45 protein-coding genes (2 of these 45 running past the window's edge) are annotated in these 57,671 nt (G+C 68.2%); 21 read left to right on the top strand and 24 right to left on the bottom strand.

The window, feature by feature from the left end; all coding sequences use genetic code 11:
• The 6 genes from AC5P5X_RS12945 to AC5P5X_RS12920 form a co-directional block, all read right to left on the bottom strand.
• The coding region annotated (locus AC5P5X_RS12945) for a hemagglutinin repeat-containing protein (RefSeq protein WP_495215994.1) crosses the window boundary (this coding region is incomplete at its 3' end): on the bottom strand, positions 1-8,144 show 8,144 of its 8,331 nt. Its footprint begins 187 nt before the window's first position.
• A gap of 86 nt (positions 8,145-8,230) precedes the next feature.
• The gene (locus AC5P5X_RS12940; protein WP_227415620.1) at positions 8,231-9,913 is read right to left on the bottom strand and encodes a ShlB/FhaC/HecB family hemolysin secretion/activation protein; all 1,683 of its coding nucleotides are present in this window, start codon (positions 9,911-9,913) and stop codon (positions 8,231-8,233) included.
• 256 nt (positions 9,914-10,169) lie between these two features.
• A complete protein-coding gene (locus tag AC5P5X_RS12935) occupies positions 10,170-10,859 on the bottom strand; it encodes a ComF family protein (protein WP_111151548.1) in 690 nt (229 codons plus the stop codon).
• Between the two features lie 88 nt (positions 10,860-10,947).
• Positions 10,948-12,117 (bottom strand): L-dopachrome tautomerase-related protein, encoded by a 1,170-nt coding sequence (locus tag AC5P5X_RS12930; RefSeq protein ID WP_111189703.1) that lies wholly within the window; start codon positions 12,115-12,117, stop codon positions 10,948-10,950.
• Positions 12,118-12,311: 194 nt separating this feature from the next.
• A complete protein-coding gene (locus AC5P5X_RS12925; RefSeq protein WP_032964538.1) occupies positions 12,312-12,767 on the bottom strand; it encodes a hypothetical protein in 456 nt (151 codons plus the stop codon).
• 68 nt (positions 12,768-12,835) lie between these two features.
• Positions 12,836-14,206 carry a chloride channel protein gene (locus AC5P5X_RS12920; protein ID WP_005411514.1) on the bottom strand — a complete coding sequence of 457 codons (1,371 nt, stop codon included), beginning with the start codon at positions 14,204-14,206 and terminating at the stop codon, positions 12,836-12,838.
• Positions 14,207-14,410: 204 nt separating this feature from the next.
• Here AC5P5X_RS12920 and bioB point away from each other — a divergent pair, with 204 nt between their 5' ends.
• The 5 genes from bioB to bioC all read left to right on the top strand — a co-directional run bounded on the left by bioB (position 14,411) and on the right by bioC (position 19,248).
• Positions 14,411-15,454, top strand: a complete 1,044-nt coding sequence (gene bioB, locus AC5P5X_RS12915; protein ID WP_005411515.1) for a biotin synthase BioB — start codon at positions 14,411-14,413, stop codon at positions 15,452-15,454.
• Between the two features lie 67 nt (positions 15,455-15,521).
• Positions 15,522-16,745: an 8-amino-7-oxononanoate synthase gene (bioF, locus tag AC5P5X_RS12910; protein ID WP_111189701.1), complete on the top strand. Its 1,224-nt coding sequence runs from the start codon at positions 15,522-15,524 to the stop codon at positions 16,743-16,745.
• Positions 16,746-16,762: 17 nt separating this feature from the next.
• Positions 16,763-17,542, top strand: coding sequence for a pimeloyl-ACP methyl ester esterase BioH (gene bioH / locus AC5P5X_RS12905; RefSeq protein WP_111189700.1), 780 nt, complete (start codon positions 16,763-16,765; stop codon positions 17,540-17,542).
• 29 nt (positions 17,543-17,571) lie between these two features.
• Positions 17,572-18,351, top strand: coding sequence for an SDR family oxidoreductase (locus tag AC5P5X_RS12900; protein ID WP_111189699.1), 780 nt, complete (start codon positions 17,572-17,574; stop codon positions 18,349-18,351).
• A gap of 12 nt (positions 18,352-18,363) precedes the next feature.
• The gene (gene bioC / locus AC5P5X_RS12895) at positions 18,364-19,248 is read left to right on the top strand and encodes a malonyl-ACP O-methyltransferase BioC (RefSeq protein ID WP_111189698.1); all 885 of its coding nucleotides are present in this window, start codon (positions 18,364-18,366) and stop codon (positions 19,246-19,248) included.
• A gap of 604 nt (positions 19,249-19,852) precedes the next feature.
• Here bioC and AC5P5X_RS12890 read toward each other — a convergent pair.
• On the bottom strand, positions 19,853-20,497 hold the full coding sequence (locus AC5P5X_RS12890; protein WP_024958800.1) for a YdcF family protein: 645 nt from the start codon (positions 20,495-20,497) through the stop codon (positions 19,853-19,855).
• The gene (locus tag AC5P5X_RS12885) at positions 20,482-21,444 is read right to left on the bottom strand and encodes a pyridoxal-phosphate dependent enzyme (RefSeq protein WP_049451257.1); all 963 of its coding nucleotides are present in this window, start codon (positions 21,442-21,444) and stop codon (positions 20,482-20,484) included. Before AC5P5X_RS12885 ends, AC5P5X_RS12890 begins: the two co-directional genes overlap by 16 nt.
• 159 nt (positions 21,445-21,603) lie before the next feature.
• Here AC5P5X_RS12885 and AC5P5X_RS12880 point away from each other — a divergent pair, with 159 nt between their 5' ends.
• Together AC5P5X_RS12880 and mnmG are read left to right on the top strand one after the other, a co-directional pair.
• Positions 21,604-22,095 carry a hypothetical protein gene (locus AC5P5X_RS12880; protein WP_111189697.1) on the top strand — a complete coding sequence of 164 codons (492 nt, stop codon included), beginning with the start codon at positions 21,604-21,606 and terminating at the stop codon, positions 22,093-22,095.
• 549 nt (positions 22,096-22,644) lie between these two features.
• A complete protein-coding gene (gene mnmG / locus AC5P5X_RS12875; RefSeq protein ID WP_227415618.1) occupies positions 22,645-24,534 on the top strand; it encodes a tRNA uridine-5-carboxymethylaminomethyl(34) synthesis enzyme MnmG in 1,890 nt (629 codons plus the stop codon).
• 132 nt (positions 24,535-24,666) lie between these two features.
• Here the strand turns inward: mnmG and smeC are convergent, their stop codons facing one another.
• The 3 genes from smeC to smeA are packed head-to-tail and all read right to left on the bottom strand — an operon-like array spanning position 24,667 to position 30,437.
• Entirely contained in the window at positions 24,667-26,082 is a 1,416-nt protein-coding gene (gene smeC / locus AC5P5X_RS12870) for a multidrug efflux transporter outer membrane subunit SmeC (protein WP_111189625.1), read from the bottom strand.
• A complete protein-coding gene (gene smeB, locus AC5P5X_RS12865) occupies positions 26,079-29,228 on the bottom strand; it encodes a multidrug efflux RND transporter permease subunit SmeB (protein ID WP_111189624.1) in 3,150 nt (1,049 codons plus the stop codon). Before smeB ends, smeC begins: the two co-directional genes overlap by 4 nt.
• Before the next feature lie 12 nt (positions 29,229-29,240).
• The gene (gene smeA / locus AC5P5X_RS12860; RefSeq protein ID WP_111189623.1) at positions 29,241-30,437 is read right to left on the bottom strand and encodes a multidrug efflux RND transporter periplasmic adaptor subunit SmeA; all 1,197 of its coding nucleotides are present in this window, start codon (positions 30,435-30,437) and stop codon (positions 29,241-29,243) included.
• A 116-nt stretch (positions 30,438-30,553) separates the two neighbouring features.
• Here smeA and baeS point away from each other — a divergent pair, with 116 nt between their 5' ends.
• From baeS to AC5P5X_RS12810, 10 genes are all read left to right on the top strand, one after another.
• Positions 30,554-31,957 carry a sensor histidine kinase efflux regulator BaeS gene (gene baeS, locus AC5P5X_RS12855; RefSeq protein ID WP_495215993.1) on the top strand — a complete coding sequence of 468 codons (1,404 nt, stop codon included), beginning with the start codon at positions 30,554-30,556 and terminating at the stop codon, positions 31,955-31,957.
• Positions 31,954-32,643: a response regulator gene (locus tag AC5P5X_RS12850; protein ID WP_005414809.1), complete on the top strand. Its 690-nt coding sequence runs from the start codon at positions 31,954-31,956 to the stop codon at positions 32,641-32,643. Before baeS ends, AC5P5X_RS12850 begins: the two co-directional genes overlap by 4 nt.
• A gap of 132 nt (positions 32,644-32,775) precedes the next feature.
• Positions 32,776-33,597 (top strand): nucleotidyltransferase domain-containing protein, encoded by an 822-nt coding sequence (locus tag AC5P5X_RS12845; RefSeq protein ID WP_005414810.1) that lies wholly within the window; start codon positions 32,776-32,778, stop codon positions 33,595-33,597.
• Positions 33,598-33,737: 140 nt separating this feature from the next.
• On the top strand, positions 33,738-34,268 hold the full coding sequence (locus tag AC5P5X_RS12840) for a gamma carbonic anhydrase family protein (RefSeq protein WP_005411530.1): 531 nt from the start codon (positions 33,738-33,740) through the stop codon (positions 34,266-34,268).
• A 123-nt stretch (positions 34,269-34,391) separates the two neighbouring features.
• A complete protein-coding gene (locus AC5P5X_RS12835) occupies positions 34,392-35,081 on the top strand; it encodes an RDD family protein (RefSeq protein WP_005414811.1) in 690 nt (229 codons plus the stop codon).
• On the top strand, positions 35,078-36,070 hold the full coding sequence (locus AC5P5X_RS12830; protein ID WP_111189622.1) for a stage II sporulation protein M: 993 nt from the start codon (positions 35,078-35,080) through the stop codon (positions 36,068-36,070). Before AC5P5X_RS12835 ends, AC5P5X_RS12830 begins: the two co-directional genes overlap by 4 nt.
• Positions 36,060-37,682, top strand: a complete 1,623-nt coding sequence (locus AC5P5X_RS12825) for a DUF4129 domain-containing protein (protein WP_111189626.1) — start codon at positions 36,060-36,062, stop codon at positions 37,680-37,682. Before AC5P5X_RS12830 ends, AC5P5X_RS12825 begins: the two co-directional genes overlap by 11 nt.
• Positions 37,679-38,863, top strand: a complete 1,185-nt coding sequence (locus tag AC5P5X_RS12820; RefSeq protein WP_111189621.1) for a DUF4350 domain-containing protein — start codon at positions 37,679-37,681, stop codon at positions 38,861-38,863. Before AC5P5X_RS12825 ends, AC5P5X_RS12820 begins: the two co-directional genes overlap by 4 nt.
• On the top strand, positions 38,860-39,846 hold the full coding sequence (locus AC5P5X_RS12815; RefSeq protein WP_111189620.1) for an AAA family ATPase: 987 nt from the start codon (positions 38,860-38,862) through the stop codon (positions 39,844-39,846). Before AC5P5X_RS12820 ends, AC5P5X_RS12815 begins: the two co-directional genes overlap by 4 nt.
• Positions 39,843-41,141 carry a DUF58 domain-containing protein gene (locus AC5P5X_RS12810; protein WP_024956133.1) on the top strand — a complete coding sequence of 433 codons (1,299 nt, stop codon included), beginning with the start codon at positions 39,843-39,845 and terminating at the stop codon, positions 41,139-41,141. The genes AC5P5X_RS12815 and AC5P5X_RS12810 overlap by 4 nt, the downstream gene beginning before the upstream one ends.
• 151 nt (positions 41,142-41,292) lie before the next feature.
• Here AC5P5X_RS12810 and AC5P5X_RS12805 read toward each other — a convergent pair whose 3' ends face one another.
• The 3 genes from AC5P5X_RS12805 to AC5P5X_RS12795 are packed head-to-tail and all read right to left on the bottom strand — an operon-like array spanning position 41,293 to position 43,698.
• Entirely contained in the window at positions 41,293-41,940 is a 648-nt protein-coding gene (locus tag AC5P5X_RS12805; RefSeq protein ID WP_111189619.1) for a hypothetical protein, read from the bottom strand.
• Positions 41,940-43,118 carry a glutathionylspermidine synthase family protein gene (locus AC5P5X_RS12800; protein ID WP_049397686.1) on the bottom strand — a complete coding sequence of 393 codons (1,179 nt, stop codon included), beginning with the start codon at positions 43,116-43,118 and terminating at the stop codon, positions 41,940-41,942. Before AC5P5X_RS12800 ends, AC5P5X_RS12805 begins: the two co-directional genes overlap by 1 nt.
• A gap of 7 nt (positions 43,119-43,125) precedes the next feature.
• Positions 43,126-43,698 carry a DUF1190 domain-containing protein gene (locus tag AC5P5X_RS12795; protein WP_005411539.1) on the bottom strand — a complete coding sequence of 191 codons (573 nt, stop codon included), beginning with the start codon at positions 43,696-43,698 and terminating at the stop codon, positions 43,126-43,128.
• 457 nt (positions 43,699-44,155) lie between these two features.
• On the opposite strand from AC5P5X_RS12795, the gene ilvD reads away from it, so the two are divergent.
• Both ilvD and AC5P5X_RS12785 read left to right on the top strand, forming a co-directional pair.
• The gene (ilvD, locus tag AC5P5X_RS12790; protein ID WP_049397685.1) at positions 44,156-45,994 is read left to right on the top strand and encodes a dihydroxy-acid dehydratase; all 1,839 of its coding nucleotides are present in this window, start codon (positions 44,156-44,158) and stop codon (positions 45,992-45,994) included.
• 138 nt (positions 45,995-46,132) lie between these two features.
• Complete coding sequence (locus tag AC5P5X_RS12785; protein ID WP_099524117.1) at positions 46,133-46,750, top strand: hypothetical protein; 618 nt, start codon at positions 46,133-46,135, stop codon at positions 46,748-46,750.
• A gap of 168 nt (positions 46,751-46,918) precedes the next feature.
• Here AC5P5X_RS12785 and dinG read toward each other — a convergent pair whose 3' ends face one another.
• The 3 genes from dinG to aroE all read right to left on the bottom strand — a co-directional run bounded on the left by dinG (position 46,919) and on the right by aroE (position 50,391).
• On the bottom strand, positions 46,919-49,021 hold the full coding sequence (gene dinG, locus AC5P5X_RS12780; RefSeq protein ID WP_005411541.1) for an ATP-dependent DNA helicase DinG: 2,103 nt from the start codon (positions 49,019-49,021) through the stop codon (positions 46,919-46,921).
• A gap of 167 nt (positions 49,022-49,188) precedes the next feature.
• Positions 49,189-49,542 (bottom strand): hypothetical protein, encoded by a 354-nt coding sequence (locus tag AC5P5X_RS12775; protein ID WP_005411542.1) that lies wholly within the window; start codon positions 49,540-49,542, stop codon positions 49,189-49,191.
• Positions 49,543-49,545: 3 nt separating this feature from the next.
• Positions 49,546-50,391 (bottom strand): shikimate dehydrogenase, encoded by an 846-nt coding sequence (gene aroE, locus AC5P5X_RS12770; protein ID WP_033833778.1) that lies wholly within the window; start codon positions 50,389-50,391, stop codon positions 49,546-49,548.
• Between the two features lie 49 nt (positions 50,392-50,440).
• Between aroE and AC5P5X_RS12765 the strand changes: the two genes are divergently transcribed.
• The gene (locus AC5P5X_RS12765; protein WP_111117681.1) at positions 50,441-51,304 is read left to right on the top strand and encodes a TolB-like translocation protein; all 864 of its coding nucleotides are present in this window, start codon (positions 50,441-50,443) and stop codon (positions 51,302-51,304) included.
• Between the two features lie 81 nt (positions 51,305-51,385).
• Here the strand turns inward: AC5P5X_RS12765 and AC5P5X_RS12760 are convergent, their stop codons facing one another.
• From AC5P5X_RS12760 to AC5P5X_RS12745, 4 genes are all read right to left on the bottom strand, one after another.
• The gene (locus tag AC5P5X_RS12760; RefSeq protein ID WP_005411545.1) at positions 51,386-51,655 is read right to left on the bottom strand and encodes a hypothetical protein; all 270 of its coding nucleotides are present in this window, start codon (positions 51,653-51,655) and stop codon (positions 51,386-51,388) included.
• Positions 51,656-51,687: 32 nt separating this feature from the next.
• Entirely contained in the window at positions 51,688-52,677 is a 990-nt protein-coding gene (gene hemB, locus AC5P5X_RS12755) for a porphobilinogen synthase (RefSeq protein ID WP_005414824.1), read from the bottom strand.
• Positions 52,678-52,696: 19 nt separating this feature from the next.
• The gene (locus AC5P5X_RS12750; protein ID WP_005411547.1) at positions 52,697-53,614 is read right to left on the bottom strand and encodes a bestrophin family protein; all 918 of its coding nucleotides are present in this window, start codon (positions 53,612-53,614) and stop codon (positions 52,697-52,699) included.
• 122 nt (positions 53,615-53,736) lie between these two features.
• Complete coding sequence (locus tag AC5P5X_RS12745; protein WP_005411548.1) at positions 53,737-53,985, bottom strand: hypothetical protein; 249 nt, start codon at positions 53,983-53,985, stop codon at positions 53,737-53,739.
• Between the two features lie 184 nt (positions 53,986-54,169).
• On the opposite strand from AC5P5X_RS12745, the gene AC5P5X_RS12740 reads away from it, so the two are divergent.
• Positions 54,170-54,628: a hypothetical protein gene (locus AC5P5X_RS12740; protein ID WP_005411549.1), complete on the top strand. Its 459-nt coding sequence runs from the start codon at positions 54,170-54,172 to the stop codon at positions 54,626-54,628.
• A gap of 171 nt (positions 54,629-54,799) precedes the next feature.
• On the opposite strand, the gene AC5P5X_RS12735 is transcribed toward AC5P5X_RS12740, so the two are convergent.
• The 3 genes from AC5P5X_RS12735 to AC5P5X_RS12725 all read right to left on the bottom strand — a co-directional run.
• Complete coding sequence (locus AC5P5X_RS12735) at positions 54,800-56,599, bottom strand: DUF885 domain-containing protein (protein WP_495215992.1); 1,800 nt, start codon at positions 56,597-56,599, stop codon at positions 54,800-54,802.
• 342 nt (positions 56,600-56,941) lie between these two features.
• Positions 56,942-57,457 (bottom strand): cytochrome c oxidase assembly factor Coa1 family protein, encoded by a 516-nt coding sequence (locus AC5P5X_RS12730; protein WP_005414826.1) that lies wholly within the window; start codon positions 57,455-57,457, stop codon positions 56,942-56,944.
• A gap of 25 nt (positions 57,458-57,482) precedes the next feature.
• Positions 57,483-57,671, bottom strand: the 3' portion of a protein-coding gene (locus tag AC5P5X_RS12725) for a S9 family peptidase (RefSeq protein WP_043035573.1). 2,037 nt of this gene lie beyond the right edge of the window; 189 of the gene's 2,226 nt are visible here — the last part of the coding sequence; its start codon lies beyond the right edge, outside the window; the stop codon is at positions 57,483-57,485.

Genomic DNA, 57,671 nt, shown 5'->3' with positions numbered 1-57,671 from the left:
GCCGACACGTACCAACCGGTCTGCGCGCCGATGCTGAAACCGATCTCACCGCTGCCGCTCTTGTTCTTCGACGACTGCGTGTGGTCTTCCGCTTCGCTGCGCAGGGTGATGTTGTCCCGCGCGGCCAGCGCCACGTTGTCACCCTTCACCTGGCTGCCGATGATGCTCAGGTCACCGGCGGTGGCCACGATGCTGACGTCGCCCTGGCTGCGGATGGTACTGCCCACCGCCGACTGGTCGTGGCTGGTCTGGCTGGCACTGGAGCTGGAGGCGCCGATGCCGATGCGCAGGCTCACGCCGTCGGTGGCGCCGGAAGCGCCTTGCTGCATGGCGCCGCCGACGCCAGCGGCGGCATTGGCCGCCTGCACCGCGTACAGCGCCTTCAGGCGGTCATCCTGCGCATTGCCGGCCGCCTTGGCCGCACCGTAGGCGGCCAGGGCGGCATCCACCACACCGCCGGTCAGGCCGACGTTGATACCGGCACTCTTCTGCTTGGTGCTCTGGTGTACGTCAGTGGTGCCCTGTGCCGCGTCGATCACCACCTGCCCGCCCACCAGCTGCGTACCGGTCTTCGACAGCACGTCCGAACCGGTGATGTGCAGCGTGTTGCCGGCGCTCAGGTTGACCCGGCCATCGGTTGAGCCGATCAGGCTGCCCTGTGGCGCGCTCTGCTCGATCTCCAGGCCCTTTTCCAGCTTGCTCTTGCCGATGGTCAGGTTGAAGCCACCACCGCCGAACACGCCCGAGCGCTTGACGGTCTTGTCATGCTCTTCGCTGTGCGTGGAGGTGGCCGTGCCGATGGTGAGGTCGCGGGTGGCGGCCACCACCACATCACCGGTGGCAGCCACCTGCGCCGCCTGCGCGACGACGTCACGTCCGGCGCCGATGGTCACCGTCTCGCCGCTGAGCGTGGTGCCCACCACCAGGCTGTCCCGGGTCGCGTCGTAAGTGGTGGTGGTCTTGCTCGACAGCAGGCCCTTCTTCCTGCGCGTGGTTTCCTGCTCCCAGCTGTGGTCCTCCTGCGCCGCCAGCAGGTTCACGTCGCGCGTAGCGGCAATGCTGATGCCGCCGTCGGTGCTGCCGACCTGCGTGGCAGTGAGGTTGGCATCGCGCCCGGCCACCAGCGCGATGTCACCGCCGGCCTGCAGCGAAGTGCCGTGCACGGTCTCGTCCATGCTCTGCGTGGTCTGCGAGAAGCGCTTGCCACGGCTCTGCTGCTGGCTGGTGTTGGTGGTGGTTTCGGCCTGCAGGTTGAGATCGCGCCCGGCCACCACGGCCAGGCCGTCGCCGGCCTTCAGCTGCGCGGCCTGCAGGTTCACGTCCTGCCCGGCCTGCATGCCCAGCGAGCCACCGGCCTCGATGCCGCTGGCGTTGAGGGTTTCGCGCGTGTAGCGGTTGCTGCCCCAGCCGCCCTGTTCGGTGGTGGTCAGTGCGTTGAGGTTGATGTCGTTGCCGGCCGTGGCATGGACGCTGCCGCCGGCCTTGGCTGTCACTGCCGTCAGGTTCAGATCGTGGCCGGCGTCCAGCGACAGGCCGCCGCCCACGTCCAGCGTGGTGCGACGCAGGCTTCCATCACCCTGCATCTGCGTGGTGAGATTGAGGTCGCGGCCGGCCTCCAGCGCCGCGTTGCCGCGGGCACGGGTCTGCGAACCGACCAGTGCCAGGTCACGTCCGGCTTCCAGCGCCAGGCTGCCGCCGCTGCGGATGCTGGCCACGTCGATGCCGCTGACACTCTTCAGGTCACGGCCGGCCACCAGGGCCACGTTGCCGCCCTGGATCAGGCCGCTGTTGTTGAGGATGTCCTCCACGGCGGTGATGCGGGCATTGCCGCCCGCGGAAATGCCACCGCGATCGTTGAGCAGGCTGCCGGTATCGATGGTCAATCGATCATCGGCGCGGATCATGCCCTGGTTGGACACATTGCCGGCGCGGATCTCCACCGACTCGCCAGCGATGGCGGCGCCCCCCAGCTGCAGGCGGTTGGCGGTGGCCTGGGACAGGTACACCACCGGCACCAGCACCTTCTGGCCGTCCACTTCCTGGGCGACCATCCACACGATGTCTTCGTTGAGCGCGGCCACCTGTTCGGCCGACAGCGCCACGCCCACGCTCAGCTGCTGGCGCGCGGCTTCGGTCACGCCGGCATCCATCATGGCGCGGTACTGGCCCATGCCATCGCCCTGGTCGGCATCCAGGTAGCGACGCCCGGTCAGGCCGGTGATCTGTTCCATCACCAGGCGCTGCTCGTAGAAGTCGTCACCCATCCGACGCAGCTGCTTGTCCGGGTCCAGGTTCAGGCGCTGGAACATGTAGTCCGAGCCGATCCACTGCCCGAAATTGGCGAAGCGCGGATCGGTTTCCACCAGCCAGCGCTGGTTGCCCGGATTGACCGTGTACAGGCCGCCACTGGGCAGCGACAGGCCCGGCAGCGGATTCTGCGGGCTGCCCACCACCTGCGGCGGCGGCACCGGGGTGACACGGCCAGGGCCCGGGGAGCCGGTATCACCGGCCGTGCCCGCACCCTGCGCCTGCGCGCTGGCAGGCCCGGTGGCCACGCCCTGCTGTGCACCCGGTGCGCCAGCATTGCCGCCGACCGCGCCGGCGCCCTGCTGCTGGCCCAGTTCGGGTGCGTAGGCGTTGTTGCCCTGCCAACCGGCAACGTCCAACGGTGTGCCACCGCTGTGCGCGGTGACCACGGCGTTGTTGACCTCGCGCGCTTCGATCTGCACCTTGCGGCCGGCGGTGATGCTGGCATTGCCGCCGGCCAGCGTGACCTGCTTGGTGACCGTGCTGGTGCCCAGCGCGCGGCTGCCGCCATAGATCTCGAAGTCGCAGCGGCTGGGGCAAGGGCGGTAGGTGTAGTCGATGGTCGACGTACGCTGGACCACCTTGTAGCCGGCCAGCGCCTCGTTGTTGACCACGCCGGCCCAGTCATTGGGGTCTTCGCTGTTGGATGAGCCGCGGCCGTTGATCGAGAGGTTGCGACCGGCGGCGATGGCCGAGTTCCGGTTGTCGACCGAGCCGCCGGTCATCTGCATGTCGCGACCGGAAATCAGCTGCGATGCCGCGCTGGCGGCGATGACGGTGGTGCCTTCCAGCACCAGGTCCTTGTGCTCGGTCCAGACTTCCAGCACGGCACAGTCGCCCGGGCACAGCTTGCCCGGCGGTGCCGGGCCGTCGATGCCGTCGACCCTGAACGTCCCGCTGTCCGGGTCGGCAGCGCCTTCGTTGCCGCTGTAGACCTTGTGCTGGGTGACCAGCACACGACGCTCGTTGGCCACGCCCAGTGCAGCCAGGATCAGATCGTTCTCGGCCTGGATGCGCCCGGAACGGTTGCGGATCTGCTGGGCGTTGCCGCCGTTCCAGCCCTGCAGGCGGATGTCGCCCAGGCTGAAGAGCTCGCCGTCGAGGTTGTCGATGTAGTTGGCATACAGGTTGATGCGGCCGGTGGCCGCCATCAGCCCTTCGTTGTAATCGCGTGCGACCAGCGTGTTGGCCAGGTCGCGGCCGTTGGTGATGCGCGAGGCGCGCAGTTCCAGCGCGTTGCCCATCACGGTGCCGGTGTTGGTGATGTTGGCAGCCGACACCTCCACCGTATCGCCATCCACGCGACCGGCATTGCTGAAATCGCCGGCCGTACTCAGCGCGACACGACCACTGCCATTGCCTGCCGTGGCGTTGAACTGCCCGCCAGCGGTGTTCTCGATCCGCGCCGCCGAGACTTCAAGCGTGCCCTTGCTCTCCAGGCGCCCCTGGTTGACCAGTGCGCCGGCCACGTCCAGCTTCAGCAGCCCGTTGCTCTCCAGGCGCTGGCCATTGCCATGCACGTAATCGCCCGCCAGCGTCAGGCGCAGCTCGCTGCCGCCGAACAGGCGGCCGATGCCGCTGAAGGCCTGCAGGCGTGCGCCGAGTGCTTCATAGGCGCTGATTTCGCCGCCACCATTGGCCAGGCTGCCCAGCGTCAGCTGGCTCTGGCGACTGAGCAGCCGGCCGTTGCTGTTGTCCAGCGCGGCAAGATCCAGGCGCAGCAGGTTGCCTGCGCTGAGCTGGCCACCAACGTTGAATACCTGTGCGCCTGCGCGCTCCAGGTACAGGGTGTTGGCGGCGTGGACCATGCTGCCGGCGTTGTCCAGCGATGCGGTCTGCAGGCGCAGGTCGGTTCCGGCCACCAGCTTGGCCTGGCCGCCTTCGGCGCGGTTGTCCACGCTGCCTGCGGTCAGCGTCAGCGCACCACCGGTGCTGCCCAGGGTGCCGCCACGGTTGTCCAGCGCACCGGCTGATTCCAGCGTCAGCTGCCCGGTGCCGTTGGCCACGATGCGGCCGCCACGGTTGCCCACTGAGGCAGCGCGGATGTTCGCAGGGCCCTGTGCTTCGATGTTGCCCTGGCTGTTGTCCAGTGCCTGGCGGATCTGCAGATCCAGCGAGGTGCCGCCGTGGACCAGGCCACGCTGGTTGGCCAGCGCACCGGCCACGTCGAGCGCGAGTTCCTGGCGGGCGTACAGGTTGCCATCCACGTTGCGCAGGTCGCCCGTGCGGCTGGTCACGCGCGCATTGCCCTCGGCGCCCAGCAGGCCATTGCTGTTGTCCAGCTGGGAGGCCAGCACCTGCAGCTGGCCGGCGCCGCGCTGCACGATGGTGCCAGTGCGGTTGTCCAATGCCCCGGCAGCGTCCACGGTAAGGTTGCCGCCAGCATCGAGCCTGCCACCGGTGTTGACGATCTCCGTGCCGGTTACGCGTGCACCGGTGCCCGCTGTCAGCGTACCGCCGCTGTTGTCGAGGCGACCGGCAACGGCCACGTCCGCCTCGCCGTTGCCGACGATCAGGCCTGCAGTGCTGTTGTCCAGCGTGCCGGTCTCGATCTTCAGCACACCCGTGCCCGCATGCTCGATGCGGCCACCCTGGTTCAGCAGCTGCGCAGCCTTCAGGTGGACACTGCCGGCATTGGCGGCGATGCGCCCGCCGGTGTTGCGCAGGGCACCTGTCAGGCCAAGTTCAAAGGGATCGGTGCCGGTCTGCAGCAGTTCGCCGGCGCTGTTGTCCAGCGCGGCCGCCAACAGGCCGATGCGCGTGCCCTGCAGGCTGCCCGCATTGCGCAGCAGGTCGGTGGCACGCAGGTCGAGCAGACCGATGGCGGTCAGGCTGCCGCCGATATTGCGCCACTCACCGCTGCGCGCCTGCGCCAGCAGGGTGCCACCGGACCAGACCTGGCCACCCTCCAGCAGCAGGCTGTCGCCCAGCAGGTGAACCTGCTGGCCGGCGTTGATCTGGCCGGCGTTGCGCAGCTGCTGACGCGCATCAAGGGTGACGCTGCCGGTGCTGCCAACCTTGCCGTCGGCCAGCAGGCCCGCCACGATCACGCCGCTGTTGTCGATCTGCCCCGCCCGCAATTCGATGTCACCCGAGGCCAGCACGCGCCCGCGATTGCTGGCCTGGGCGGCCTGCAGCGTGAACGTGCGCGCCTGAACGTCGGCCGCAGTGCGCAGTGCCTGCGCAGCCTGCAGCGACAGCGCGCCGCTGGCGAACAACGCCGCCTGGTTGTCCAGGTCGCCATCGCTGCGCACCTGCAGATCAGCGGCGCTGTCGATCGTTCCCTTCAGCGTCACGCCGGCATCGGCGGACAGCACGACGCCCTGCTGCGCAAAGACCTTGCCCGACTGCTCCAGGCTGCCGCCCGCGTGCGCGGTCAGTGTGCCGGCCGCCAACGTGCGCCCGCCCAGCACCAGGGCCTGGTCACTGCTGAGCTGCACGTTGCCGCGCTCGCTGCCCAGTTCACCCTCGCTGCGCAGGGTCCGGCCCCGCACCTGCAACGTCTGGCCGGCCACCAGGCTGCCCTGGTTGTCCAGCGAATCGCGCACGGTGACATCGACATCGCCGGCGCCATAGAGGTCGCCACGGTTGTCGATCACATCGGCCTTGGCCGTCAGTGCTCCCTTGGCGAACACGTTGCCGGCGTTGTCCAGCGTCACCGCATCCAGCTGCAGCGACTGCGCACTGGACAGGTTGCCGCCGGCGCGGTTGTGCAGCGCGTCGGTGCGCACGTCAAGCGCGCCATCGCTGGCGATCACGCCGGCATTGTCCAATGTGGTGGTGCGCAGCTGTGAGCGGTCACGACCGTAGATCACGCCACTGTTGCTCAGCTCAGTGGCGCGCAGGTCCATTGCCTGCTGGCCATGCAGGCGACCGTCGTTGATGACCTTCTGCACGTCCACGGCCAGCACGCGTGCCAGCGCCGTGGCGGCCGCCTGCTGGTGCAGGACGCCGCCCTGCAGGGTCAGGGTGCCGCCGGCTTCAAGCCGGTTGCGGTTGTCGAGCGTGGCAACGGACAGACGGGCATCGGCTGCGCTGCCGATGATGCCGGCGTTGTCCAGCACATCGGCGTCGACCTGCAGGCCCTTGCCCCCCTGGATGCTGCCGGTGGTGTCATTGTCGATGCGTGCGTTGGACTTCAATGCCAGCAGGTCCACTGCCTGCAGCGTGCCGCTGTTGCGCAGACGATCGACCGTCAGCGTGGCCTGGCGGGCCTCAAGGGTGCCTTGGTTGTCCACGCCGCCGGCAGACAGTTCCAGCGCCTGCTCGGAGAGGATGCGTCCGGCGTTGTCCAGCTGCTGGCGCGCCTGGATCTTCAGCAGCACGCCCGCAGACAGCTCGGCGTCCTTCAGCTGGGTGATGCGGTCGGCCGCTGCACGCAGGTTGGCACCGGCACCGATGATGCCCTCGTTGTCGATGCTGGCCGCGTCGAGTTCCACGTCGGCGTCGCTGTACAGCTGGCCGGCGTTGTGCAGCTGCGCGGCCTGCATCCGTACGCCCTGGTTGCCCAGCAGCAGGCCGGCGTTGTCCACCTGGCGGGCCTGCACGTCCAGCGCCTGCGCGCCCAGGCGCGCGCCCTTGTCCTGCGTCAGCGTGTCGGCGCGCACGGCAAGCCCGGCGCCTGCGGTCACCTGTGCATGGTTCTGCACCTGTGCGGCAGCCAGCGCGATGCTGCCCGCGCTCTTCACCGTGTCAGCCAGGGTCAGCATGCCACCGGCGTCCAGCTGCATCTGCGCGGCCTGCGCACTGCCGGCCAGGTCCAGATTCTGGTTGGAGCGTACGGCCAACGCAGCGCCCGCCGACGTGGAACCGGCAAGCGACGCCTGCCGGGCACGGATCTGAAGATCCCCCTGCGCGTACTGGGTACCGTCGGCCTTCAGGTCACCGCCGGTTTCGATCTGCAGGCGGCCTGCGGCCGCCGTGCGTCCACTCAGGCGGACATCGCCGGCCTGGGTCAGGATGAAGTCGCCTGCGTCGGCCACCATCTGGCCCGTGCTGCGCACGCCCACGCCGGCCTCGGTACCGACCAACCGGATCTTCCCTGCATACATGCCCCCGAGGGCGGCAACATCCAGGCCGAACTGCGGGCGTTCGCCTTCTCCGGTGATCGCCTGCGTCGCCAGGGTCTGGGCATCGATCTGGTTGGCGCCGGTGACCACGTTCACCTGGCGCGCCCAAAGGCCCGCGTTGAGCTGCACCGCGCGGGCCAGCAGGTCGACGCCTTCCAGGTTGCCGGCATCCAGGCCGTTGCCTTCCAGGCGGATCGTTCCGCGCGACACCCGGAACGCAGACAGGCTGCCATCGTTGCCGAACACCGGGGTGCCGGTGGTCAGCGTGCCACGGGTGGTATTGATGAAGCCGCAGCCATCGCACGTGATGCCATTGGGGTTGGCGACGATCACCGCCGCCGAGCGCCCCGCCACCTCGATGTGGCCCTGCAGGCGCGACGCGTTGGTGGATGTCACCTCATTGAGGATCAATCGCGCCGACTGGCCCGGCTGCAGGTTGCCGTTGCCCTGGATGTAGCCACCCAGTTGGGTCTGCACGGTGCTCGCGCTGTTGTTGAGGATCTGCCCCTCGCGCCCGACGTTGTAGTCCTGGAAGCGGTTGTGCGATACGCCGCCCGCGTTGGGCCGGTTGATCTGGATGACCGGCACGCCGTTCGCCGCCTGGTCGGCCCGCGCCTGCTCGCCGGCCTGTACCTGCACCTGGGCAAACGAGCTGCCCGGGGCCAGGAACGCCAATGCCAGGGTGGCGCTCGCCATCGCGGTGCGCAGGCGCGTGGCCCAACCGGCGCCCGAAGCGGACAGGGACAGACTGCGGAATACGTTCTTCATGCCAGGTGCTTCCATCAACCCAGGGGGGAACTGCACACACAACAACCCGATCACGTCGCCACGCGGCGACGGTGCTTCCAGTCGAATCAGAACTGCCAGGACGCGCGGAATCCGATCACGTGACCGCGTGCCTCATGCTTGAGCCACGCCGGGCGGCTCATCGGTACGCCGACGAAGCCATCCCACGCCAGCCCGCCCAGCTCGCCACGTGCACCCAGGTGGGCGCCGCTGAGGGTTCCGCCGCCGATACCCTGGCGGTCGTCGCGCTCGATGTGGCCGATATCGATGCCCGCATAGGGCGCGATGGCGCGATGTGCCATCCAGCTGATGCTGTTGCGCCAGTAGCCACCACGGCTGCCGCCAAGTGGCACCTCGCCGTCGAAGCCGTTGACGGTATAGCGGCCACCGACGCTGATGAACTCCGAGCCGTACAGGGTGTCCTTGCTCCACTGGTAGCGGAGCGCGGTGTTCCATGCCAGCGGACGCGGCCCGGATGTCAGGGCGCCACCGGCGCCGATATCCAGCGTGGTCAGCCCATAGCGGAACGTCGGCGCCAGGTCATCACGGCCCACGGCGTCATCATCGCCTCCCAGCCACGGCACGCCGCGGCGGTGCGCCAGGCGGATATCGGCCTGGACCCGCCCCAGGTACTGGCGGTGCAGCAGCGCCAGCTCGACCGAGGTGGTACGCCGGCGCTGGCCTTCGATCTCCACGCCTTCCACGTAGCTGTGCGACGACCGTTGCGCCACGCGCAGCTCGATGCCGCTGCGATAGCTCTGGCCACGCACCAGCAGCCGTTCCACGGCCAGGTCGACGTTGCTGGAGGTGCCGGTGCTGGCGAACGTGTCGGCGTTGCTGGCGATGGTCTGCTTGTAGCGCGAGCTGTAGGTGCTGGTGCTGAAACGCCAGTTGCCCAGCGGCACCGACCACGATGCATTGAAGCCGTGGGTACCCCGGCCCTTGTCGGCACTGCCGTCGCTGCTGACGCCAATGCTGAGCAGGTCGTTGACGCGAGCCAGGTTGTCTACCCACGCGGTCGCGCCGACCTGCTGCTTTCCGGTCGCACGGCTGCCGGCATCATCCAGCGACACCGAGGCACGCCATCGCTTGCCGTGGCGGATGCTGATGACCACGTCCGACTCGCCGGGCGCCTCGCCCGGCACCAGTTCCATGTTCACGTCCTGCGACGGAACGCGCTTGAGCTGCTCCAGGCCCTGTTCCAACGCGCGCAGATTGAGTACGTCCCCCGGCCGCGCGGGAAACGCACTCTTCCACATCGAATCGGGTACCTCTTCCGCGTTGAAGCGGATCTGCCGGATCACGCCCGGCACCAGCTGCAGGCGCAGGGTTCCGCTGCCCAGGCTCTGCTCAGGCAGGCCGATGCGGGTGGTCACGTAGCCCTTGGCCAGCGCCAGATCCGAAGCACGCCGCACGATCAGCGCGATGCCCTGCTGGCCCACGCAGCGGCCACGGTAGCGGTCGAGATAGCGCTGCAGGAACGCGAACTGCCCCAGATGCGCGCCGTCAAGCTGCAGCTGCTGCAGGGTGAAGCACGGTTCTTCGTCCGGCAGTTCCAGCGAATGCAGATCGGTGGCGGCGTCCGGCTGTTCGCGTGATACATCCGGCAATGCCTGCCGTTGCTCACGCTCGCGCGCCTCGCGCTCGGCGCGTTCGCGCAGTTCCTGCTGCTCGGCGAACGAGGGACTGGCCGACTGTGCATGCACGACGCCGATCCACAACAGTCCCGCGGTGCCCAGAACAGCACGCATGCCGCATCCTGCTTTTCTGTTACCCATCAACGACTTCCTTGTCCAGCATTGGTACAGACCTGGGGCTGTGAACAGACATCGTGCAGAGAGAACATGCGGCCAGCACCGACTCGACCGCCAACCGCTATCGGCGGGAGTGCGCGGAACTTTAGGGTCTTTGCATCCGTGTACCCATTGCGGCGACGCAGTCGAGCACCACACGCTGAAGGATGGGCATCCTTCAGCAGCCGTCATACGTCGTCAATCGCTGCGGCCGTTACGGCACACGTGCGCACACCCATACCCGCACGTCCCTGGCACCGGCCAGCCGCAACGTCTCGGCGATTTCCATCACTGTGCTGCCGGTGGTCATCACATCGTCCATCACGGTCAGCCGTGTCGGCGGCGACAAGCGCGTGCCGAATGCGTCAAAGAGGTTGTCCCTGCGCTGTTCTGCGCTGCGCTCGGACTGCGGCGCGGTGTGGCGGCGCCGGTAGAGGCCCTGCCAGACCGGCATCGGCAGCAACCGGCACAGTTCGGCGGCCTGGTTGTAGCCGCGCTGGCGCAGGCGCCGCCCATGCAGCGGCACCGGCACCAGCGGCGCGCACGACCAGGGGGGTGGTGCGCGCTGCATCAGCTGCGCGAGCAGGCGACCTGCCGCCAGATCCTGATGGAACTTGTAGCGCACCAGCAGCTGATCCACGGGTGGAAGGTACAGCAGGCTGGCATGTGTGGCGGCCTGCGGCGGCACCTCCTCGCGACAGATCCCGCAGACGATCAGGGCGTTCCCGGGTAGCGGGAGTGCGCAGCGCAGGCAGGCACGACCGGCCCAGGGCAGTTCGGCAAAGCAGGCGCGGCACAGGTCAAGTTCATCGTGGCCCGGCTCGCCACAGACCAGGCAGCGCAGCGGGAGCAGCACACGAAGTGCCGCCTGCAGGAGGCGAGTGGACTTGAACAGGGCCGGCATGCGCTACAGCGTGACCGCGCCGCTGCCCTGAGGCCATCAGACGCACGCTCCTTGACCTGTAGGCATCTTTACCCGTTTACGGAGCACTTCACCGCGTTGGCGCAGGCTTCGCATCCACCCGGGTGCGATACACCATGTACGGCGTCTGCCGGCGATCCACGCCGCCATTGAATCCGGCCTGCCGATGCAGCTGGTTGGCGGTGAAATACAGATAGCCGTCCGGCCCCATCGACAGCGTATCCGGCCACAGGATGCGCGGGTCGTGCACCACCGTCGTCCATCGCCCCTGCGCGTCGCGGGCATGGATGGCGTTGTGCTCGTAGTCGCTGGCATACAACCGCCCGTTGGCGTCCATCTCCATGCCATCGGAGGCGCCCTTGTCGCCCAGGTCGACCACCGCTGCCGCCAGTTCCGCTTCACTCAGCTTCGGGTCGCGCAGCAGAGCGGTCGACACGCTGTACAGATGACGGCTGGACAAGGGCGTGTAGAACAGGGTGCCACCATCGGGCGACAGGGCGATGCCATCGGCGGCCACGGTGAACGGCGCCGACGAACCGTCGGCGCTACGCAGTCGCATCTGCTGCCCTTCCACGATCGGCACGAAGGCGGCATCGGCCGAGGTGGACACATGACCGACCAGTCGCTTGGACGCGACGCCAGTGGCGAGGTCGATCACGATGATGCCGCCGATACCGCTCAGCGACGAGTCGGTCACGTAGGCCACGCCCTCGCGGCCAACCCGGAAATCGAAGCGCACATCGTTGACGTAGGTGCGCGCGTCGATGACGTTGGCCGGGAACACCAGCGTCCTGGCCACGGTGTTGGTGGCAAGGTCGATCGCCACCAGTTTGGCACCGCCGGCCTGTGGCGCAGAGAACCCGGGCGCGGCGGTATCCAGCACCCACAACCGGCCCTGACCATCGGCCACCACGCTCTGCACGCTGATGAAATGGGCCGCCGGATCGGGACCGTCCTTGCGGTTGATGCGCGCATCCGGATAGGGAACGGCGCGGCCGTCGCGCCATTCCGCCACGCTGTAGGCCACCTCATCGCCCCAGCGCGGGAAGTTGACGAAGATCCGCCCGGTCTCGGACACCGCCACGCTGGTGGGCATGGCACCTTCGAAACGCGCCACCGGTTCGAGGGTGCCGATGCTGCGCTCGCTGGGCAGCAGGGGCGCGCCGGACATCGCCAGCGCGGGGGAACTGGCCAGGGCCAGGACGGCAGCCGCCAGGCTGCGGATACGGCAGTTGATCATGGTCGCGCTCTCGATGCAGGTCCGGGTGCAGCCCCGGCGTGGACGCATCTTCTGCGTCGCGCGTGGCATCGGGTAGACGGTGCAACGCGGAATCAGCTTCACTGCTGGAGTGAAGATGGAGGGCTGATTGATCGCGTTGATTGAAGCAATGATCGTTGTCTATCCGTTGCGTGCCTGCCTTTCGGCAAACCCGCTCAAGAAATCTCAACGGCTGCCAACGCGGTTTCGAACCTGTGCTGACCCTCTTCACCCCACCAGGGAACGGTCATCACGCCACCCCGCCGCTGCAACTGGTGCAGAAGGAGCAGGAAGGCCTGGACCTCCCGCTGGCCCCATGACGCTCCCATGCGGTAATCGAGCGTCAACCCATGGCGCATGACGAGCACACCCAGTTCTGGCAGAAGAACGCCGCCGCAGGCAATGTCTGCAAGGCCGACATGGAAAGGTTCCACTTCGTCCTGGAGAACGCGTCGCGCGTCGCCCGGTCCCATGAACGGCTGACCAAGATCTTCCGCACGGTGCCAGAGCTGCACGCTTCCAGAACCCGCGACGCGGGCACCGCAGGCAAACAGATAGGCGAACGCATCGGCCGTTCCGGCGGCCTCACGGTACGCGAGCTCCACTTCCGGAAGCGAGCCATCATCGGTCACGAAGTAGCACCGTAACGTCGCCAACACCTCCTCTGGGAGGAGAATTGCTGCTCCAGGCTGCATTGCTCCTAGTCATCTCCATTTTCGCGGGTGCGGGAGGTTCGCACAGCAGGCGCCTCGACAGCCACATCTTCAGCCGTTTTCGGCACCATCAACAACTCCGCCAACCCGCGGTAGATCGGCACGCGGCACACCAGCCCGGACACACCACGCGCGATCAGCACCGTGGCCAGGATCGGCAGCAGCAGATCGCCGCTGTCGGTCAGCTCCAGCGAGATCACCGCCGAGGTCAGTGGCGCCTGGGTCACACCGGTCAGGTAGGCGCACATGCCCAGCAACACGAACGCGCGCGGGTCCACACCCGGCATCAGCACTGACAGGTTGTGGCCGAGTCCCGCGCCGACCGCCAACGCAGGTGAGAACAGGCCACCGGGAATGCCCGCCACGTACGAGGCCAGGTTGGCCAGCAGCTTCATCAACCCGAACTCGTGGCCGACCAGCGCCTGGCCCTGCACCAGGCTGCGCGCTTGTTCGTAACCGGTGCCGAACGCGCCTTCGCCGAACACCAGGGCCAGCACGACCACCACCAGGCCGCAGCCCGCGGCCAGCAATACCGGATGCCGCTGCCGCAGCTGGCCCAGCCAACGCGGACGGCCCGCCGCGCTGGCCAGTACCGCACGTGCGAACAGCCCACCCAGCAGGCCCGCCACCACGCCGCACAGCAGGATCGCCAGCCAGCCCTGGCCGAGCGGCAGACGCGCGCTCACATGGCCGAAGTAGGTGTAATTGCCCAACAGTCCGAGCGATACCACGCCACCGACGATCACCGCGGTCAACAGCGTGCCGGAGAAGCGATGTTCGAAACGGCCGCTGAGCTCCTCAATGGCGAAGACGATGCCGGCCAGCGGCGTGTTGAACGCCGCCGCAATACCAGCAGCGCCACCGGCCAACAGGAAATGCGAGAGCTCGCGGGGATCCTTGAAGCCGAACCAGCGGCCGAACAGATACATCAGGCTTGCGCCTACGTGCACGGTGGGCCCCTCGCGCCCGACCGATGCGCCCCCCAGCAGCGACAGCGAGGTCAGCAGCAGCTTGCCGGCCGAAACCGCTGGGGAAAGGTTGGCTTTCCGGAACGGCTCATCGGCCTTGTCCAGCGCAGCGATGACCTGCGGAATGCCGCTGCCCCGCGTGGGCTTCAGCACGCCGGAAGTGAGCCAGGCCAGCAGCGCGAAGATGCCCGGCGTGAGCAGCAGGGCCCACCACGGCGAGTGCGAGGTGATGCGCTGGAACAGATGGAAGGCCGCATCGCTGGCCTTGGCAAACAGGATCGCCACCAGTGCCACGGCCACCGCGCCGCCCCACAGCGCGGCGCGGCGGCGCCAGGCCTCGCTGAGGACCAGCGCGGTGATGCGGCCACGAAGGCGGTAAAGATCAAACATGGGAAAGAGTCTGCGCGCCAGCACTTACGTTGTGCAGCAGGCACTGTGGCTGGACACCTTGCAGCATGCGGTGAAATGCGGCGCTTCGCTCGATGCTCTATTGCGCCGACGACCCGTAAACCAAATTAAAATTCAAATGGTTGACAGCCTCCCCGCGCCCACCCACACTGCCGCCCTCGCTCCACTCGTATCCAAGGTCCCGCCATGGCTGCTGCCATCCGCCACGACTGGCAACACGACGAACTGCAGGCGCTGTTCGATCTGCCGTTTCCCGAGCTGCTGTTCCGCGCCGCCGCGGTGCACCGCGAGCACTTCGATCCGGCGCAGGTGCAGGTGTCCACGCTGTTGTCGGTGAAGACCGGAGGCTGCCCGGAAGACTGCGCGTACTGCCCGCAGGCGCAGCGCTACAGCACCGGGGTGAATGCGCAGAAGCTGATGGAGACCGACGCGGTGCTGGCCAAGGCGCGCCAGGCCAAGGCCGCCGGTGCATCGCGCTTCTGCATGGGTGCCGCGTGGCGATCGCCGAAGGACCGCGACATTCCGAAGGTGGCGGCGATGATCGCCGGGGTGAAGGCACTGGGGCTGGAGACCTGCGCCACGCTGGGCATGCTCAGTGGCGAGCAGGCGCGTGCGCTGAAGGATGCGGGCCTGGACTACTACAACCACAACCTCGACACCGCGCCGGACTACTACGATTCGATCATCCACACGCGCCAGTACCAGGACCGCCTGGATACGCTGGAACACGTGCGCGATGCCGGCCTGAAGACCTGCTGCGGTGGCATCGTCGGCATGGGCGAGACGCGCGCGCAGCGCGTCGGCCTGCTGCTGGCGCTGGCCACGTTGCCGGCACACCCCGATTCGGTGCCGATCAACAAGCTGGTACAGGTGGCGGGCACGCCGCTGCATGGCAGTGCCGAGCTGGACCCGTTCGAGTTCGTGCGCATGATTGCAGTGGCGCGCATCGCCATGCCGCGCTCGATGGTGCGGCTGTCGGCCGGGCGCGAAGCCATGAGCGACGAACTGCAGGCGCTGTGTTTCCTTGCCGGTGCCAATTCGATCTTCTATGGCGACAAGCTGCTGACCACCGGCAACCCGGAGAGCGAGCGCGACCTGGCTTTGTTCGCCCGGCTGGGCCTGCAGCCGATGGCGGTGCAGGTGGATGCCGAGGGCCACGACCACGGCGGCACCGTGCACGCCGATATCAGTGCCGATACGCCCGGCTGCGGCTGCGCTCACGCGGCCTGAGACGGGCCGCAAGCAGGCGCCGCGGCAACGCGCTACCCTAGCCGCCCCGTCGACGCATTCAGCCACCATGGCCCGCCCCGACCTGACCGCCCGCCTCCACGCCCAGCGCGCCCTGCGCGATGCCCAAGGCCGTCGCCGCCCGCGACGCACGGTCACCCGTCGCGATGGCGTGCGCCTGGAAGTGGACGGCCAGTGGCTGACCGGCTTCTGCAGCAACGACTACCTCGGCCTGGCCCAGCAGTTCAGCGTGGTCAACGCGCTGCAGGACGCCGCCGCACGCGAAGGCGCTGGCGCCGGTGCCTCGCACCTGGTCTGCGGCCATCATGCCCTGCATGAGGCGCTGGAACGCGAGGTGGCCGAATGGCTTGGCTATCCGCGTGCGCTGCTGTTCGGCAGTGGCTTCGCCGCCAACCTGGCGGTGCAGCAGGCGCTGCTGAGCGAAGAGAACGATGTCTGCGTACAGGACAAGCTCAACCACGCCAGCCTGCTCGATGCCACCCGGTTGGCCGGTGCACGCCTGCGCCGTTATCCGCACCTGGATGCGGAAGGCGCAATGCGTCAGCTCAAGCATGCGCCCGATGGCGCGGCAATGCTGGCCACCGATGGTGTTTTCAGCATGGATGGCGACATCGCACCGCTGCGTGCATTGTCGCTTGTGGCACGCCTGCAGCAGGCGCTGTTCTATGTGGATGATGCGCACGGTGTAGGCGTGGTCGGTGATGGCCGGGGTGCCGTGGCCGCCGCCGGACTGGGCGTGGACGATGTGCCGCTGCAGCTGGTCACGCTGGGCAAGGCACTGGGCGGTTCCGGTGCACTGGTGCTGGGCCGCGACGACCTGATCGAGCATCTGGCCGAAACCGCACGCCCGTACATCTACACCACCGCCGTGCCACCAGCGATGGCCGCCGCTGCGCTTGAAGCGGTGCGCCTGGCGCGCAGGGACAACTGGCGCCGTTCCAAACTGGCAGACCTGATCGCGCTGTTCCGCAGCGAAGCACGCCGCCATGGGCTGGACCTGATGGCTTCGGACACGCCGATCCAGCCGCTGCTGTGCGGCGATGACCACACCGCCGTGGCCATGTCCACGGCGCTGGAACAGACCGGCTGGCTGGTCGGTGCGATCCGCCCGCCGACCGTGCCGGAAGGCAAGGCGCGCCTGCGGGTGACGCTGTCCGCGCTGCACACCCCGGAACAGGTGCGTGGCCTGGTCGAGGCCATTACCAGCGCGCGCGAACGCGTGGCCCTGGCCGTGCGTGAAGCCGCGCCACCGCCGCTGCCTGTCTTTGCCTGAGTTCCGTGTCGTTGCCCATGCATATTGACGTCACCGGCCGTGGGCCGGACCTGGTGCTGATCCACGGTTGGGCCCTGCAGGGCGGCGTGTTCGCGCCGCTGGTGCAGCGGCTTGCGGACCAGTTCACCCTGCACCTTGTCGACCTGCCCGGCCATGGGCACAGCCGCGAGGACGCCACGCCGCTGCGCCTGCCGTTCGTGGTCGGTGCCATTGCCGCGGCTACGCCGCCGGCGGTGTGGTGCGGCTGGTCACTGGGCGGCCTGTTCGCATTGCACGCGGCGGCCACGCTGCCAAAGGTGCGCGGGCTGGCGATGATCGCCGCCACGCCGCGCTTCGTGCGAGGCGAAGACTGGCTGCACGCGGTGGAGCCGGCGGTGTTCGAGCAGTTCGGCCGCGAGCTGGCGACCGACTTCGGCGGCACGCTGGAACGCTTCCTCGCGCTGGACGTGATGGGTTCGGCGCACGCCCGCGAGGAGCTGCGCACGCTGCGCCAGCGCCTGGTCGAGCGCGGTGCGCCCACCGAACGCGCCCTGCTGGAAGGCCTGCGCCTGCTCGAAAGCACTGACCTGCGCGGCGCACTGCCAACGCTGGGCAAGCCCAGCCTGTGGATCGCCGGCCAGCGTGACCGGCTGGTGTCTCCGGTGGCGATGCAGGCCGCCGCAGCACTGGCCCCGGGTGCGCAGGCGCTGACCATCGCCCACGGCGGCCACGCGCCGTTCCTTGGCCATGCCGACGAAGTAGCCGCCGCCCTGCAACACTTCGTTGCCGCCCTGTCGCCGGCTGATGGCGGACAATGAGCACCTTCCGAATTCCGCAGGACTGACGCATGGATCTGGGCATCAACGGCCGCTGGGCACTGGTCTGCGGCGCCAGCAAGGGATTGGGCCTGGGTTGCGCGCGTGCGCTGGTGCGCGAGGGCGTCAACGTGATGATCGTGGCCCGTGGTGACGCTGCGCTGCAGGCCGCCGCTGAAGAACTGCGTGCCATGCCCGGCGCTGCCGAGGTGCGCGCGGTTGCCGCCGATGTCACCACCGAGGCCGGCCGTGCTGCGGCACTGGCCGCATGCCCGCAGGTGGACATCCTGGTCAACAACGCCGGTGGTCCGCCGCCCGGTGATTTCCGCAATTTCGAGCGCGACGACTGGATCGCCGCGCTGGACGCCAACATGCTGGCGCCGATCGCGCTGATCCGCGCCACCGTCGACGCGATGATCGAGCGTGGCTTCGGCCGCATCGTCAACATCACCTCGTCGGCGGTGAAGGCCCCGATCGACATCCTGGCGCTGTCCAACGGCGCGCGCAGCGGCCTGACCGGTTTCGTCGCCGGCCTGTCGCGCCGCACCGTGGCCCACAACGTCACCATCAACAACCTGCTGCCCGGCCAGTTCGACACCGACCGCCTGCGCGCCAACTTCGCCCACAGCGCGGGCAAGGACGGCGATGCTGGCGAAGTGGCCGAACGCCGCCGCCAGCAGATTCCCGCCGGCCGCTTCGGCACGCCGGACGAGTTCGGCGCCGCCTGCGCCTTCCTGTGCAGTGCGCAGGCCGGTTACCTCACCGGGCAGAACCTGCTGATCGACGGCGGCGCCTACCCCGGTACGTTCTAAGAGACTTTCGCAATGCCGTCCCACTTCGATGCCCGCCACGTCCGCCGCGCGTTCGCGCGTGCCGCCAGCAGCTACGACGCCGCCGCCGCCCTGCAGCGCGAGGTGCAGTCGCGGCTGATCGAATCGCTGGACTACCTGGAGGCACGCAAGCCCGAGGTGGTGCTGGACATCGGCGCGGGTACCGGCCATGCCAGCGCGTTGATGAAGAAGCGCTGGCCGAAGGCGCAGGTGATCGCGCTGGATGTGGCGCTGCCGATGCTGGACCAGGCCAAGCGCCAGGCCGGCTGGTGGAAGCCGTTCCAGCGCCTGTGCGGCGATGCCGCCGCGCTGCCGCTGGCCGACAACAGCGTGGATGTGATCTTCAGCAATCTGTGCCTGCAGTGGGTGGACGACCTGCCGGCGGTGTTCGCCGGATTCCGTCGCGTGCTCAAGCCCGGTGGCCTGCTGCTGTGCTCGACCTTCGGCCCGGAAACCCTGGTGGAACTCAACGAAGCGTTCGCCGCCGCCGATGATCGTCCGCACGTGAGCCGCTTCGCGCAGATCGCCCAGTTCGGCGACGCGCTGATGATGGCCGGCTTCCGCGACCCGGTGCTGGACCGCGATCTGTTCACCCTGACCTACGACGACCTGCCCTCGCTGATGCGCGAGCTGCGCGCGATGGGCGCGACCAACGCGCGGGTGGACCGCCGCCATACGCTGACCGGGCGTGGTCGTTTCGCGGCGGCGGCGGCGGCGTACGAGCCGATGCGGCGCTCCGACGGCAAGCTGCCCAGCAGCTGGGAAGTGATCTATGCCCACGCCTGGGCACCGGACCCGGGCGCGCCGATCCGCGAAGGCGGGCATGACGTCGCCTCGGTGCCGGTGTCGGCGATTCCGATCCGCCGCAAACAGACCTGATCGTCTGGTAGTGCCGGCCGCTGGCCGGCAACCTCACGATTCAATGGTGGGCATCTGCCGGCCAGCGGCCGGCACTACCAAATGCCACGCCATACGTGAATCGCTCTGGTAGGGGCCGGCCGTCACTCTGGTAGGTGCCGACCTTGGTCGGCACAATGCCGGCAGCATCGCGATCTGACAGATGGTGCCAACCAAGGTTGGCACCTGCCAATTCCGAGCGGTGTCGGCGATTCCAATCCGCCGCAAGCAGACCTGATCGTCTGGTAGTGCCGGCCGCTGGCCGGCAACCTCACGATTCCCTGGTGGCCATCTGCCGGCCAGCGGCCGGCACTACCAAATGCCACGCCATACGCGAATCGCTCTGGTGGGTGCCGACCTTGGTCGGCACAGTGCCGGCGACATCGCGATCTGACAGATGGTGCCAACCAAGGTTGGCACCTGCCAATTCCGAGCGGTGTCGGCGATTCCGATCCGCCGCAAGCAGACCTGATCGTCTGGTAGTGCCGGCCGCTGGCCGGCAACCTCACGATTCCCTGGTGGGCATCTGCCGGCCAGCGGCCGGCACTACCAAATGCGAGGCCGTGCGCAACGCAGGCTTCCGCCCTCAGGTATTGGCCGGCGAACTCAACGGCGGGCGCACCAGGTCGCGGTGGAAGAAATAGATTTCCTGCACCAGGAAGCGCCAACTGGTGTGGAAGCTGCGGAAGCGCGTGCTGGGCGTGGACGAGGCCAGCGCATCGATGCCGAGCGCCTTGCTCAGGCGCAGCGCGCGCGCCATGTGCAGCGGATCGCTGACGACGATCACCCGGTGCAGGCCGCGCTGGTCCATCAGCCGCTTGGCTTCAACCAGGTTCTGCACGGTATTGCGCGAAGCGGTTTCGATCAGGATCGCATCGTCCGGCACGCCATGCTTCAGCGCGTAGCGCCGCGCCACCTGCGACTCGGAGAAGCGCGCACCGGTGCCGCCATAGCCACCGGTGAAGATCAGCAGCGGCGCATAGCGTGCTTCATACAGATCCAGCCCGTGGCGGATGCGTTCTTCGAACACCGGTGACGGCTTGGCGTCATAGGCGGCCGCACCCAGCACGATGATGGCGTCGGCCTTGGCGGCCTGGTCGCGTTCACCCACCCAGACGATCCAGGCGGTCACGCCCAGCAGCCAGATCACCAGCAGCACGAACAGCCGCCACAACCAGCCCAGCAGGCCGGTGCGTTCGCGGTGCCGCCCGCGGCTCACGCCGCCCCCCAGCGCAGCGCTGGCAGGTCGACGTTGCCGCCGGACAACACCAGGCCCACGCGCAGGCCGGCGAAGCGCTGCGGCTGCGCCAGCACCGCAGCCAGCACGGTGGCCGAAGAGGGCTCCACCACCTGCTTGAGCACGTCCCACAGCAGGCGCATCGCCGCCAGCGTCGCGGCGTCATCGACCACGATCACCTCGGCACCGGCGGCGCGCAGCAACTCGAAATTGGGCGCGCCAATCAGGGTACGCAGGCCATCGCAGATGGTGTCCGGGGTGAACGCGCCCTGGCGCTCGCCGATGGCCAGCGAGCGCGCGGTGTCATCGGCGCCGGCCGGCTCGGCCAGGATCAGCCGGGTCTGCGGACTGGCGTGCTGCAGGGCCAGCGCGGTACCGCTGGCCAGGCCACCGCCGCCCACCGGCACCACCAGCGCGTCGAACGGGCCGTCGCTGTGCAGCAGTTCCAGGGCCGCGGTGCCCTGCCCGGCCATCACCGCCGGGTTCGTATAGGGATGCACCAGGGTTGCGCCGGTATCGGCCTGCACCTTGGCGCAGGTGGCCTCGCGGTCGGCGATGGTCGGCGGGCAGCGCCAGAGCGTGGCGCCGTGGCGGGCGATGTTGGCCAGTTTGGCGGCCACCGCCCCCTCCGGCACCACCACATGGCAGGGGATGCCCCGGGTGCGTGCGGCCAGGGCCAGCGCGGCGCCGTGGTTGCCGGAGGAATGGGTCACCACACCAGCACTGGCGCGATCGGCATCCAGCGACCACACCGCATTGCAGGCACCACGGAACTTGAATGCGCCACCACGCTGCAGGTGCTCGGCCTTGAAGGCCAACTGCGCACCGGTCATTGCATCGAGGGTGCGCGAGCGCAGCACCGGGGTCACGCTGGCATGCGGGGCAATCCTCGCAGCAGCAAGCAGGACATCATCGGCGCGGGGCAACAGTGAATCGCTCATGACGCAAGATTAACGTATGCCCCCGCGCTGGCGACCGGGGCACAGGTCATGCCAGCATGCAGGCCTACGCCTCCATTCATCCTGGCCAGCCGAATTAAGGGCCGATTCAATGCCCGCGCACGAAGCTGGCTGCACATCCGTCCTCTGGGGGGACCCACCATGAAAATGCGCCTGTTGCTTGCCGGTGGCCTGTTGTTGGGCCTGACTGGCTGCACCACCTACGACTATGTAGGCGGTGGCCGCGGTGGCGGCTACTACCACGGCGCGCCGTCGGTGGAGTACCGCTACCCGGCCGGCTATCCCTACAACTACGGCTACCCGTACTACGGTGGCTATGGCGGCTATTACGGCGGCTATGGCAACCCGTACTACTCGCGCCCGATCTACCGCCCGCCGCACAACCACCGCCCGCCGCCGCGTCCGCCCGGCAACGGTGGCGAGAACCGTCCGCCGCCGCCGCCGCGGCCGTCGTACAACGGCGGTTCCCCGTGGCGGAACATGGATTCGATGCGCCGCCCGCCGCAATCGAACATGCAGCCGCCGTCGCCCGCGCCGCAGGCCCGCCCGGCCCCGGCACCGAGTGCGCCGAGGATGAACGGTTCCCCCTGGCGCAACATGGATCGTGCGACGCAGAGCACAGTTGAGCGCTGAACCGTCTTGCATTTCACACGGTCCAAGCCGCAATCTACGCGGACAGTGACGGCCCGCGTCACAAAGTGACAAAAACGACACGGGCCGCCGCAAAAAGCTCTACGTCGATATCCGACAGGAACATCTGGATCCCCCCTGTTCCGGCCCTGTCGGATGTCGGCACCTCTGAAGGCAGACGGCCCCGCAATGCGGGGCCGTTTGTTTTGCCGGGCCGCCAACCGGCGAGAGCCCCAGCGTCAGTAGATCCACGCCATGCGTGGACGGGGCCTTTCCCGGCACCCCAAAAAAACAGGGCCGGACAGTCCCCCGACTGCCGGCCCTCTGCTCCCCCACCGTGCGCCTGTACCGGCCCCTGTTCCAATTCCGGTCACGGGCGCCTACGGCGCCAGCCACGGTGGGTGCTATTGGGTTATCTGCAAAAATCCTGCCAACTTTAGGGCTGATTTCGGCGCCGGCCGGCCGGTACCGACGTCCCGGCCCCGAATGGCGCTAAAATCGCCACCCCGGCGCCGCCCCCCGGCCGCGCCCGCCCCCAGCTGAACAGCCCCCATGAATCCGTCCTTCCATCGTTACGACGTCATCGTCATCGGCGGTGGCCACGCTGGCACCGAAGCCGCGCTGGCCGCGGCCCGCACCGGCGTGCGCACCCTGCTGCTGACCCACAACATCGAAACGGTGGGCGCGATGAGCTGCAACCCGGCCATCGGCGGCATCGGCAAGGGCCACCTGGTCAAGGAGATCGACGCCCTGGGCGGTGCGATGGCGCATGCCGCCGACCGCGCCGGCATCCAGTGGCGCACGTTGAACGCCTCCAAGGGCCCGGCCGTGCGTGCCACCCGTTGCCAGGCCGATCGCAACCTGTACCGCATGGCGATACGCGCCATCGTCGAAGGCCAGGCCAACCTGACCGTGTTCCAGGCCGCAGTGGACGATCTGGTCATCGAAGGCGACGCCGTGCGCGGCGTCATCACCCAGACCGGCCTGCGTTTCGACGCCGGGGCCGTGGTGCTGACGGCCGGTACCTTCCTCGCCGGCAAGATCCATGTGGGCCCCACCCAGTACGCCGCCGGCCGCATGGGCGACCCGCCGGCCACCACGCTGGCCGCGCGCCTGCGCGAGCGCCCGTTCCAGGTGGACCGCCTGAAGACCGGCACGCCGCCGCGCATCGATGGCCGCTCGCTGGACTACAGCGTGATGGACGAACAGCCCGGTGATTCCCCGCGCCCGGTGATGTCCTTCCTCGGCTCGGTGGACGAGCATCCGCAGCAGGTCAGCTGCTGGATCACCCACACCACCGAACAGACCCACCAGATCATCCGCGACGCGCTGCATCGCTCGCCGCTGTACAGCGGCCAGATCGAAGGCATCGGCCCGCGCTACTGCCCGTCCATCGAGGACAAGGTAGTGCGCTTCGCCGAGAAGGCCAGCCACCAGATCTTCGTCGAACCCGAAGGCCTGGGCATCGTCGAGATCTACCCCAACGGCATCTCCACCTCGCTGCCGTTCGACGTGCAGCTGGAGATGGTGCGCAGCATCCGTGGTTTCGAGAACGCGCACATCACCCGCCCCGGCTACGCGATCGAGTACGACTTCTTCGATCCGCGCGGGCTGAAGGCCTCGCTGGAAACCAAGCTGGTCAACGGCCTGTTCTTCGCCGGCCAGATCAACGGCACCACCGGCTATGAAGAAGCGGCCGCGCAGGGCCTGCTGGCCGGCCTCAACGCCGCACGCCAGGTACGTGGACTGGATGGCTGGTGCCCGCGCCGCGACGAGGCGTACCTGGGCGTGCTGGTGGATGACCTGATCACCCACGGCACCAACGAGCCCTACCGCATGTTCACCAGCCGCGCCGAATACCGCCTGCAGCTGCGCGAGGACAATGCCGACCAGCGCCTGACCCCCGCCGGCCGCGAAATGGGCCTGGTGGATGACCATCGCTGGAGCGCGTTCGAGACCAAGCAGGCCGCCGTCGCCGCCGAGCGCGCGCGCCTAGGCGCACTGTGGGCGACCCCGGCCAATGCGCTGGGCCGCGAGGTACAGGACACGCTGGGCGTGGCGGTCAGCCGCGAAACCAATGTGCTGGACCTGATCAAGCGCCCCGAGCTGGATTACGCGCAGCTGATGCAGGTGCCGTCGCTGGGCCCGGCCGTGGCCGACGTCAAGGTGGCCGAGCAGGTGGAGATCGGCGTGAAGTACGCCGGCTACCTGGATCGCCAGCGCGAGGAAATCGAGCGCCAGCAGCGGCATGAGGCCACGCCGATCGCCGAGGCGTTCGACTATGCGACCGTGCGCGGGCTGTCGGCTGAGGCACTGCAGAAACTGGAACGTGTGCGCCCGCAGACCATAGGCCAGGCGCAGCGTATCCCGGGCATGACCCCGGCGGCGATCTCGCTGCTGCTGGTGCACCTGGAGCGGGCGCGCCGCGGCCGCGTGGCGTAAGCGGTCGCACCTGCTTCTGGTGGGTGCCGACCTGGGTCGGCACGAATCATCAGATCGCGATGCTGCATGCATTTGTGCCGACCAAGGTCGGCACCTACCGGAGCGGAAGACACACCCACATTGGCGGGCGCGTTACCGCGCGTCCGCGCCACCACCCAGCACCTTGAACAACGTCACCCGGTTGCCCGCCTCCTGCTGCTGCAGGGCGATCAGGTCCTGCTGCGCGGCATACAGGCTGCGCTGCGCATCCAACGACTGCAGGTAGCCATCCAGTCCAGTGCGGTAGCGAGCATCGGCCAAGGTGTAGCTGCGCTGGCTGTCAGCCACCAACGCGCGTTGCGCGTCCAGCTGCGCGGTCAGGTGATCGCGCGTGGCCAGCGCATCGGCCACCTCACTGAAGGCCTGCTGGATCGCCTTCTCGTACTGCGCGATGCCGATGTCCTTGCCGATCTTCGAGGCATCCAGCGAGGCTTTCAGTGCACCGGCATGGAAGATCGGCGCGGTGATGCTGGGCGCGAACGACCAGCCACGGGTGCCGGCCGAGAACAGCGTCGACAACGCGGTGGAACTGTGGCCGTAGTTGGCGGTCAACGCCAGCGTCGGGAAGAATGCGGCGCGCGCGGCACCGATATCGGCGTTGGCTGCCTGCAATGCATGCTCGGCGGACAGCACGTCCGGGCGCTGCAGCAACACGCTGGACGGCAGGTTGGCGGGCAGCGGCGCCAGTGCGACGCTGCCACCCAGCGCCTGCGCGGTTGGCAGCAGGGCCGGATCCAGCGGTGCCCCCACCAACAGCCGCAATGCATCGCGATCCTGCGCCTGCTGGGCCTGCAGCTTCGCCAGCGCACCGCGCGCGGCTTCCACGCTGGTCTGCACCTGCGACAGGTCCAGGCCCGAGGCCAGCCCCTGTGCATGGCGGGCCTCGGTGCGCTGAAGGGTCTGCTGCTGGCTGTCCAGCGTTTGTTGCGTGAATGCCAGCGACTGCTCGTCGGCCGCCAGCGCCAGCCAGGCCGTCGCCACTTCAGCCACCAGGCTGGTGCGCGCGGCGCGCTGGTTCTCGGCGCTGGCCAGCCAGTTCTGCAGCGCCTCGTTCTTCAGGCTGCGGATACGTCCGAACAGGTCCAGCTCCCAGCTGCTGATACCCACCTGCACGGCATCGGATTCGGTCAGCTGGGTGACGCCGGTCTCGCTGTTGGCATCGCTCACCCGCGAACGGGTGACACTACCGCTGGCATCCACCGACGGCAGCAGTACCGCGCGCTGGATGCGGTACTGCGCGCGCTCCTTCTCCACCTGCAGCACCGCCACGCGCAGGTCGCGGTTGTTCTGCAGCGCCAGCGCGATGACCTGCTGCAGGTGCGGTTCCAGGAACACGTCGCGCCAGGCCGGCATCGCCAGTGCCGGCTCGGCCGCGCCGGTGGCGGCATTGCCGAACTGTGCCGGCACCGGCGCCTCGGGACGCTGGTAGTGTGGGGCCATGCTCACGCAGCCGCCCAGCACGGCGGTCATCGTTGCGGCCGCCAGGGCGCGCAGCAGCATCGGCTTCATGGGCTTGTCTCCGGGACAGTGGCGTCGGCCGGCGCGCGGCCCGGGAACAGGCGGCGCACCAGCAGGTAGAACAAGGGCACGAAGAACATGCCCAGCACCATCGAGGCCACCGTACCGCCGGCCACGCCCGTGCCCAGCGAACGGCGCGCGGCCGAACCGGCGCCGGTGGCAAATACCAGCGGCAACACGCCCATCAGGAACGCCAGCGAGGTCATCACGATCGGCCGCAGCCGCAGGTAGACCGCCTGCAGGATCGCGTCGCGGGTGTCCCTGCCCTGCTGTTCGAGGATGCGCGCGAACTCGACGATCAGGATGCCGTTCTTCGCTGCCAGGCCAATCGTGGTCAGCAGGCCGACCTGGAAGTACACGTCGTTGTTGAGGCCACGCAGGTTCATCATCAGCACGGCACCGAACACGCCTACCGGCACGGCCAGCATCACCGCGAACGGCACCGCCCAGCTTTCATACAGCGCGGCCAGGCACAGGAACACGAACAGCAGCGAGATGGCATACAGCATCGGCGCCTGGTTGCCCGACAGCTGTTCCTGGTAGGCCATGTCCGACCAGGCGTGGCTGAAGCCTTCCGGCAGTGTGTCGGCCAGGCGCGCGATCTCGGCCATCGCCTCGCCGGAGCTGACACCCGGCGCCGGTTGGCCGGTGATTTCCATCGCCGAGATGCCGTTGTAGCGCTGCAGTGCGGCCGGCGCACTGGTCCAATGCGTGCTGATCAGCGACGACAGCGGCACCATCTGCCCGGCCTGGTTGCGCACGCTCCAGCGCTCGATGTCCTGCGGCTGCATGCGTGCTTCGGCGGTGCCCTGGATGAACACCTTCTTGATGCGGCCCTTGTAGATGAAGTTGTTGACGAAGTCGCCGCCCAACGCCGCGTTCAAGGTGTCATTGACGTCCTGCGGGTTCACGCCCATCGCCTGCGCCTTGGCGTCGTCCACCTTCACCGCGTATACCGGCGCGTCTTCCAGGCTGGCGTAGCGCACGTTGACCAGCTTCGGGTCCTTGGCGGCTTCCTTCAGCAGCGTGTTGCGCGCGGCCACCGCGGCCGCATGGCCGGCACCGCCTTCGTCCTGCAGTTCCAGGGTGAAGCCACCCGCATCGCCGAGGCCCAGGATGGCCGGTGGCGAGGTGATGAACACCTGCGCATCGGGCACGCTGGCCATCGCCCGCGTCAAGCGTGCGGCGATGGTATCGGCGTCGTCCTTGCGGTCATCCCAATCCTTGAGCCGGATGAAGGCCTGGCCGACGTTCTGGCCGCTGCCGGTAACACTGAAACCGGCGGTGGCCTGGATCGAGAGCACGCCGTCGTCCTTCACCGCGACGGCACTCAGACGATCCATCACCGCCCGCGTCTGCTCCAGCGTGGAACCGGCCGGCAGCTTCACCAGCGCGTTGAGCATGCCCTGGTCTTCATCGGGCAGGAACGCGCCCGGCAGGTGCCACAGCAACAGGCCGGTGGCCACGCTCAGCACCAGGTAGAACAGCACGCCGAGCGTGCGGCGGCCGAGGAAACGATCCACACGGTGACGCAGGCCGTTGGAGGTGCGCTCGAAGCGATGGTTGAACCAGATGAAGAACTTGCCCAGCAGGCTGGGTTCGCCACCGTGGTCGCCATGCGGATGGCCGCCCTTGGGAATCTGGTGCAGGATGCTGCCACACAGTGCCGGGGTGATGGTCATCGCCACCAGCACCGACAGGATCATCGCGGCGGCGATCGTCACCGAGAACTGGCGATAGATCACCCCGGTTACACCGCTGAAGAACGCCATCGGCAGGAACACCGCGGTCAGCACCAGCACGATGCCGACCAGCGCGCCGGTGATCTGGCCCATCGCCTTCAGCGTGGCCGGTTTCGGCGCCAGCCCTTCGAAGGTCATCACCCGCTCCACGTTCTCCACCACCACGATGGCATCGTCCACCAGCAGGCCGATGGCCAGCACCAGTGCGAACATGGTCAGGGTGTTGATCGAATACCCGAATGCAGCCAGCACGCCGAACGTGCCCAGCAGCACCACCGGCACCGCGATGGTCGGGATCAGCGTGGCGCGCCAGTTCTGCAGGAACAGGTACATCACCAGCACCACCAGGATGATCGCTTCGATCAGGGTGATCACCACTTCCTTCAGCGAAATGGTCACGAATGGCGTGGTGGTGAAGGCCACGTGGGCGGTGTAGCCATGCGGCCAGTACTTCTGCAGCTGCTGAAGCCGTGCATCGATGGCCTTGGAGACGGCGATCGCGTTGGCACCGGCATTGAGTTCAATGCCCAGCGACGCCGACGGCTTGCCATTGAAGGTGCTGATGCTGTCGTAGCTTTCCGGCCCGAGGCCGATCTTCGCCACGTCGCCCAGACGCACCACGCTGCCGTTGGCATCGGCCTTGAGCACAACCTGCGCGAACTGCTCGGGCGTGTGCAGGCGGCTGCGCGCGGTTACCGTGGCGTCGAGCTGCTGGCCCTTCAGCGCCGGCTGGCCACCCAGCTCACCGGCGGAGACATCGGTGTTCTGTGCCTGCAGTGCGGTCTCGATGTCCGAGGGCATCAGCGCGTACTGGCGCATCTTCTCCGGATCCAGCCAGATGCGCATGGCGTATTCCTGGCCGATCGGCTGGATGTTGCCGACACCGCTGACGCGGCTGATCTGGTCATCGATGCGCGCTTCCATGAAGTTGGCGACATCGAAGTTGTCCATGCTGCCGTCTTCGCTGGTGAACGACAGCACCTCGAAGATCGAACCACTGGACTTGGTGATGGTCAGTCCGTTCTTCTGCACCGCCTGCGGCAGCGTGGCCATGGCGGCCTGCAGCTGGTTCTGCACCTGCACCTGCGCGGTATCCGGATTGGTACCGGTGGCGAACACCAGGTTGACCTGCGCCGAGCCGTCGGAGGCACTGGTCGAGGTCATGTACATCAGGTGATCGAGGCTTTGCTGGGACTGCTCGATGACCTGGGTGACCGCGTTTTCCACGGTCTGCGACGAGGCGCCGGTGTAGGTGGCGCGGATGGTGATGGTGGGCGGGGCGATCTGCGGGTAGCGGTCCACCGGCAGGATCAGGATCGCGAGCAGGCCGAGCAGGCTGACCGCGATGGCGATCACCCAGGCGAAGATCGGCCGGTCGATGAAGAAACGAACCATGTGGGCCGGGCCTCAGTGCGACTTTTCGTCGGTGTTGCCGTTCGGATCGACCGCCGGCATCGCCGCCAACTGCGCCGTCGTGGCCGCCACCGCTTTCACCTGCTGACCGAGCGATACCGCGCTGCCGTTGCTGACGATCACCCGTTCGCCAGCCTTGAGGCCGCTGGTGATCTGCCACTGGTTACCGACCACCTGGCCGGTGCTGACGCGGCGCTCGACCACATGATCCTTGGCGTCGAGCAGGCGCAGCAGCGGTTCGCCGCGTTCGTTGCGCACCACCGCCTTCTGCGGCACCAGCAGGGCACGCGCGTCGGTGGCCATCGGCAGCACCGCCTTCAGGTACATGCCCGGCAACAGCAGGCCGTCCGGGTTCGGAATGACCGCGCGCAGCTTCACGTTGCCGGTGCCCGGATCCACTGCGCTGCCGACGAACTCCAACGTGCCTTCATGCGCGTAGGTGCTGCCGTCCTCCAGCAGCACCTTTACCTGTGCCTTGCCATCGATGGCCTTCACCAGGCCCGCATCGAGCTGCTTGCGCAGCGCCAGCATCTGCGTGCTGGACTGGGTGACATCCAGGTACACCGGGTCCAGCCGCTGGATGGTGGTCAGTGCCGTATCCTGGCCGGCCGCGACCAGCGCGCCGGCGGTGACGCTGGAGGTGCCGATGCGGCCGTCGATGGGGGCGGTCACCCGGGTGTAGTCGAGGTTGATGCGGGCAGCCTGCAATGCAGCGCGCGCGGCAATCACGTTGGCCTGCGCCTGCTTCAATGCCGAGGTGGCATCGTCGGCGTCCTGCTTGCTGGCTGCATCCATGCTCACCAGCGCGCGGGTGCGCTCGGCCTTCGGCTGTGCCGACAACACGGTGGCCTCGGCCTGCGCCAGCTGCCCGCGGGCGGTATCGAAGGCCGCCTGGTACGGTGCCGGGTCGACTTGGTACAGCAGCTGCCCTGCCTTGACCTGCTGGCCTTCGGTGAACAACCGCTGGCGGATCAGGCCGCCGACCTGCGGCCGCACCTCGGAGATCTCGAACGGCACGGCACGGCCGGGCAAGGTCTGCCGGAGTGCCAGCGGCTGCGCGCTGGCGATGATGACGCCCACTTCGAGCATGGCCGGGGCATCGGTCCTGCCCGCCGAACAGGCCGCCAGGGCCAGCAGCAGGGGCAACAGCAGGGGACGCGGGGAACGGGACAGCGGGCGCAGGAGGGACATGGGGGCGTGGGGGCCTTGCGTTGACCCGTGCACGCTGCCGTGAAACTGTGCAGAGAATATGGAGATTGTGCGACGGGCTCAGCTGGCGCTTGCTTTCGGCGTCGCATGCGCCGCTAATGGCCTTCGCGATGGCGAAGTTCCAACTCAAATTCGGCCTGACCGCGAAGACCTTCCTCGCGATCTTCACCGCCTGCCTGCTGGTGCTGGCAGTGAACGGTATTGCCAGCCGCGTGGCCTTCCAGACCGGCTTCCTGGACTACCTCAACGACCAGGGCGACCTGCGCATGCAGCGGCTGATGCCACACCTGCAGCGCGAGTACCGCGAGCACGGTGGCTGGGAGCATCTGCACGGTGATGGCGACCGCTGGGCGCGGCTGCTGCGCCCGGACCTGGCCCATGGGCACGAAGGACCGGTGCCGTCGCTGTCCGACCAGACCGGCGTGCCGTCGCGCCTGGGCCTGTTCGACGCGCAGCACCGTTTCGTGGCCGGAAACCCCGACGCCACCAGCGATGACGAGCCGCATGCGGTGCAGGTGGACGGGCAGACCGTCGGTTGGCTGGGCATGGTGCCGTTCCAGACCGTCATCGCCACCAACGACCTGAATTTCTACAACACCCAGGTGCGCGCCTGGTGGGTGATCGGCATCGCGCTACTGCTGGTGACGGTACTGCTGGTCTGGCTGGTATCGCGTGCGCTGCGCCAGCGCCTTGCCAAGCTGGCCGCTGCCACCCACCGGTTGGCCGCCGGTGACTACGCCACCCGCATCGAGCGCACCAGTGACGATGAGCTGGACGCGCTGGTCAACGACTTCAACCGGATGGCGCAGGCGCTGGACGATACCGAACGCAACCGCCGCGCCTTCATTGCCGACATCTCGCATGAGCTGCGCACGCCATTGGCAGTGGTGCGCGCCGAGCTGGAGGCGATCGAAGATGGCATCCGTCCGCTGGACCGGGCCAACCTGGTGGGCCTGCAGGGCGAGATCCGCCAGCTGGGCAAGCTGATCGACGACCTGCACGACCTGTCGATGACCCAGTCCGGCGGCCTGGCGTACCGCTTCGCGCCACTGGACCTGGTGGCGCTGCTGCGCAGCGAACTCAATGGCATGCGCGTGCGCTTCGCCAATGCAGGCCTGGCGTTGGAAGAAGACCTGCCCGCCACGCCGTTGCAGGTGTCCGGTGACGAACGGCGCCTGCAGCAGGTGCTGGCCAACCTGCTGGAAAACGCACTGCGCTACACCCATGCCGGTGGCCGCGTACGCGTGCAGGCAGCGCGCGTGCCTGCCGGCGTGCAGCTGGTCGTGGAAGACACCGCGCCGGGCGTTCCGGCCGACAAGTGTGCACTGCTGTTCGAACGTTTCTACCGCGTGGAAAGTTCGCGCAACCGCGCCAGTGGCGGCAGCGGGCTGGGCCTGGCCATCAGCCACAACATCATCCTCGCCCACCACGGCGTCATCCACGCCGCGCCCTCGCCGCTGGGCGGGCTGCGCGTGGTCATTACCCTGCCGGAGCCTGCATGAGCACGTCGCCCGCCACGTCCACGAAGATCCTGATCGTCGAGGACGAGCCACGCCTGGCCTCGGTACTGCGCGACTACCTGGCCGCCGCCGGCATGGCCAGCGAGTGGGTGGACGACGGTGGCCAGGTGATCGACGCGTTCGCGCGCTACCAGCCCGATCTGGTGCTGCTGGACCTGATGCTGCCGCAGCGTGATGGCGTGGACCTGTGCCGCGAACTGCGTGCCAGCAGCGATGTACCGGTCATCATGGTCACCGCACGGGTGGAAGAGATCGACCGCCTGCTGGGCCTGGAGATCGGCGCCGACGACTACATCTGCAAGCCGTTCAGTCCGCGCGAAGTGGTCGCGCGGGTGATGGCGGTGCTGCGCCGCTACCGCCCGGACCCGGGTGCGCGCGCCAACGGTGGCCTGCACATCGACGAGCCGGCCGCACGCGCCACCTGGAACGGCAAGGGCCTGGACCTGACGCCGGTGGAGTACCGCCTGCTGCGCACGCTGCTGGCCACCCCGGGCCGGATCTGGGCGCGCGATGAACTGCTCGACCGGCTGTACCTGGACCATCGCGTGGTGGTCGACCGCACCGTCGACAGCCATGTGCGCAACCTGCGCCGCAAGCTGGCCGACGCCGGCATGGAAGGCGAGCCGATCCGTTCGGTGTACGGCATGGGCTACAGCTACGAACCCTAGCCGGTAGTGCCGGCCGCTGGCCGGCAACCGCAGAATTCCAAGTGCGCCCGTGAGCTTGCCGGCCAGCGGCCGGCACTACCGGTGCGCACTTGCGTTACAGTCGAGCACGCTCGACATTACGAACACAACTGCATGGACGACATCCACCCGATCGCGCCGGACAAGCGCGCCGCCATCCTTTCCACCCTGGCTGACATCGAACAGCGCTACGACGTACGCGTGCTGCTGGCCTGCGAGTCGGGCAGCCGCGGCTGGGGCTTTTCCTCGCCCGACAGCGACTACGACGCGCGCTTCATCTACGTGCATCGCCAGCCTTGGTATCTCAGCGTCAACGAGAGCACCGGTCCCGGCGAAGCGCAGCGCGATGTGATCGAACTGCCGATCGACGATGAGCTCGACGTGAGCGGCTGGGACCTGCGCAAGGCACTGCGACTGGTTTCAAAATCCAATCCGACCCTGATCGAGTGGCTGCGCTCGCCGATCGTCTACCAGCAGGATCAGGCGGCGGTGTCACAGTTGTGGGAAGCAGCGAAAGCGTTCCATTCACCGCTGGGCACCTGGTGGCACTACTTCAACATGGCGCGCTCGAACCATCGCGGCTACCTGCGTGGCGAAACGGTGCGCACCAAGAAGTACCTGTACGTGCTGCGCCCACTGCTGGCCTGCCAGTGGATAGAGCACGAACAGACACCCCCGCCGATGGCCTTCGAGGATCTGCTGGACCGGCTGCTGCCAGACGGTGCGGTGCGTGAAGTCATCGATGCCCTGCTGGCGGTCAAGCGGGCCAGCGCCGAGGTCGCCGCCGGGCCGCGCATTGCGGCGATCAGCGACTACATCGATCGTGAACTGGCCATCCGGACTGCGCAGGCGCCACAGCTGCCCGCCGGACGAGGTGATGCTGCGTGGCTGGATGAGCTGTTCCGGCAGATGCTGGCCGAGCACGCGCCTGAATGAAGAGCCGCACCTGCCGCTGGTAGTGCCGGCCGCTGGCCGGCAACCACGGAAATCCAGGCGTGCCGCGCGGTTGCCGGCCAGCGGCCGGCACTACCACACGGGTATCATCGTCGCGAACGCCCTGATTTCCGGAGACCCCGATGAACCCGCTGCGCCCCTTCCGCGACAAGATGCCCATCCTCGGCGAGCGCGTGTACATCGACCCGTCGTGCACGATCATCGGCGACGTGGAACTGGGCGACGACGTGTCGGTGTGGCCGGGCACGGTCATCCGCGGTGACGTCAATTACGTACGCATCGGTGCACGCACCAACGTGCAGGACGGCACCATCATCCACGTCAGCCACCACAGCCCGTACAACAAGGCCGGCTACCCGACCCTGATCGGCGAAGGCGTGACCGTCGGCCACGGCTGCATCATCCACGCCTGCACGATCGGCGATTACAGCCTGATCGGCATGGGCGCCTGCATCCTCGACGGTGCCCGCGTGGAGCGCCATGGCTTCGTCGGCGCCGGTGCGGTGATCGGCCCCGGCAAGGTGGTGGGCGAAGGCGAGCTGTGGGTCGGCAATCCGGCCCGGCCGGCACGCACCCTGAGCGACAAGGAGATCGAGTCGCTGCACTACTCGGCCGACCACTACGTGCGGCTGAAGGACGAATACCGGGGCTGAGCAGCCAACGCTGCCGCGCGGCTCTGCTAAAGTCTGGGCCCGACCAGGACCTGTCGAGACCCCCATGCCTGTGGTTGCCAGCCGGAGAGGACTCCGGCGCCCACAACGAAGGCCACCGCGCTGATGGCCGCACCGATGCTCGATACCTACCGTGAGGTGGTGACGCCGGAGGGTGTGCTGCTCCAGTTGCCGGTAGCCGGACCGCTGCCGCGGGCCATGGCCTGGCTGGTCGATCTTGGCGTGCGCATCGCGGTACTGGTGCTGATGGCGATTCCGCTGGCGGTGCTGGACGAATTCGGCTCCGGCCTCAACCTGGTGCTGATGTTCCTGGTCTACTGGGTCTACCCGATCGTGTGCGAGGCGCTGTGGGGCCGTACCCTGGGCAAGCGCGCGCTGGGCCTGCGCGTGCTGTCCCGCGATGGCGCGCCCGTGGGCTGGATGGCGGCGATCACCCGCAACCTGCTGCGCACGGTGGACATGCTGCCGTTCGGCTACGCACTGGGCCTGGTCAGCAGCCTGTTCGATCCGCACGGCCGCCGCCTCGGCGACCTGGTGGCCGGCACCGTGGTGGTGCACGCGCCTGTGCTGTACCTGCCGCCGCCACCTACCATCGACAGCGTGCTGGCCCCGCCGCAGCCACTGCGGCCGGAGGAACAGGCCGCGCTGATGGCCTTCGCCGAGCGCGCGCCACGGCTGTCGGCGGCCCGCCAGCAGGAGCTGGCCGGCATTGCCGAGCCCCTGACCGGTACCCACGGCCAGGTCGCCGTGCTGCGCCTGTACGCCATGGCCAACTGGCTGCTGGGGCGGCGATGAAACAGGAACAGTTCGTCGCCCGCTACCAGCAGGAATGGCAGGAGCTGGAACAGTGGCTGCTGCTGCGTGCCGGCGCCTCGCGCCGCGCGCGCCGCAAGGCCAGCGGCCTGGCACTGGACGATACCGCCGCCCCGCAGCGCTACCGGCGCCTGTGCCAGCAGCTGGCGCTGGCCCGCGAGCGCGGTTACAGCCCGCAGCTGCTCCAGCGCCTGCAGCAGCTGATGCAGCAGGGCCACAGTGTGCTGTACCGCACACGGCCGACGCGCTGGCGCGCCGCGCTGGAATTCCTCGTGGCCGACTTCCCGCTGCTCGTGCGCAGCCAGGCACGCAGCATGTGGGTGGCGCTGGCGATGTTGGCCCTGCCGGCAATCGCCTGCTTCGTGCTTGTACAGGTCTATCCGGACCTGATCCATACGTTGATGGACAACCGCCAGATCGCCGCGATGGAGCGCATGTACGACCCTGCCGCCGAACGATTGGGCCGCGACAGCGGTACCGACTGGATGATGTTCGGCCACTACATCCTCAACAACATCAGCATTGCCCTGCGCACCTTCGCCAGCGGCCTGCTGGCCGGGCTGGGTACGCTGCTGGTGCTGCTGTTCAACGGCGTCACCATCGGCGCGGTGGCCGGCCACCTGCAGCACATCGGACACGGTGGACCATTCTGGCGCTTCGTGGCCGGCCATGGCGCGTTCGAGCTGACCGCGATCGTGATCGCCGGCGGTGCCGGCCTGCAGCTGGGCATGAAGCTGCTGGCACCGGGCCGGCGCAGCCGCCTGGACGCGCTGGTCGACGGTGGCCGCATCGGTGCGCGGCTGTGCCTGGGCGTGGCGTTCATGCTGCTGGTCGCAGCCTTCATCGAAGCGTTCTGGTCGTCGATCGCCGAAGTCCCCGCATGGACCAAGTTCGGCGTCGCCGGAGTGCTCTGGGCCGGCGTGCTGCTGTGGCTATGGCGTGGCGGGCGTGGAGGCGGCCATGCGCATTGACCGTCTGGACGTAGTGCTGCGTGCACGCAGCGGCTGGGAAGCGATGGAGCTGGGCAGTGCCCTCGCCCGCCGCCATGCGCGCGCCGTGTGGGGCAGCTGGCTGCTGGCCAGTGCTCCGTTGTTCGTGATCTTCAACGCGCTGGGATGGTGGCTGGATGCCTTCGGCTGGGCCTGGCTGGCGATGTGGTGGTGCAAGCCACTGTTCGAGCGTGCGCCGCTGTATGTGCTGTCGCGCGGCATCTTCGGCGAACCGGTCAGCACACTTTCGGCCCTGCGTGCGCAGCGCCACTGGGGCAACACTGGTTCCTGGGGCTACCTGGGCTGGCGTCGCTTCAGCGTGCTGCGCAGCCTGTGCCTGCCGGTGAACCTGCTGGAAGGCAACGCACCGGGCCAGCGCGGTCCACGCCGCCGTGCCGTGGCTGCCGGCGCCGCAGGTGCGGCGACAGTGCTGACCGTGACCTGCATGGCGTTCGAAGCGGTGCTGGTATCTGGTGCCATCGGTGCAGTGTTCATGTTCATGCCACTGGACCTGATGTCCGAATCCTGGCGTGCGGCGTGGGACATGATCGGCAAGGACACGCCGGCATGGGCACGCTTCGGTTTCAATCTGGCCTGCTGGCTGGCCTCGGCGCTGATCGGCCCGTTCTTCGTCGGTGCGGGCTTTGGCCTGTACTTGAACCGGCGTACGCAGATGGAAGCCTGGGACGTCGAAATCGCCCTGCGCCGCCTGCGCGATCGCCTGCTGCCGGCGGCATCGACGCTGGCGCTGCTGCTGTGCCTGGCACTGCCACTGGTCTCCGCCCCGGTGCACGCGCAGGACGCAGATGCCGAGCCCGGGCGCGCAATGGGCAAGCCCAACGCCAGTGACATCGCCGCCGAAGACGACGACGATGAACCGACCATCGACCCGGCCAACACGCCGGCCATCATCTTCGGTGGCACGCCGGTGGACACCGCCGGTTTCCGTCAAGCGGTTAACCGCGCCTATGAGGACCCGCTGCAGCGCCCGACCCGCGAGGTCACCCGCTGGAAGCCGATCGAGCAGGCCGAGGAAAAAAAGAAGGAAGACAAGCAGCTGCAGCGTGACACCAACAGCAAAGGTGAACGCAAAGCGCGCAGGGACGGCATCGCCTGGCTGGCACGGCTGGCCGAATGGGGCCTGTGGGGCCTGCTCGGCATCCTGCTGCTGGTGCTGCTGCTGACCGCGCGGCTGTGGCTGCCATGGCTGCGTGGCAGTGGCCGGCGCAAGGCCGACGCTGCACCGAAGGTGCTGGAGGAACAGGTGGAGTTGCCGGTGGTGCTGCCGCCGGACGTGGCCACCCAGGCTGGCCTGCTCTGGGACCAGGGCCGGCCGCGGCAGGCGCTGGCCCTACTGTACCGCGCCAGTGTGCGCACGGTGGGCGAGCGCAGCGGTATCGCGCTTCCACCTGGTGCCACCGAAGCGCAATGCCTGCGCGCGTCGCGGCGCATGCCTGATGCCAGCGATCGTGACCTGTTCGCGCGCATCGTGCGCATGTGGCAGTACGCCGCCTACGGTGGCCGCCTGCCCAGCCGCGCCGATTTCGATGCATTGGCCGATACCCTGCGCCAGCAGTACGGGTGGCAGGCATGAGTCCGCGCCTGTTCTGGTCGCTGCTGCTCGGTGCATTGGTGCTGTTCGGTGTACCGCTGACCATCCTCTACCTGCGCACGCACGAACGGGTGACCGAGACGATCCGGCTGCCGCCACAGGGCGAAGCCGCCTACAACCCGCTGTACGTACTCGGCCAGGCCCTGCGCGCCGATGGCATTGACGTGCACTCGCGGCCACGGCTGGAACTGCAGCAGATGGCACTGCGGCCGAACGATACGGTAGTGCTGCTGCAGGACAGCAGCGAACTGCCGCCGCCCGTTGCCAGCGCGTTGCTGGACTGGGTCGACGGTGGCGGCCACCTGCTGGTACGTACACCGCCGCCGGCCGAGGACGATGCCGGCAGCACGCAGGGCCCCTTGCTGGACCGGCTGGGCGTGGACAGCCTGTTCCAGCGCAGCGACTGCCAGCCATTCCATGTCGACGACGATCCTGGCCACGTTGAATTCTGTGGTGGCCGCCGCTTCACCCTGGGTTTTGCCGCCAGTGCGCAGGCCGAACGTCGCTGGGGCACGGATCGCGACCTGGTGTTCGCGCGCCTGCGCCATGGCCAGGGCAAGGTGAGCGTGCTGGCCGACATGGAGTTCATGCGCAGCGAGGTGGACTCACCTGCGGCGCGCCTGGCCTCCGCAGGGGGCAAGGCCAGCGACGGCCTGCACGACGCGTCGCATCGCGACCTGACCCGCTACCTGCTCGATCCGAACTACGGCAAGGGTGCGGTCTGGCTGGTCTATGCCAGCCGCCCGCCGTCACTGTGGTCGCGCATGTTCTATCAGGGCTGGCCGCTGTGGGCACCGTTGCTGCTGGCCCTGCTGGGTTGGCTGTGGGGCCGCTCGCAGCGCTTCGGCAGCCTGCTGCCGTCGCCGGTTCTGGAACGCCGTTCGCTGCTGGAGCACGTGCGCGCCAGTGGTGAACTGCTGCTGCGCTTCGGTCACGGCGCGCGCCTGTACGAGGCCGTACTCGCCCTGTTCCTGCACCGCCTGCGCCTGCGCGCACCGGTTGCCGCCGCACTCGATGGCGCGCCGCGCGATCAGGCCATCGCCGAGCTGCTGAAGTGGCCGCAAGGCCGCGTTGCCAGCGCGCTCACGCCCCCTCCGCCGCACGATTCCTCCGCCCTGCGCGAGCGCATCCGCTTGCTGCTCCAGATGAGATCCCTGCTATGACCGAAGTCCCCGAGCTGCCGGCGGCCGCCAACGCCCGCCTGATCGAACGCGTCGATGCCATCCGCGATGCCGTCGGCCACGCCTTCATCGGCCAGGCTGATGTGCTGGACCAGATCCTGGTGGCCCTGCTGGCCGGTGGCCACGTGCTGATCGAGGGCGTGCCCGGGCTGGGCAAGACCCTGCTGGTGCGCGCGCTGGCCCAGGCACTTGAGCTGGACTACGGTCGCGTGCAGTTCACCCCCGACCTGATGCCCAGCGACGTCAGCGGCCACGCGGTGTACGACCCGAAGAGCGAGAGCTTCAAGATCCGTCGTGGCCCGGTGTTCACCAACCTGCTACTGGCCGACGAGATCAACCGCGCACCGGCCAAGACCCAGTCGGCGCTGCTGGAAGTGATGCAGGAAGGCCAGGTGACCATCGAAGGCAAGGCCTTCACCCTGGCGCCGCCGTTCATGGCGCTGGCCACGCAGAACCCGCTGGAACAGGAAGGCACCTACCCGCTGCCGGAAGCACAGCTGGACCGCTTCCTGCTGAAGGTGCTGATCGACTACCCGCAGCTGGAGGACGAGAAGCGCATGGTGACCGCGATCACCAGCGGCCGCGCCGCCAGCGATTTCGACCTGAGCCAGGTGCCGCGCGTGCTCGGCGCCGGTGAGCTGCTGGAACTGCAGCGCGCCACGGCGGCGATCACCGTCGATGACGAAGTGATCGACTACGCGGTGCGGATTGTGGCGGCCACGAGGCAGTGGCCGGGTATCGGGGTCGGCGCTGGCCCGCGTGGCAGCATCGCGCTGGTACGTGCCTCGCGCGCGCAGGCGGTGTTGGCCGGCCGTGACTTCGTCACCCCCGACGACGTGCGCGACATCGCGCGCCCCGCGCTGCGCCATCGCATCGCGCTGGCACCGGAACTGCAGATCGAAGGCCAGGACGCCGACGACGTGCTGGGTGCACTGCTGGCCAAGGTGGAAGCACCGCGCCGATGAGGCCGGCCCCGCTGCTGCTGGCGCTGCTGCTGGCCTGGGCCGCCCTGGGTGGCCTGGTGCTGGGCGGCCTGCTGCCGCGCTGGAGCTGGGCGCTGGCCGCGGTGGCGATTGCCGTGCCAGCGTTGATGGATCTGTGGCGGCAGACGCGGCGTCCATCGCCGCAGATCCAGCGTGAGCTGCCCGAAGCGCTGGCACTGGGCGTGCGCCGCGAGGCCGCGCTGCGGCTGCAGGCGGACGCATCGATGACGGTGCAGGTGTTCGACCTGGTCCCCGGCGGCTGGCCGCTGGAGTCGCTGCCGCAGCGCGTGCGCCTGAAGGCCGGCAGCGCCTCCACCCTGCACTACCACCTGCAGCCGCTGCAGCGCGGGCGCTTCCGCTTCGAAGGCGTGCACCTGCGCATGCGCTCGCCGTGGCGGCTGTGGTGGCAGCAACGCACGCTGCCTCCCGCGCTGGACGTGCGTGTCTATCCGAACTTCGTACCGCTCACCCGCTTCGCCCTGTTCAGTGCCGACCAGGCCTCGCGGCTGGTCGGTGCACACGTGAAGCGCCGCCGCGGTGAAGGCACCGACTTCCACCAGATGCGCGAGTACCGCATCGGCGACAGTCTGCGCCAGCTGGACTGGAAGGCCACCGCGCGTGCGCGCAAGCTGGTCTCGCGCGAGTACCAGGACGAGAAGAACCAGCAGCTGCTGCTGATGCTCGACAGTGGCCGCCGCATGCTGGCCAGCGAGGGCGGGCTCTCGCACTTCGATCACGCATTGAATGCCTCGCTGGTGGTGGCCTACCTGGCGCTGCGCCAGGGCGATGCTGCCGGCCTGTTCGCCACCGGTGGCGAGCGCCGCTGGGTGGCACCGCAGCGTGGCATGGGCACCGTCGAGCACCTGCTGCGTGCCAGCTACGACCTGCAGCCGCGCGCGGTGGCCACCGACTACCTGGCCGCCGCCACCGAAGTGTCGCTGCGCCAGCGCCGGCGCGCGCTGGTGATGCTGGTCAGCAACGTGCGCGACGAAGACATCGAGGATCTGCTGGCGGCGGTGCGCCTGCTGCAGAAACGCCACCTGGTGTGCGTGGCCAGCCTGCGCGAGCGCGAACTGGATGCTGTCCTCGATGAAGAGGTGCAGTCGCTGGAGGACGCGGCACAGGCCGGCGCCGCGGCGCTGTACCTGCAGCAGCGCGCGAAAGCGCATGAAGCGCTGCGCAGCGAGAAGGTGATGGTGCTGGACGTGACCGCCGACGCCCTGCCCGGTGCACTGGTGGAGCGCTATCTGGCGGTGAAGCGCGAAGGGTTGCTCTGATACCAGGAGCGGTTGCCGGCCAGCGGCCGGCACTATCCCCTGTAACAACCGGTGCATCGCTCTGGTGGGTGCCAACCTTGGTTGGCACGAGACCCAAAGCGCCGACCAGGGGCGGCATTTACCAGCAACGGTTGCCTGCCAGCGGCCGGCATTACCCCTGCAACAACCGCCGCTGCAATCGCTCCACCGCGCGCTGCAGCAGCACCCGGTTGCGGGCCAGCTTCATCCACTGCGGCAGGCGCGAGAACATGGATCGGTGATGGCCGCGGCTTTCGCGCAATGTCGCGCTCGCGTACTCGTGCAATGCCTGCAGATGTTCAGCGTTATAGGCCCAGAGCAGGCCTGCGCGGGTCTGTTCGACCAGGCACAGCGGCAATCCGAAGTGCGGATCGGCAGGCTCGGCATCACGCAACGGACGCACCGAGACCGAAACATCGGTACTACGATCACATTGCGCGCATCGAGCAGCGAAGGACGCCGGTGCAGGAACGCCAGCGGGAACCCGACGACGCACGTGCAGCCACTGATGCCCACAGAATCCACAAGGTTGGCGGCCCAGCATGTAGACCGCACCGACCCAATCACCACTGTCCAGTGCAGAACTGCAGCCGGTGCAGCGGAATCGCGCGGTCCACCGGTAGGGTTCCCAGCTGGCGACCACCCAGCCGGGGGTGTCGCAGCGATGGCAACGCACCGCGACGCGGTCCGCGAAGGCCTGCAGGCTGCGCCCGTCATCGAAATGCCGACCCGGCACGGGCGTGGGACGCCCATGCCGGCCAGGCCAACGCCGCACCGTCATCAGACGTAGATGCGCGTCGGCGCCTCATCCACGATCGCATGCGGCACGAAGCGCGCACTGTCACGGGTGATCGCGCTGTCGTCTTCGCGGATGCCGATGCCGCAGGCGTGGTCACCCACCACCCAGCTGCCGATCAGCGGATAGCCGCCTTCGAAGCGGGTGAGCGGATGGGCGCGCTGGATGATCGCCGGGCCATCGTAGGGACCGTCGCTGCGCTGGGTGCTGCCATCGGCCAGATGCATCTCGATGTTCGCGCCTTCGCGCGAGAACAGCGGCTTGCGCACCCAGCCCGACGCCAGCGTGCTGCCGTCATCGAAATGCGCTTCCAGCAGGTTCGGATGGCCCACGTTGCGCTGCCACAGCAGCGGCAGGATGCCCTTGTTGCTCAACACCGCCTTCCACGCCGGCTCCAGCAGCTGCACGCCCGAGCCGGGCAGCGCGCGGCCGAATTCCTCGGCCATCAGGTCTTCCAGCGGGTACAGCTTGAACAGCGTGCCGATCACCGAATCGTCCAGCGCGGTGAAGCGGCCGTCCTCGGACAGGCCAATGTCCTCGATGGCGATGGCCTGGCCATGCAGGCCGGCCTGCGAGGCGCAGTCGCGCAGGTAGTCGACGGTGCCGCGGTCTTCTTCGGAACTGCCCACCGCGCTGAAATACAGCGGCGGTGGCAGCTGCGTGGCCAGTTCGCCGAAACGCTCGACCAGCGCTTCGTGAATCGCGTTGAACTGGTCGGCGTGCTGCGGCAGGCGACCGGCGTTGCGCTGGTCTTCCAGCCACTGCCATTGGAAGAAGCTGGCCTCGAACAGCGAGGTCGGCGTGTCGTAGTTCAGTTCGTACAGCTTGGCCGGGCCAGTACCGTCGTAGGCCAGGTCCAGGCGACCGTACAGATGCGGCTGGCGCTGGCGCCAGCTGTCGGCGATCCAGTCGCGGTAATGCGACGGAATCGCCAGCTGGTCCATCAGCCGTTCGCTGGCGATGACATCGCCGACCAGGTCCAGCGCCATCTGGTGCAGCTCGGCGCTGGGGTCTTCGATGTCCTGCTCGATCTGGCGCAGGGTGAACGCGTAGTACGCGCTTTCGTCCCAGTACGGCTGGCCGTCGATGGTGTGGAAGCGGAAACCCGCCTCTTCCGCGCGCGCCCGCCATTGGGCACGCTCGGCAATCCGGATGCGCTGCATGGGTCGATCAGCCGCCGTAGCTGCCGCTGCTGCTGCGGCGCGCGCTGGTGTTGCCGAAGCCACCACGGCTGGCAGTGACCGCACGGTTCGGTTCGCTGGTGACCGGGGCCAGGCCGGCCTTGCCCGCGCCGATGCCGCTGGCGGTGTTCAGGCCACCGGTGCCACCCGGTGCCGGGCGCGCCCAACCCGCGTTCTTGTCCTGGTAGGCCGGCGCCGACGCCGGTGCCTGCGGTGCCAGGCCTCCGCGGTTGCTCAGCATCTGCGACATGAAGAAGCCCATCATCATCGGGCCGATGAACGAGGTACCGGCCGAGGTGTGCTGCTGCACGCACTGCTCCGGCTTGTAATCCTTCTCGCAGGCTTCCCTGCTGGCGTACTTCGGCGCCGCATCGGCGGCCTGCTTCTGCGCTTCGGCGAAGGCATTGCGGCACGACGACGGATCGCCGGTGGCCTCGGTGCAGGCCTCGACCGACGTGTACAGGCCTTCCTGCACCTTCACCTCCGGCTCCTTCTGGCAGGCGGTGAACAGCAGCGGCGCGGCGCTCATCAGCAGCAGCGCGGTGGTGCGGGAACGTTTCATGGCCTCATGCCCTGTCGACGGATCAATGCCCCAATGATGCCAAATCCGGGCCAGCAACCGGAATCGGCAAAGTCCGAAAGATGAACGGACCTTCATTTTCGTCGTTCCAATCAGGAATCGGGGGTCAGAGCCCGTCGCGCAGCAACGGGATCCGACCCCGTCAGATCGCAGGAAACTGTCGAAGGCGGGGTGGGTCCGGTTGCGGGGGCGTGAGCGCCATGGATGGCGCGACCGAGGCTACATGGACGTACTTGCGCCGTCCCCCGCAGCCGGACCCACCCCGCCATCCCACGGATAGCCCAGCTGTTGCTGTTGAGGTTGCCGGCCAGCGGCCGGCACTACCCCGGGTGCAGGGCGCAGCCCTGCCGCTCTCTCCCCGGTGGTTGCAGCAGCAACCGAAAAAATTGGCCATGATCGGCTGACCCCCACGTCGTACGGCCCGCCCGTTCCGCCAGCCATGCCCGAATACCGTTCCCGCACCTCCACCGCCGGCCGCAACATGGCCGGAGCCCGCGCCCTGTGGCGTGCCACCGGCATGAAGGACGGCGACTTCCACAAGCCGATCATCGCCATCGCCAACTCCTTCACCCAGTTCGTGCCCGGCCACGTGCACCTGAAGGACCTCGGCCAGCTGGTCGCGCGCGAGATCGAGCAGGTCGGCGGCGTCGCCAAGGAATTCAACACCATCGCCGTGGACGACGGCATCGCGATGGGCCACGACGGCATGCTGTATTCGCTGCCCAGCCGCGAGATCATCGCCGACGCCGTGGAGTACATGGTCAACGCGCACTGTGCCGACGCGCTGGTGTGCATCAGCAACTGCGACAAGATCACCCCCGGCATGCTGATGGCAGCGCTGCGCCTCAACATCCCGGTGGTGTTCGTTTCCGGCGGACCGATGGAAGCGGGCAAGACCAAGCTGTCCGAGCACAAGCTGGACCTGGTCGATGCGATGGTGGTGGCTGCCGATGACAGCGCTTCCGACGAGAAGGTGGCCGCGTTCGAACGCAGCGCCTGCCCCACCTGCGGCTCCTGCTCGGGCATGTTCACCGCCAACTCGATGAACTGCCTGACCGAAGCACTGGGCCTGTCGCTGCCGGGCAACGGCACCACGCTGGCCACCCATGCCGACCGTGAGGCGCTGTTCCGCCGCGCCGGCCGCCTGATCGTCGAACTCTGCCATCGCTGGTATGGCGGCGAAGACCCGAGCGCGCTGCCGCGCGGCATCGCCACCCAGGCGGCGTTTGCCAATGCGATGACCCTCGACATCGCCATGGGCGGCTCCACCAACACCATCCTGCACCTGCTGGCCGCAGCGCAGGAAGCGGAGGTCGACTTCGACCTGACCCACATCGACGCGCTGTCGCGGCGCGTGCCGCAGCTGTGCAAGGTGGCGCCGAACACACCGAAGTACCACATCGAGGACGTGCACCGCGCCGGCGGTGTGTTCGGCATCCTCGGTGAACTGGACCGCGCCGGCCTGCTCGAAACCACGGTGCCGACCGTGCACAGCGCCAGCCTGGCCGAAGCACTGGAACGCTGGGACGTGGTGCGCAGTGACAACGACACCCTGCATACCTTCTTCAAGGCCGGCCCGGCCGGCATCCCCACCCAGGAGGCCTTCAGCCAGGCCACGCGCTGGCCGACGCTGGACGTAGACCGCGCCGAGGGCTGCATCCGCTCGCTGCAGCATGCGTATTCGCTGGAAGGTGGGCTGGCCGTGCTGCGCGGCAACCTGGCCGTGGATGGCTGCGTGGTGAAGACCGCCGGCGTGGACGAATCGATCCATGTGTTCGAAGGTCCCGCGCGTGTCTATGAAAGCCAGGACGCCGCCGTCGCCGGCATCCTCGCCGACGAAGTGCAGCCGGGCGAGGTGGTGGTGATCCGCTACGAAGGCCCGAAGGGCGGCCCCGGCATGCAGGAAATGCTGTACCCGACCAGCTATCTGAAGTCGAAGGGACTGGGCAAGCAGTGCGCACTGCTCACCGACGGCCGCTTCTCCGGCGGCACCTCCGGCCTGTCGATCGGCCATGTCTCGCCGGAAGCCGCCAGCGGGGGTGTCATCGGCCTGGTGGAAGATGGCGACCGCATCCGCATCGACATTCCGGCCCGCCGAATCGACCTGCTGCTGGATGAGACCACGCTGGCCCAGCGCCGCAGCGACGCCGATGCGCGTGGTTGGAAGCCGCGCGCGCCGCGCCCACGCAAGGTCACCAGCGCGCTGAAGGCCTACGCCCTGCTGGCCACCAGCGCCGACAAGGGCGCCGTACGCAACACCGCGCTTCTGGGCGATTGACCGCCATACGGTAGTGCCGGCCGCTGGCCGGCATCTGTACTGCGACGCCCCACATCAATGAGGTTGCCGGCCAGCGGCCGGCGCTACCCATCCTGATCCGTTATGGTGGTCCAGGGAGTCACCAACACGGAGGTTGAGATGATGTTGCTTTCCTTTGCGCTGGCCGCTGCCATGGGCGCGTCTGCGGAGCCGCCCAAAGCCCCCGACTGCAGCTACGACCGTGCAGCGATGCTGGCGATGGAACCTGGTCGATTCGATCAGGACCTGGCAGGTGGCTGGCGCCCGCTGGCCGACCGTGGCTGTACCCGCGAAGCGGCCGACCTGCTGTCCGCCTATGGCGCTCTGCCCAAGGCAGAAGGCAACGTCATCATCACCTGGCATGAGGGCCAGCTGCGCGCGGAGCTGGGGCAGACCGCGCAGGCGATCACGCTGATGGAACGCAGCCACAAACCCGTGAACGCGGGCGACCCGGGTTACTGGAATGCCTACGTGGACGGCATGGTCGCGTTCCTGCGCCAGGACCGCAGCGCCCTGGAGAAGGCTCGTGCGAGGCTGGTCGCAATACCGACGCCCACCGCGATGGCGGAGAACATCAGGGACGGCCGCTACCACTTCACCACCGAGGGCGGGCAGCAGGTGCAGATGCCGTGGCCACCGAACCTGGATGTGCTTGATGGGCTACTGCGCTGCTTCGGCAAACCATACACGGAGGCCTATGGACCAGGCTGCCGGACGCCTGAAACAGGCACCCGGTAACCATCAAGCGCCGCTGTCCGATCGTCAGCCCGTGCGGTAGTGCCGGCCCCTGGCCGGCATCTGTACAGTGCTCGCAAAAAAGGGGACGGAGGGAATTAAGTCGTTTGTGGCTAAAACGACTTAATTCCCTCCGTCCCCTTTTTGCCGGCCAGCGGCCGGCACTACCGGTCAGCCGATCACACGCTTGAACGGCGGCAGCGCGTCGATGATGCGCTTGCCGTAGCGGCGGGTCAGCAGCCGCGAATCGAGGATGATCACGCGGCCGGTGTCGGTGGAAGTGCGGATCAGGCGGCCTGCGAACTGGGTCAGCGTGCGCAACGCATGCGGAATGGCGATCAGATTGAAGGCATTCAGCCCACGCCCCTCGAACCATTCGCTGAGGGTGGCGGTCTGCGGGTCGGTCGGAACCGCGAATGGCACCTGGGTGATCACCACCGTGGTGCAGGCTTCACCGGGCAGGTCGAGGCCTTCGCCGAACGAGTTCAGTCCGAACAGCACCGAACCCTCGCCTGCGGCCACGCGGCGCAGGTGCTCGTCGATCAGCCGGGTCTTGGACATCTCGCCCTGCACCAGCACCTGCTTGCGGCGCGCGGCCGACATCAGCCCAGCCACCTTCTCCATCTTCCAGCGCGAGGTGAACAGCACCATCGAGCCCTTGGCCCAGTCCAACTCGGTGTCGAGGTAGCGCGCCACTTCACGCGGGTGGCCCTCGCGGTCGTCTGGAGTGACCGGGAATTTCGGCACGATCAGTTCGGCCTGGTTGGGCAGGTCGAACGGTGACGACAACGAGACCATCTCGGCCTCTTCCGGAATGCCGTTGTCGATCGCCAGCGACTGGAAGTCGCCACCGCCGGTCAGCGTCGCCGAGGTCATCACCACCGAGTCCACTTCATCCCACAGCAGCTTGCGCAGCACGTGCGCGGCCGAAACCGGCGAGCCGTGCAGCACCAGGTCGCCGTCGCGGGTGGCGGTGACCCAGCGCGCCATCGGCGGCGCACCGTCCTTGTCTTCGCGACGCCAGGCCTGCCACAGGTTGTACTGCTGCTCGATCATTTCCAGCGCCATGCCCAGGTTGCGCTGCAGGCGCTCGCGCGCGGCATCGTCCGGCTTGCCCTTGGCCACCTGCGCGGTGGCGGCGTGCGCCCAGTTGTAGAGGCTGCGGGTATCGTCAGCCAACGCCTCGATCGGCTCGCGCCAGGCCTCGGGCAGTCGCCCATTGGCCGCGCGCCACATCGGCTCTTCGTCCGCCGGCGCCGGCATCCACACGCGCTCGATATGATCGCGGAACGCGCGCAGCTGCTTGGCCACGTTGCTGGCCACCTCGATCGCTTCGTTCGGCAGCAGGTTGCCAAGGCGATCCTTGTCCACCGCGCGGTAGGCGCCAGCGATCAGGATCTGCAGGCGGCCGGTACGCTTGGCCATCTCGTCCAGCGCCAGGCTGGCCGCGCCCTGGTCGATCGCCACGTTGCCGATGTGATGGCCTTCGTCCAGCACCAGCAGCATGTCCGACGGCGGTGCGATCAACGGCTGGCCGTTGTCGCTGTCGCCGATCGACAGCGCCGACAGCAGCAGCGCGTGATTGGTGACCACGATCTGCGCGTCACGCACGGTGTTGCGCGAACGCAGTACCGCGCACTGTGCCGAGTACGCACAACGGCGCCCCGCGCAACCCGAGGCCGGCGTGGTGATGCGGCTGCGCAGGCCGGGGCTGATCGTCTCCGGTGCGTTGTCGATATCGCCATCCCAGCTGCCGCTGGTGAAGGCGTCGGTCAGGCGCTTGGCGATGTCCATTTCGATCGGCGCCAGCGGCCGGTCGAACAGCGGCGCGTCATCCTCGAACATGCCGCCCTGCGAGCCCTCGCCCTGCGCCTCGGCGGCATTGCGCGTGCACAGGTAGCGGGTACGGCCCTTGGCCAGCGCCACGGTCGCCTCCAGGCCGGTGGCTTTCAGGAAATTCGGGATATCGCGCTCGACCAGCTGCGACTGCAGCGCCACGGTGCCGGTGCTGATCACCAGCTTCTTCTTGCTGGCCAATGCGATCGGCACGCCTGCGGTGAGGTAGCCCAGGCTCTTGCCGACGCCGGTGGGCGCCTCGACCACGCCGACGCCACCGCTTTTCGACAGCGCACGCGACACCACGCCGATCATCTGGCTCTGCGAGCGACGGGTGGAAAAGCCGGGGGTATTGGCCTGCAGCGTCGTGTACGCCTTGCGGATCGCGTCCTTCAAGGTGTCATCGAGGGTGCGCGGAGCGGCGACGGTTTCGGTCACGCCGGGAATTACCGTAGCTGGATCAGGCCGGGCATTGTCGCATGGCCGGCCGCATTCACCGCCGCTGGGACCCTGAACGGGCCAGCGACGACGCCCGCTGGCGGTCCCGGTCCAATGGCCGGACCATCCCAGGGGCAGATACGCCGGGCATGGCCCGGCGCGACCGGTCAGGCGGCCGGGAGCGTACGGGTACGCAGCAGGCGCACCAGCGCCCACACCACCAGCACCACACCGATGGCCTCGACCATCGCCAGCGCGAAATGCAGCACGCCGAGGATGGCACTCAAGCTGGACACGGCACTGAAATCACCGCTGCGGACCATCCACATCGGCAGGATGCCCGCCGCCATGCCGCCGAGGCTGGCCAGCAGCAACAGCAGCAGGCCGACCAGGGCACCGGTGCGGGTGGCATCGCGCGGTGCGCCGACCACCCAGACCAGGCCCACGCACAGCGCGATCAGCACCGGCAGGCGCACGCCCACCATGCTCAGCACCGTGACCAGCAGGGTTGTGCCGTCCATCGATCAGTCCTCGCCGGCCAGCACGGCCGAGCCCTGGCGCAGCGACTGGTAGACCTCGTCGGTCTGCGGGCGCACACCGTGCCACTGCAGGAAACTCTCAGCGGCCTGCTCGACCAGCATGCCCAGGCCATCGACCGTATTGCGGCACTCTGCGGCGCGCGCCCAGGCCAGGAAGGCGATCGCCGCTTCGCCGTAGTTGAGGTCGACGGCGGTGGTCATCGAGTTGACCAGCGACAGCGGCAGCTTGAACTCGACGTCACGGTCGCGGCCGGCCGAGGTGGCGTTGACGATCAGTTCGAAGTCACCCAGATCACGCAGGTCTTCCCAGTAGCGGCTGATCGCGCGACCCGGCTCACCCATCGCATCGATCAGTTCATCGGCGCGTTCCGGCGTGCGGTTGACCACCACCAGCTCGGTGATGCCGGCATCAAGCAGCGCCGGGGCGACGCTGCGCGCGGAGCCACCGGCACCGATCAGCAACATGCGGCGGCCACGCAGGTCCAGGCCATGGCGGTCGGTCAGGTCACGCACCAGGCCGATGCCGTCGGTGGTGTCGCCATGCCAGCGGTCGCCCTTGCGCAGCAGCGTGTTGACCGAACCGGCGCGGCGCGCGCGTGCGGTCAGGGTGGTGCACACCGAGAACGCGGCCTCCTTGTGCGGCGAGGTGACGTTGGCGCCGACACCGCCGTCGGCGGCGAAGGCCTCCAGGCCGGCCAGGAACGCCTCCGGGGCCAGGTCGATCGCGCGGTAATCCACCGCGATGCCTTCCTGGCGACCGAACGTCGCGTGGATCTGCGGCGACTTCGAGTGGGCAACGGGGTGTCCGAAGACGGCGTAACGGTCGGTCATGGAATCCTCAAGCTGGCTAGACTGATGCTCTGTTCGTGCATGGAACCGGATGATGCGCATCACCCTGCCCCTGCTGGTGCTTGCCGCCAGTCTACTCTCTGCCCCCGTGGCGATGGCGTTGAACGAGTACGGCATCGAAGGCATGGGCGTGGTCTCGACCCGTGCCGACGAGGGCCGCGCCACGATCAGTGCCGACGGCCAGCGCATCGTCTTCGCCCGCCGCGGCGAAGCCGGCTGGGGCCTGTGGGAGGCGCGCGTGGTCGATGGCCGCTGGCAGCAGGCGCAGGCCCTGCCGGTAGGCGTGGCCGGCGAGGCCCGCGATCCCTACTTCAGCCGCGACGGCCGCTGGCTGTTGTTCGCCGCCGGCCGCGAAGGCGCGCTGGCGCTGTACCGGGCTGCGGTGGAAGCCGATGGCCGGCTGGGCAAGGCGCACCCCATGGCCGGCGACGGTGGACGCCACGAAGAGCGCGGGCCGGCCCTGAGCGCGGACGGCACGCGGCTGCTGTTTGCCCGCCAACAGGGCCGTGGCGCCGGCTGGAACCTGTTCGTGGCGACGCTGGATGCGCAGGGCATGCGCGGCCCGGCCACCGCATTGACAGCGTTGAACAGCGCCGATGACGAGACCGACGGCGACTGGCTGGGCAACGATGGCGCAGTGGTGTTCATCCGCGGCAACGGCACGACCGCACAGGTGTGGAGCAGCGGCTGCGCGTGGAGTGGCGCGGCCCTGCAACCGTTGGGACTGTCGTTCAACCAGACCGGCGGCTGGACCGGCGCGCCGGTGATCGACAACGCCAAGCCAGGCGAAATGATGGTGGCCAGCAGCGCGGCCAGGGCACCGCGTGCCGGTGGCGTGGACGTGTACCGGTTGGCGGTGCCGAAGGTGGCGGCGGTGGCCGGGTGCGTGCGGTAGATCCACGCCGCGCGTGGATGCGCCCGCGAAGGGGTCAGAGCCCTTTCCTGCGGAAAGGGATCCGACCCCCGGCATTGCCCGTCAGCGCGACAACACCTTGGCGCGCAACTGCTCGTACTCCATCTCGCTCAGCTGGCCATTGTCCTTGCGCTGGTTCAGCGCGGCCAGCTCGGCCTGCACGCTGTCCGGCAGGGCCTGCTCACGGGCCACGTGGCGGGCGGCGGAGAGCTGCTCCGGTGGGCGCTTGCCCGCGCGCCACGCGGCGATGAAGACACCGACGATGATGGCGCCGAACACCAGCGTGCCGGTGCCCCAGATCAGCCATTGCATCCATCCCAGTTCGGGTCCCATCGCGCAGTCCTCCGTCTATCGTGGCGCTATTGTCAGCGCTCGCGCAGCCATCGCGCCACCTGCGGCGCGAAATAGGTCAGCACGCCATCGGCACCGGCCCGCTTGAAGCCCAGCAGCGACTCCAGCACGCAGGCGCGCTCGTCCAGCCAGCCGTTGGCGAAGGCGGCCTTCATCATCGCGTACTCGCCACTGACCTGATAGGCGAAGGTCGGCACACCGAATTTTTCCTTCACCCGGCGCACCAGGTCCAGGTACGGCATGCCCGGCTTGACCATCACCATGTCGGCGCCCTCTTCCAGGTCCAGCGCGATCTCGCGCAGGGCTTCGTCGCCGTTGGCCGGGTCCATCTGGTAGGTCTTCTTGTCGGCCTTGCCGAGGCTGGCCGCGCTGCCCACCGCATCACGGAACGGACCGTAGAACGCCGAGGCGTACTTGGCCGAGTAAGCCATGATGCGCACGTTGACGTGGTTGTCGGCATCCAGCGCACGGCGGATCGCGCCGATGCGGCCATCCATCATGTCCGACGGCGAAACGATGTCGACGCCGGCTTCGGCATGCGATACCGACTGCTTGACCAGCGCTTCGACGGTGATGTCGTTCAGCACATAGCCCTTGTCATCGATGATGCCGTCCTGGCCGTGGGTGGTGTACGGGTCCAGCGCCACGTCGGTCATCACCCCCAGTTCCGGGAAGCGCGACTTCAGCGCGCGGATCGCGCGTTGCGCCAGGCCGTCCTCGGCCCACGCCGCCGATGCATCCAGCGATTTCAGCGACGGGTCGATCACCGGGAACAGGTCGATCACCGGAATGCCCAGCTCCAGCGCCTCTTCGGCCACCTTCAGCAGTTCTTCGATCGACAGCCGCTCCACGCCCGGCATCGACGGCACTGCGGTGCGGCCGGCCAGTTCGTGCACGAACACCGGGTAGATCAGGTCATCGGTGGTCAGCGTGTTCTCGCGCATCAGGCGGCGCGAGAACTCGTCGTGGCGCATGCGGCGCGGGCGGTACAGCGGGTGGGACATGGCAGGCTCCGAGGAGTGGCTATTGCAACAGGTAGCCCTGCGGCAGCAGGGGTTCGGGCAACGGGCGTTCGCCGAGCGCATCGAGCTGGTCGATCTCGATCGTGCGCACCAGCGCGTCCAGCGGCAGATCGTTCGGCTCAAGGCCGAAGGGGTCTTCCATTTCTTCGCCCAGCTGGTCCAGGCCGAAGAAGGCATAGGCCAGCACCGCCGACAGCACCGGCGTGCCCCAGCCCAGCGAACTGGCCAGGCCGAACGGCAGCAGCACGCAGAACATCCACGCGCAGCGGTGCAGCAGCAGGGTGTAGGCGAACGGCAGCGGCGTGGTGAGGATGCGCTCGCAGCCGGCCTGGATCGACGACATCGCGTGCAGGCGCTCTTCCAGCTGGGTGTAGAGGATGGGCTCGAGCTGGCCGGCGCGCAGCGCATGCGCCAGTTCGGCCGCGATCATCGCCAGCAGTGCATCGGGCACGTTCTCGCGCTGGCCCAGCTGTTCGCGCTGGCGCTTGTCCAGCCACGGCAGTGCTGCCAGGGCGACGATGCGACCACGCAGTCGCGCCGCCAGCGCATGGGCGAACGCGGTGGTGAGGTAGGCGACGCGACGACGACGGCCCGCGTCGTCGGCCAGCAGCAGGTTTACCTGGCGCGCCAGCGAACGCGATTCGTAGACCAGCTGGCCCCACAGCTTGCGTCCTTCCCACCAGCGGTCGTAGCAGGCGCTGTTGCGGAAGCTGAGGAAGATCGACAGCACCAGGCCAAGCAGGGTGAACGGGGTCACCGACACGCGTTCGATGCCGGTGGGGGGCGCCAGTTCGACCACCGCAGCCACGGCGATGGACAGGATCAGGATGGCCAGCACCTTCGGCGCGATCGCTTTGACGATCGAACCGCGCAGGATGTACAGAAGTTGCCAGCCGTGGGGACGGGGTCGGATGATCATGGGGCAGCCGCGCGGGGCGCGGATTCACAGGCACGCGGGGGGCTCGCGCAGCCATTCATTGTACGCCCCCGCCCGGCCATCGGCCGTCTGCCTGCGACGCCCTGTCGCACCCGGGACCGGGCTCAGACCACGCCGCCGCCCAGGCCAAGACGCAGGATGCCGACCACCACCACGATACCGTTCAGGACCAATCCGGCCCACGCCCGACCACGCTTGCTCGGGTGGGTGAACAGGATGCCCAGCGCGGCGATCACCGCACCGACCGCGGCGAACGGGATCAGGAACCAGTTGCCCCAGCCCAGCAGCGGAATCAACGCCAGGATCATCCACAACAGCGCCAATACGCCCCACAACAGACTGATCACACCCATGCCGCTCTCCCGCAGTTGGTTCCTGGCCCCACCATAATCGTTCCCGTTGCCGCCGCCTACTGCCATTGGCGGGGCTGTCACCCGACCCGTGCTAGCGTGCTGTCGTGCGTGCCCCGGCCCGGGTGTTGGCGCCGATTCAGAGTGGCCCGCCGATCATCGCAACCAGTCCTGCAGGGGAAGTGCCATGAACATCCGTTGGGCCGCGTTGGCGGCCACGCTGCTGGTCGCCGCCGGCTGTGCCAGCACCTCCAAGGTGATGCTGGGCCGCGCGCGCGCACCGATCGATCCGGCGCTGGTGCAGATCTATTCGACGCCACCGGCCGGCTCCCAGGAAATCGCCCAGCTGGAATCGTCTTCCGCCGTCGGCTTCGGCACCCAGGGCCAGACCGACGCCGCGGTGGCCCGCCTGAAGCGTGAAGCCGCAGCGCTGGGCGCCAACGGCGTGGTGCTGATGGGCGTGGGCAGCAGCGGGTCGCCGGTAGGCATGTCGGTGGGCGCGGGCACGTTCGGCTCGCACGTCGGTGGTGGCGTCGGCATCGGGATTCCGACCACGCAGAAGCGCGCCGCAGGCGTCGCGATCTGGGTGCCGAATCCGGCACCGCCGGCGCGGTTGCCGACACAGGTGATTACCCCGCAGCGGTGACGCAGCAGCGTCACCGGGGTAGTGCCGGCCGCTGGCCGGCACATCCCTGCAACAGCCAACACATCGCTCTGGTGGGTGCCAACCTTGGTTGGCACGAACCCACAGCGCCGACCAAGGTCGGCATCTACCAACACCGGTTGCCGGCCAGCGGCCGGCACTACCGGAGGGTGTTCAGCGCTTGTACTTCGGTACGAACACCTTGTTCACCGCGTCGGCCAACTGGTCCGGCGGCAGCAGGCCCTGGTCGAGCAGGAAGTTGTTGAACGCCAGGCGGTCGAACTTCGCACCCAGCGCCAGTTCCGTCTGCATGCGCAGTTCCAGGATGCGGGTGTAGCCGTAGAAGTAGCTACCGGCCTGGCCCGGCATCCGCACCATGTAGCGGTCCAGTTCCTGCGTGGCCATCGCCTTGGACAGGCCGACCTGCTCCATCAGCACGCGCTCGCCGTTGGCACGGTCGGTCAGGCCGAGGTTGAGCATCGGGTCGAGCATCGCGCGCGCGGCGCGCAGCAGGCGGAACTGCAGGGCGATCATCTGCCCGTCCAGCGGCTCGTACGGCACCATCTCGGCTTCGGCGTACAGCGCCCAGCCTTCCACGTTCACCGAATTGAACGCGAACATGGTGCGTGCCAGCGACACACCACGCTCGACCATCGCGGTGAACTGCAGCTCGTGGCCGGGGCGGACTTCATGCGCGCTCAGCGTCCATGCTGCCGCACCGAAGTTGAAGTCGTCGTACTGCGCGCCCGGGCCCGCTGCCGGGTTGCCCAGCGGCAGCACGAAGGTGCCCTGCTGCCCGGTGTTGTTGACCAGCGGGGCCGGCAGGAAGTGCGGGGCCGGGCTGGCCGCGCTCTCGGCGGCCGAGCCAAGGCGCATCTGCATGGCGCGCTTGGGCACGTCCACGATGGCGTGCTCGCGGATCAGCGGATCGATCGCATCGATCACCTTGCGGTAGTGGCCTTCCAGATGATCGTCGGCGATCTTGTCGGCCTTCAGCGCGCGGATCACCGCCACCGGATCGCTCGGGTCGGCCACCTTCAGCCCCTTGTCCTTCACCACCAGCGGTGCCAGCTGCTGCATCGCCGAGCGGGTTTCCATGAACTCCAGCTGTGCGCGCTGCATCAGCAGCTTCGGGTCGATGTCGATGCCGACCTGCTTGAGCTGGTAGGCGTACAACGGCGCCGGCAGGCGTGCGTCGGCACGTGCCTTCGGCAGTACCTCCTTGCGGGTCCAGGCGGCGTAGTCCTTCATCTGCCCGGCCAGCGCCTTCATTGCTTCATCGGCGCCGGCAATCTGGTACTTCTTCAGCAGCGACTCGATACCGGTGATGTAGGTCTCGACGTTGTCCAGCGACTGCTGCACTTCAATCTTCGTCGGCTGCAACAGGCTGCTGTCCTTCAGCCGTTCCTCGTAGCGCTGGCGCGCCAGCGTGGTGAAGGCGGTGCCGCCCGGCTGCAGGCCGGCATAGGCCTTGAGGCGGTCGACCGCCTTGGCCCGGCGCTCCGCTGGCACCTGGTCGGACAGCAGCAGGTTGAGGCCGCTGAACACGGTCTGCGGCGCATCGCTCCACGGCAGCAGGTACTTCTCGTTGAGCTCGCTGCCTTCGATGTTCTGGCTGGCGGCGTGGATCATGATTTCCAAGTCCTGGCGGACATTGGGATCCTTCTCGACGGCCAGCTTTGCCTTCAGTTCGTCGCGTGCCTTGGCCATGGCAGCGCGGTAGCGCTTGCCGTTGTCCGGGCCGAGATCGGCCACCTTGTCGTCGTAGCCGGGCACGCCGAAGAAGCCGGTTTCCTCCGGCTGGAACGGGCCCTGGGCGTCCAGCAGAATCTGCGCCAGCGCATTGCTGCGGGCGACCCAGGCCGGGCTGGCCGGGGTGGCGGCCTTGGCGGAGGGTGCCGCCAGCGCCGGTGGTGCGGACAGCAGCGGTGCGGCAGTCAGGGCCAGGGCAACGGCGAGCGCAATCGGCTTCATGGGACACTCCAGCAAAGGGTTGCCCGCACCCTACGCGCTCACGGCGATGGCGACAATCGGCGGGAAGTCATGGCGGGCTGGTTGTGCAGCCGGGCTCCGCGGAAACCTGGCGGGAGTAGAGTCGATTGTCAGTCGACCATCGCGCGCAGCGCGGGGTTTTTCGCTGTCTGATCGAAGAGCAGTCGACTGACAGTCGACTCTACCCCGGTCGACCATCGCGCGCAGCGCGGGGGTTTTCGCTGTCTGATCGAAGAGCAGTCGACTGACAGTCGACTCTACCCGGTCGACCCTACCCGGTCGACTCTACCCAGTCGACGTCCCGCAGTCGCCTGCGCCCGGAGGTCAGAGCACGGCGGTCAGCGGGCATTCGCCGCGATCACGGCAGGCCTTCAGCTCGCACTCCTGCGCGGCCTCGTCGTCATCCAGCGCCGTCAGGTCGAAGGTCTGCTTGTCCTCGCCCAACACGTACATCACCGGGTAGTCCCACACGTCATCGCGACGGGTACCCTGCACGAACAACCGCCCGTGCGCATGCGGTCCTTCCAGGGCTACGGTCAGGCCGACATCACGCTGGCCGTTGATCGCCGTCTGCATGCTGCCCAGCGGCATCGACTCGATGTTCAACGGCTCACCGAACGCTTCCACCAGTTCAATACTGCAGCCCGCCCGCCGCAGCGCCTCGCGCATCGGCGGGCTCTCGCGTGCTGCCTCGCTCCAGCGCAGCACGCTCCAGGTCACCACACCCCCTGCACCACCCAGCACCAGCACCACCATCAACGGCATCGCCCAGCGCCAGTGGCGGCACCACCAACCGGCGGATGCCGGGTCGTGGGCGGGAATCGGCGGTGGCAGGGTCATCGGCGGGCTCCTTCCCGTTTCTGGATCAGGGCTTGAGGCAACGTCCCAGGAAGGCTTCGGCCACGCGGTAGCGATGCAGGGCATCGGCGCCGGACAGGCCATGCTTGGCACCCGGGTAGGTCATCAGCTCGAACGGCTGTGCACGCTTCTGCAACGCGCTCATCAGGCTGGTCGAATTGGTGAACAACACGTTGTCGTCGGCCATGCCGTGGAT

The organism is Stenotrophomonas sp. YJH_SMC_91 (genome assembly GCF_059368495.1).
Note: the sequence above shows the minus strand (reverse complement) of the source record. Positions and strands in the feature narration are given on the sequence as shown.

Bases quoted from the DNA above. Each gene is read 5' to 3' on its own strand.
- AC5P5X_RS12940 (WP_227415620.1), bottom strand. From the start codon at position 9,913: ATGCGTGCTGTTCTGGGCACCGCGGGACTGTTGTGGATCGGCGTCGTG.
- AC5P5X_RS12810 (WP_024956133.1), top strand. From the start codon at position 39,843: ATGAGGCCGGCCCCGCTGCTGCTGGCGCTGCTGCTGGCCTGGGCCGCC.
- bioC (WP_111189698.1), top strand. From the start codon at position 18,364: ATGCCGTCCCACTTCGATGCCCGCCACGTCCGCCGCGCGTTCGCGCGT.
- AC5P5X_RS12885 (WP_049451257.1), bottom strand. From the start codon at position 21,444: ATGAGCGATTCACTGTTGCCCCGCGCCGATGATGTCCTGCTTGCTGCT.
- AC5P5X_RS12840 (WP_005411530.1), top strand. From the start codon at position 33,738: ATGAACCCGCTGCGCCCCTTCCGCGACAAGATGCCCATCCTCGGCGAG.
- AC5P5X_RS12835 (WP_005414811.1), top strand. From the start codon at position 34,392: ATGGCCGCACCGATGCTCGATACCTACCGTGAGGTGGTGACGCCGGAG.
- AC5P5X_RS12735 (WP_495215992.1), bottom strand. From the start codon at position 56,599: ATGAAGCCGATTGCGCTCGCCGTTGCCCTGGCCCTGACTGCCGCACCG.
- AC5P5X_RS12880 (WP_111189697.1), top strand. From the start codon at position 21,604: ATGAAAATGCGCCTGTTGCTTGCCGGTGGCCTGTTGTTGGGCCTGACT.
- AC5P5X_RS12830 (WP_111189622.1), top strand. From the start codon at position 35,078: ATGAAACAGGAACAGTTCGTCGCCCGCTACCAGCAGGAATGGCAGGAG.
- AC5P5X_RS12745 (WP_005411548.1), bottom strand. From the start codon at position 53,985: ATGGGTGTGATCAGTCTGTTGTGGGGCGTATTGGCGCTGTTGTGGATG.
- AC5P5X_RS12760 (WP_005411545.1), bottom strand. From the start codon at position 51,655: ATGGGACCCGAACTGGGATGGATGCAATGGCTGATCTGGGGCACCGGC.
- AC5P5X_RS12805 (WP_111189619.1), bottom strand. From the start codon at position 41,940: ATGACGGTGCGGCGTTGGCCTGGCCGGCATGGGCGTCCCACGCCCGTG.
- smeB (WP_111189624.1), bottom strand. From the start codon at position 29,228: ATGGTTCGTTTCTTCATCGACCGGCCGATCTTCGCCTGGGTGATCGCC.
- AC5P5X_RS12775 (WP_005411542.1), bottom strand. From the start codon at position 49,542: ATGGACGGCACAACCCTGCTGGTCACGGTGCTGAGCATGGTGGGCGTG.
- AC5P5X_RS12730 (WP_005414826.1), bottom strand. From the start codon at position 57,457: ATGACCCTGCCACCGCCGATTCCCGCCCACGACCCGGCATCCGCCGGT.
- AC5P5X_RS12740 (WP_005411549.1), top strand. From the start codon at position 54,170: ATGAACATCCGTTGGGCCGCGTTGGCGGCCACGCTGCTGGTCGCCGCC.
- bioF (WP_111189701.1), top strand. From the start codon at position 15,522: ATGGCCCGCCCCGACCTGACCGCCCGCCTCCACGCCCAGCGCGCCCTG.
- AC5P5X_RS12930 (WP_111189703.1), bottom strand. From the start codon at position 12,117: ATGATCAACTGCCGTATCCGCAGCCTGGCGGCTGCCGTCCTGGCCCTG.
- smeA (WP_111189623.1), bottom strand. From the start codon at position 30,437: ATGTCCCTCCTGCGCCCGCTGTCCCGTTCCCCGCGTCCCCTGCTGTTG.
- baeS (WP_495215993.1), top strand. From the start codon at position 30,554: ATGGCCTTCGCGATGGCGAAGTTCCAACTCAAATTCGGCCTGACCGCG.
- AC5P5X_RS12750 (WP_005411547.1), bottom strand. From the start codon at position 53,614: ATGATCATCCGACCCCGTCCCCACGGCTGGCAACTTCTGTACATCCTG.
- bioH (WP_111189700.1), top strand. From the start codon at position 16,763: ATGCATATTGACGTCACCGGCCGTGGGCCGGACCTGGTGCTGATCCAC.
- smeC (WP_111189625.1), bottom strand. From the start codon at position 26,082: ATGAAGCCGATGCTGCTGCGCGCCCTGGCGGCCGCAACGATGACCGCC.
- aroE (WP_033833778.1), bottom strand. From the start codon at position 50,391: ATGACCGACCGTTACGCCGTCTTCGGACACCCCGTTGCCCACTCGAAG.
- AC5P5X_RS12800 (WP_049397686.1), bottom strand. From the start codon at position 43,118: ATGCAGCGCATCCGGATTGCCGAGCGTGCCCAATGGCGGGCGCGCGCG.
- AC5P5X_RS12845 (WP_005414810.1), top strand. From the start codon at position 32,776: ATGGACGACATCCACCCGATCGCGCCGGACAAGCGCGCCGCCATCCTT.
- mnmG (WP_227415618.1), top strand. From the start codon at position 22,645: ATGAATCCGTCCTTCCATCGTTACGACGTCATCGTCATCGGCGGTGGC.
- AC5P5X_RS12820 (WP_111189621.1), top strand. From the start codon at position 37,679: ATGAGTCCGCGCCTGTTCTGGTCGCTGCTGCTCGGTGCATTGGTGCTG.
- AC5P5X_RS12785 (WP_099524117.1), top strand. From the start codon at position 46,133: ATGATGTTGCTTTCCTTTGCGCTGGCCGCTGCCATGGGCGCGTCTGCG.
- hemB (WP_005414824.1), bottom strand. From the start codon at position 52,677: ATGTCCCACCCGCTGTACCGCCCGCGCCGCATGCGCCACGACGAGTTC.
- bioB (WP_005411515.1), top strand. From the start codon at position 14,411: ATGGCTGCTGCCATCCGCCACGACTGGCAACACGACGAACTGCAGGCG.
- AC5P5X_RS12935 (WP_111151548.1), bottom strand. From the start codon at position 10,859: ATGCCGGCCCTGTTCAAGTCCACTCGCCTCCTGCAGGCGGCACTTCGT.
- AC5P5X_RS12795 (WP_005411539.1), bottom strand. From the start codon at position 43,698: ATGAAACGTTCCCGCACCACCGCGCTGCTGCTGATGAGCGCCGCGCCG.
- AC5P5X_RS12900 (WP_111189699.1), top strand. From the start codon at position 17,572: ATGGATCTGGGCATCAACGGCCGCTGGGCACTGGTCTGCGGCGCCAGC.
- AC5P5X_RS12765 (WP_111117681.1), top strand. From the start codon at position 50,441: ATGATGCGCATCACCCTGCCCCTGCTGGTGCTTGCCGCCAGTCTACTC.
- AC5P5X_RS12815 (WP_111189620.1), top strand. From the start codon at position 38,860: ATGACCGAAGTCCCCGAGCTGCCGGCGGCCGCCAACGCCCGCCTGATC.
- ilvD (WP_049397685.1), top strand. From the start codon at position 44,156: ATGCCCGAATACCGTTCCCGCACCTCCACCGCCGGCCGCAACATGGCC.
- AC5P5X_RS12920 (WP_005411514.1), bottom strand. From the start codon at position 14,206: ATGTTTGATCTTTACCGCCTTCGTGGCCGCATCACCGCGCTGGTCCTC.
- AC5P5X_RS12825 (WP_111189626.1), top strand. From the start codon at position 36,060: ATGCGCATTGACCGTCTGGACGTAGTGCTGCGTGCACGCAGCGGCTGG.
- AC5P5X_RS12850 (WP_005414809.1), top strand. From the start codon at position 31,954: ATGAGCACGTCGCCCGCCACGTCCACGAAGATCCTGATCGTCGAGGAC.